47 protein-coding genes, 1 tRNA gene and 2 pseudogenes are annotated in these 52,420 nt (G+C 69.1%); 34 read left to right on the top strand and 16 right to left on the bottom strand.

What is annotated here, in order from left to right; translation table 11 throughout:
• The 4 genes from M878_RS48240 to M878_RS68860 form a co-directional block, all read left to right on the top strand.
• On the top strand, positions 1-747 hold a 747-nt coding region (locus M878_RS48240), incomplete at its 5' end, for an expansin EXLX1 family cellulose-binding protein (RefSeq protein ID WP_280923666.1).
• A gap of 146 nt (positions 748-893) precedes the next feature.
• A complete protein-coding gene (locus tag M878_RS68870) occupies positions 894-1,424 on the top strand; it encodes a SigE family RNA polymerase sigma factor (RefSeq protein WP_023548034.1) in 531 nt (176 codons plus the stop codon).
• On the top strand, positions 1,421-2,206 hold the full coding sequence (locus M878_RS68865; protein ID WP_023548032.1) for a hypothetical protein: 786 nt from the start codon (positions 1,421-1,423) through the stop codon (positions 2,204-2,206). Before M878_RS68870 ends, M878_RS68865 begins: the two co-directional genes overlap by 4 nt.
• A gap of 136 nt (positions 2,207-2,342) precedes the next feature.
• Complete coding sequence (locus M878_RS68860) at positions 2,343-4,781, top strand: non-reducing end alpha-L-arabinofuranosidase family hydrolase (protein WP_051430094.1); 2,439 nt, start codon at positions 2,343-2,345, stop codon at positions 4,779-4,781.
• 19 nt (positions 4,782-4,800) lie between these two features.
• On the opposite strand, the gene M878_RS68855 is transcribed toward M878_RS68860, so the two are convergent.
• Positions 4,801-6,273 carry an RICIN domain-containing protein gene (locus M878_RS68855; RefSeq protein ID WP_031225278.1) on the bottom strand — a complete coding sequence of 491 codons (1,473 nt, stop codon included), beginning with the start codon at positions 6,271-6,273 and terminating at the stop codon, positions 4,801-4,803.
• A 699-nt stretch (positions 6,274-6,972) separates the two neighbouring features.
• On the opposite strand from M878_RS68855, the gene M878_RS68850 reads away from it, so the two are divergent.
• From M878_RS68850 to M878_RS68800, 11 genes and pseudogenes are all read left to right on the top strand, one after another.
• Positions 6,973-9,231 (top strand): HAMP domain-containing protein, encoded by a 2,259-nt coding sequence (locus M878_RS68850; protein WP_245238139.1) that lies wholly within the window; start codon positions 6,973-6,975, stop codon positions 9,229-9,231.
• A gap of 6 nt (positions 9,232-9,237) precedes the next feature.
• The gene (gene pgsB / locus M878_RS68845) at positions 9,238-10,506 is read left to right on the top strand and encodes a poly-gamma-glutamate synthase PgsB (protein ID WP_023548025.1); all 1,269 of its coding nucleotides are present in this window, start codon (positions 9,238-9,240) and stop codon (positions 10,504-10,506) included.
• Positions 10,503-10,985 carry a poly-gamma-glutamate biosynthesis protein PgsC/CapC gene (locus M878_RS68840; RefSeq protein WP_023548024.1) on the top strand — a complete coding sequence of 161 codons (483 nt, stop codon included), beginning with the start codon at positions 10,503-10,505 and terminating at the stop codon, positions 10,983-10,985. The genes pgsB and M878_RS68840 overlap by 4 nt, the downstream gene beginning before the upstream one ends.
• Before the next feature lie 59 nt (positions 10,986-11,044).
• Positions 11,045-12,127 carry an NlpC/P60 family protein gene (locus M878_RS68835; protein ID WP_245238137.1) on the top strand — a complete coding sequence of 361 codons (1,083 nt, stop codon included), beginning with the start codon at positions 11,045-11,047 and terminating at the stop codon, positions 12,125-12,127.
• Positions 12,128-12,280: 153 nt separating this feature from the next.
• Complete coding sequence (locus M878_RS68830; protein ID WP_023548020.1) at positions 12,281-13,576, top strand: cation:proton antiporter; 1,296 nt, start codon at positions 12,281-12,283, stop codon at positions 13,574-13,576.
• Between the two features lie 221 nt (positions 13,577-13,797).
• Positions 13,798-14,019, top strand: a complete 222-nt coding sequence (locus M878_RS68825; RefSeq protein WP_023548019.1) for a hypothetical protein — start codon at positions 13,798-13,800, stop codon at positions 14,017-14,019.
• A 28-nt stretch (positions 14,020-14,047) separates the two neighbouring features.
• A pseudogene (locus M878_RS99985) lies at positions 14,048-14,254 on the top strand (hypothetical protein); the annotation flags it as partial.
• 397 nt (positions 14,255-14,651) lie between these two features.
• Positions 14,652-15,332, top strand: coding sequence for a response regulator (locus tag M878_RS68815; protein ID WP_031225275.1), 681 nt, complete (start codon positions 14,652-14,654; stop codon positions 15,330-15,332).
• Positions 15,329-16,450: a sensor histidine kinase gene (locus M878_RS68810; RefSeq protein ID WP_023548015.1), complete on the top strand. Its 1,122-nt coding sequence runs from the start codon at positions 15,329-15,331 to the stop codon at positions 16,448-16,450. The genes M878_RS68815 and M878_RS68810 overlap by 4 nt, the downstream gene beginning before the upstream one ends.
• Before the next feature lie 226 nt (positions 16,451-16,676).
• Complete coding sequence (locus M878_RS68805) at positions 16,677-17,246, top strand: hypothetical protein (protein WP_158692711.1); 570 nt, start codon at positions 16,677-16,679, stop codon at positions 17,244-17,246.
• Positions 17,240-17,434 (top strand): annotated as a pseudogene (locus M878_RS68800) (GNAT family N-acetyltransferase); the annotation flags it as partial. The gene M878_RS68805 and the pseudogene M878_RS68800, both read left to right, overlap by 7 nt.
• A gap of 102 nt (positions 17,435-17,536) precedes the next feature.
• Here the strand turns inward: M878_RS68800 and M878_RS68795 are convergent.
• From M878_RS68795 to M878_RS48230, 7 genes are all read right to left on the bottom strand, one after another.
• Positions 17,537-18,244 (bottom strand): cupredoxin domain-containing protein, encoded by a 708-nt coding sequence (locus M878_RS68795; RefSeq protein ID WP_023548008.1) that lies wholly within the window; start codon positions 18,242-18,244, stop codon positions 17,537-17,539.
• A complete protein-coding gene (locus tag M878_RS68790; protein ID WP_051430093.1) occupies positions 18,232-18,624 on the bottom strand; it encodes a hypothetical protein in 393 nt (130 codons plus the stop codon). The genes M878_RS68795 and M878_RS68790 overlap by 13 nt, the downstream gene beginning before the upstream one ends.
• Positions 18,625-18,894: 270 nt before the next feature.
• The gene (locus tag M878_RS68785; RefSeq protein WP_023548005.1) at positions 18,895-19,941 is read right to left on the bottom strand and encodes a cupredoxin domain-containing protein; all 1,047 of its coding nucleotides are present in this window, start codon (positions 19,939-19,941) and stop codon (positions 18,895-18,897) included.
• 52 nt (positions 19,942-19,993) lie between these two features.
• Positions 19,994-21,331 carry a copper resistance CopC/CopD family protein gene (locus M878_RS48235; protein WP_023548003.1) on the bottom strand — a complete coding sequence of 446 codons (1,338 nt, stop codon included), beginning with the start codon at positions 21,329-21,331 and terminating at the stop codon, positions 19,994-19,996.
• Entirely contained in the window at positions 21,328-21,972 is a 645-nt protein-coding gene (locus M878_RS68780; RefSeq protein ID WP_023548002.1) for a hypothetical protein, read from the bottom strand. Before M878_RS68780 ends, M878_RS48235 begins: the two co-directional genes overlap by 4 nt.
• A gap of 406 nt (positions 21,973-22,378) precedes the next feature.
• Positions 22,379-23,119 carry an ABC transporter permease gene (locus M878_RS68775; protein ID WP_023548000.1) on the bottom strand — a complete coding sequence of 247 codons (741 nt, stop codon included), beginning with the start codon at positions 23,117-23,119 and terminating at the stop codon, positions 22,379-22,381.
• Positions 23,120-23,137: 18 nt separating this feature from the next.
• On the bottom strand, positions 23,138-23,986 hold the full coding sequence (locus M878_RS48230; RefSeq protein WP_023547998.1) for an ABC transporter ATP-binding protein: 849 nt from the start codon (positions 23,984-23,986) through the stop codon (positions 23,138-23,140).
• Positions 23,987-24,157: 171 nt separating this feature from the next.
• Between M878_RS48230 and M878_RS68770 the strand changes: the two genes are divergently transcribed.
• From M878_RS68770 to M878_RS68760, 3 genes are read left to right on the top strand one after another with little or no spacing between them, the layout of a single operon-like run.
• Positions 24,158-25,384 (top strand): sensor histidine kinase, encoded by a 1,227-nt coding sequence (locus tag M878_RS68770; protein WP_023547996.1) that lies wholly within the window; start codon positions 24,158-24,160, stop codon positions 25,382-25,384.
• The gene (locus M878_RS68765; protein WP_023547994.1) at positions 25,381-26,055 is read left to right on the top strand and encodes a response regulator; all 675 of its coding nucleotides are present in this window, start codon (positions 25,381-25,383) and stop codon (positions 26,053-26,055) included. Before M878_RS68770 ends, M878_RS68765 begins: the two co-directional genes overlap by 4 nt.
• A 12-nt stretch (positions 26,056-26,067) precedes the next feature.
• Positions 26,068-26,259 (top strand): hypothetical protein, encoded by a 192-nt coding sequence (locus M878_RS68760; RefSeq protein ID WP_023547992.1) that lies wholly within the window; start codon positions 26,068-26,070, stop codon positions 26,257-26,259.
• A 1,740-nt stretch (positions 26,260-27,999) separates the two neighbouring features.
• Here M878_RS68760 and M878_RS68750 read toward each other — a convergent pair.
• From M878_RS68750 to M878_RS68740, 3 genes are all read right to left on the bottom strand, one after another.
• A complete protein-coding gene (locus M878_RS68750) occupies positions 28,000-28,566 on the bottom strand; it encodes a PIN domain-containing protein (RefSeq protein ID WP_023547988.1) in 567 nt (188 codons plus the stop codon).
• Positions 28,567-28,570: 4 nt separating this feature from the next.
• A complete protein-coding gene (locus M878_RS68745; protein ID WP_031225267.1) occupies positions 28,571-29,029 on the bottom strand; it encodes a helix-turn-helix domain-containing protein in 459 nt (152 codons plus the stop codon).
• Positions 29,030-29,403: 374 nt separating this feature from the next.
• Positions 29,404-29,474: transfer RNA gene (locus tag M878_RS68740), tRNA-Gly, on the bottom strand.
• 629 nt (positions 29,475-30,103) lie between these two features.
• Between M878_RS68740 and dcd the strand changes: the two genes are divergently transcribed.
• A complete protein-coding gene (gene dcd / locus M878_RS68735; protein WP_023547983.1) occupies positions 30,104-30,679 on the top strand; it encodes a dCTP deaminase in 576 nt (191 codons plus the stop codon).
• A 13-nt stretch (positions 30,680-30,692) separates the two neighbouring features.
• On the top strand, positions 30,693-31,199 hold the full coding sequence (locus M878_RS68730; protein WP_023547981.1) for a phosphoribosyltransferase: 507 nt from the start codon (positions 30,693-30,695) through the stop codon (positions 31,197-31,199).
• A 98-nt stretch (positions 31,200-31,297) separates the two neighbouring features.
• Here the strand turns inward: M878_RS68730 and M878_RS68725 are convergent, their stop codons facing one another.
• Complete coding sequence (locus tag M878_RS68725) at positions 31,298-32,404, bottom strand: Yip1 family protein (protein ID WP_209445541.1); 1,107 nt, start codon at positions 32,402-32,404, stop codon at positions 31,298-31,300.
• Positions 32,405-32,576: 172 nt separating this feature from the next.
• Between M878_RS68725 and M878_RS68720 the strand changes: the two genes are divergently transcribed.
• The 3 genes from M878_RS68720 to M878_RS68710 all read left to right on the top strand — a co-directional run bounded on the left by M878_RS68720 (position 32,577) and on the right by M878_RS68710 (position 36,025).
• Positions 32,577-32,906, top strand: a complete 330-nt coding sequence (locus M878_RS68720) for an antibiotic biosynthesis monooxygenase family protein (RefSeq protein WP_023547978.1) — start codon at positions 32,577-32,579, stop codon at positions 32,904-32,906.
• 96 nt (positions 32,907-33,002) lie between these two features.
• A complete protein-coding gene (locus tag M878_RS68715) occupies positions 33,003-33,632 on the top strand; it encodes a DUF4232 domain-containing protein (RefSeq protein ID WP_023547977.1) in 630 nt (209 codons plus the stop codon).
• A gap of 416 nt (positions 33,633-34,048) precedes the next feature.
• Entirely contained in the window at positions 34,049-36,025 is a 1,977-nt protein-coding gene (locus tag M878_RS68710; protein WP_023547976.1) for a trypsin-like serine peptidase, read from the top strand.
• Positions 36,026-36,120: 95 nt separating this feature from the next.
• Here M878_RS68710 and M878_RS68705 read toward each other — a convergent pair whose 3' ends face one another.
• Entirely contained in the window at positions 36,121-38,388 is a 2,268-nt protein-coding gene (locus M878_RS68705; RefSeq protein ID WP_023547975.1) for a (Fe-S)-binding protein, read from the bottom strand.
• A gap of 187 nt (positions 38,389-38,575) precedes the next feature.
• Here M878_RS68705 and M878_RS68700 point away from each other — a divergent pair, with 187 nt between their 5' ends.
• The 7 genes from M878_RS68700 to M878_RS68670 all read left to right on the top strand — a co-directional run bounded on the left by M878_RS68700 (position 38,576) and on the right by M878_RS68670 (position 46,499).
• The gene (locus M878_RS68700; RefSeq protein WP_023547974.1) at positions 38,576-39,595 is read left to right on the top strand and encodes an MraY family glycosyltransferase; all 1,020 of its coding nucleotides are present in this window, start codon (positions 38,576-38,578) and stop codon (positions 39,593-39,595) included.
• 94 nt (positions 39,596-39,689) lie between these two features.
• Complete coding sequence (dnaK, locus tag M878_RS68695; RefSeq protein ID WP_023547973.1) at positions 39,690-41,537, top strand: molecular chaperone DnaK; 1,848 nt, start codon at positions 39,690-39,692, stop codon at positions 41,535-41,537.
• The gene (gene grpE, locus M878_RS68690; protein ID WP_023547972.1) at positions 41,534-42,205 is read left to right on the top strand and encodes a nucleotide exchange factor GrpE; all 672 of its coding nucleotides are present in this window, start codon (positions 41,534-41,536) and stop codon (positions 42,203-42,205) included. The genes dnaK and grpE overlap by 4 nt, the downstream gene beginning before the upstream one ends.
• Before the next feature lie 42 nt (positions 42,206-42,247).
• A complete protein-coding gene (dnaJ, locus tag M878_RS68685; RefSeq protein WP_023547971.1) occupies positions 42,248-43,417 on the top strand; it encodes a molecular chaperone DnaJ in 1,170 nt (389 codons plus the stop codon).
• 3 nt (positions 43,418-43,420) lie between these two features.
• Positions 43,421-43,867 (top strand): heat shock protein transcriptional repressor HspR, encoded by a 447-nt coding sequence (locus M878_RS68680; protein ID WP_023547970.1) that lies wholly within the window; start codon positions 43,421-43,423, stop codon positions 43,865-43,867.
• Positions 43,868-44,168: 301 nt separating this feature from the next.
• Positions 44,169-45,275 carry a sugar ABC transporter substrate-binding protein gene (locus tag M878_RS68675; protein ID WP_031225263.1) on the top strand — a complete coding sequence of 369 codons (1,107 nt, stop codon included), beginning with the start codon at positions 44,169-44,171 and terminating at the stop codon, positions 45,273-45,275.
• A gap of 177 nt (positions 45,276-45,452) precedes the next feature.
• Positions 45,453-46,499: a helix-turn-helix transcriptional regulator gene (locus M878_RS68670; RefSeq protein WP_023547968.1), complete on the top strand. Its 1,047-nt coding sequence runs from the start codon at positions 45,453-45,455 to the stop codon at positions 46,497-46,499.
• Here the strand turns inward: M878_RS68670 and M878_RS48225 are convergent.
• Positions 46,462-46,731, bottom strand: a complete 270-nt coding sequence (locus M878_RS48225) for a hypothetical protein (RefSeq protein ID WP_031225262.1) — start codon at positions 46,729-46,731, stop codon at positions 46,462-46,464. The genes M878_RS68670 and M878_RS48225 overlap by 38 nt on opposite strands.
• 29 nt (positions 46,732-46,760) lie before the next feature.
• Positions 46,761-47,609, bottom strand: coding sequence for a helix-turn-helix domain-containing protein (locus M878_RS68665; protein ID WP_023547967.1), 849 nt, complete (start codon positions 47,607-47,609; stop codon positions 46,761-46,763).
• Positions 47,610-47,875: 266 nt separating this feature from the next.
• Here M878_RS68665 and M878_RS68660 point away from each other — a divergent pair, with 266 nt between their 5' ends.
• Both M878_RS68660 and M878_RS68655 read left to right on the top strand, forming a co-directional pair.
• The gene (locus M878_RS68660; protein WP_245238136.1) at positions 47,876-48,106 is read left to right on the top strand and encodes a hypothetical protein; all 231 of its coding nucleotides are present in this window, start codon (positions 47,876-47,878) and stop codon (positions 48,104-48,106) included.
• Positions 48,103-48,438, top strand: coding sequence for a Rieske (2Fe-2S) protein (locus M878_RS68655; RefSeq protein WP_023547965.1), 336 nt, complete (start codon positions 48,103-48,105; stop codon positions 48,436-48,438). Before M878_RS68660 ends, M878_RS68655 begins: the two co-directional genes overlap by 4 nt.
• Positions 48,439-48,585: 147 nt before the next feature.
• Here M878_RS68655 and M878_RS68650 read toward each other — a convergent pair whose 3' ends face one another.
• Entirely contained in the window at positions 48,586-48,978 is a 393-nt protein-coding gene (locus M878_RS68650; RefSeq protein ID WP_023547964.1) for a pyridoxamine 5'-phosphate oxidase family protein, read from the bottom strand.
• A 117-nt stretch (positions 48,979-49,095) separates the two neighbouring features.
• On the opposite strand from M878_RS68650, the gene clpB reads away from it, so the two are divergent.
• Positions 49,096-51,708 carry an ATP-dependent chaperone ClpB gene (clpB, locus tag M878_RS68645; RefSeq protein WP_023547963.1) on the top strand — a complete coding sequence of 871 codons (2,613 nt, stop codon included), beginning with the start codon at positions 49,096-49,098 and terminating at the stop codon, positions 51,706-51,708.
• A 140-nt stretch (positions 51,709-51,848) separates the two neighbouring features.
• Complete coding sequence (locus M878_RS68640) at positions 51,849-52,403, top strand: type III secretion system chaperone family protein (RefSeq protein WP_023547962.1); 555 nt, start codon at positions 51,849-51,851, stop codon at positions 52,401-52,403.
• Positions 52,404-52,420: the final 17 nt, after the last annotated feature.

Below are 52,420 nucleotides of genomic sequence, written 5' to 3'. Positions count from 1 at the left end.
GTGCAGCCGACGGCCTCGGTCAGTCCGACGATCCCGGCCTCGGCCTCGGCCACGCCGTCGCCTTCGGTTACGGCCACTCCGACGGCCTCGGCCACCAGTACCGCGCCCGCGAGCTCCAGTGCGGCGGCTCTGGCCGGACGGATCAGACCGGCCGTCAGCTACCAGGGAGTCGCTACCGCCTACGCCGCTGGTGACGGCAGCGGCTCCTGCCTGTACGGGCCTTCCGACGACCTGATGGTCGCGGCGATGAACGTCACCGACTACGAGTCGGCCAAGGCGTGCGGGGCCTACGTGCTGGTCCGCGCGGCAAGCGGGGCCACCATCACGGTACGGATCGTCAACGAATGCCCGTGGCCCTGCGCGCCGGGGCAACTCGACCTCAGCCGACAGGCGTTCGCCAAGCTCGCCGACCTGTCGGTGGGCCGCCTCCCGATCACCTGGTCGCTGCTGAGCCCGGACCTGCCGGGCACGATCGCCGTCCGGTACAAGACCGGGTCCACCAAGTGGTGGTGCGGGATCCAGGTGATCGGCCACCGGAACCCGGTGGCCGCGCTGGAGGTGCGGACCGCCGACGGCTGGCGGCGGCTGCCCCGCACCGACTACAACTACTTCCTGTCCGCCGATGGCACCGGCTGCGGCGGGGCGCTCAGGATCACCGACATCTACGGTGAGCGGCTGACCGTCGACGGCATCGCCGTGCAGCCGGACGTCGCGCAGCCGACCGGCATCCAGTTCGCCCGGCATTGACCAGCCCGCCGGTCGGCCTTCACCGGCCCGCAACCGAGCACGAGCGCCGTTCGGATCCCGGGCTGGGCACTGTTAGGCTGCGCCCCTCGTTGTTGTTAAATGCGCAACTAATGCGCACATCATTGCCAGGAGAGGGCGACCGGGGGATGGTCCTCGATGACGCGTCCGCGGAGTTCCATGAATTCTTCGAACGCCACTATGCCGAACTCGCACGTCTGGCACACCTCCTGACCGGGGAGACCGACGCGGCGGACGACCTCGCGGCGGATGCCCTGGTCGCCCTGTGGCAGCGCTGGGACCGGTTGCGGCAGGCCGACCACCCGCTCGCCTACGCCCGCGGTGTGGTGGCCAACCTGGCGCGCGGACGGATCCGCAGCGCGGTGCGCGAGCGACTGAGGATCACGCTGTTCTGGTCCCGCAGCCCCGAGAAGGTGGAGGGGCCGGACATGGCGGCCGTACTGGACGTCCGCGCGGCGCTCACCCGGCTGCCGTTCCGCAAGCGCGCCTGCGTGGTGCTGCGGCACGCCTTCGACCTGTCGGAGAAGGACACGGCGGCAGCGCTGGGCATATCGGTCGGTACGGTGAAGAGCCAGACCTCGAAGGGCATGGCCGAGCTGGAAAGGATACTGGGCGCACGAGCGGTCGGGGACCTGGTGGCAGGGAGGAGGAACCGGTGAACGAGGAGATCGCCCGTCGGCTGCGCGAGGCCGCCGAGGCCCACCGGCCCGACCGTGCGAGGATGCTGGCCCGGGTGCAACGCGGCATGGCCGGCCCCGCCGTCCGTCACCGCGCGCGGCCGTTCGCGAGGTCCGGGACCAGGTTCGCGCTCGCCGGGCTCGCCGCCACCGGCATCCTGGCGACCGGCGGCCTCGCCGTCGCCGCCATCGTCGCGCACTCGTCGCCGTCGGCCACCGTGACCACGCCGGCCACCCCGTCCCCGACCGCCAGCTCCCCGCAGCCGACATCGGCTCGCCCCAACCCTGTCGGGCCTGCCCCGGTCACCACCCCGGGCAGCGTGCGCCCGACTCCGCCGGCCACCAGTCCATCGCCGACCGCCGGCGAGAGCCAGAACGGACCGCTGCGGTCGGCCGGTTCGGTGGACCCGCACAGCACCGTCTACTGGACGCAGAGCAACCTCGCCCTCAAGACGACCCGGCCGCTCACCTCGCTCACGGTCGAGATGCGGATCGTGCAGACCGGCGGGGTGAAGAACACCGGCACCTGGCAGACCCTGCCGAGTGCTGACTTCACCGTCACCTCTCAGGAGGCCGGCGGCATGCTGGTCTACCGCTGGGTCCTCAAGCCGGGCCTGACCGTGCCGGCCGGGAGCTATGAGTTTGCCGCCCAGTTCAACAACGGCACCGGCGCGCGCAGTGCCGCGGGCGACGGCTACCGCGTCGACGCGCAGGGCTCGGGCGGCTCCGCGTCGGTCCGGGGAGGGTTCGTCCCGACCCGGTGAACGCCGCTGTGCGGCAAGGGGACGAGTCCCCTTGCCGCACACCAAAACTCTTCCCTCGATCGCGGCAACCTTTGTGTGCGTGGCGGCAACTGGCGGGTAACCGGGGCCGGATCAAGGCCCCTTGTGCCAGAAGGACATGCCCTTGTCAGATCAGAACCGCTCTCATCGCCGCCGTCCGGCTACCCGCCGCGTGCTCGCCGCCGCCGTGGTCCTCGCTGCCGCTGGTGCTGCCGTACCCCTGGTCGCCCAGGCCGCACACACGCCGAATGCCCGCACGCCGACCCTGGCCGGTGCAGCGGCCGGCAGTGGCCGCTACTTCGGTACGGCAGTGTCCTCGGGCAGGCTCGGCGACTCGACGTACTCCACCATTCTCGACCGGGAGTTCAACATGATCACCCCGGAGAACGAGATGAAGTGGGACACTGTCGAACCCTCCCGCGGGAACTTCAACTTCGGCCCGGCCGACTCGATCGTGGGCCATGCCGCCGCGCACGGCCAGCGCATGCGCGGGCACACCCTGGTGTGGCACTCCCAACTGCCCGGCTGGGTCAAGTCCATCACCGACGCCAACACCCTGCGCAGTGTGATGGACAACCACATCACCACCGAGATGACCCACTACAAGGGCAAGATCTACGCCTGGGACGTGGTCAACGAGGCGTTCGCCGACGGCGGCAGCGGTCAGCACCGCAGCTCGGTCTTCCAGGACGTGTTGGGCAACGGCTTCATCGAGGAGGCGTTCCGCACGGCCCGGGCCGCCGACCCCTCGGCCAAGCTCTGCTACAACGACTACAACATCGAGAACTGGACCGACGCCAAGACGCAGGGCGTCTACGCGATGGTCAAGGACTTCAAGTCGCGCGGCGTACCGATCGACTGCGTCGGCTTCCAGAGCCACTTCGGCGCAGGCGGCCCGCCGGCCGGCTTCCAGACCACTCTGTCCAAGTTCGCCGCGCTCGGCGTGGACGTCCAGATCACCGAGCTCGACATCGCCCAGGCGTCGCCGACGGCGTACGCAGGCGCCGTCCAGGCGTGCATGAACGTCGCTCGCTGCACGGGCATCACGGTGTGGGGGATCAGGGACAGCGACTCGTGGCGCACCGGTGAGAACCCGCTGCTGTTCGACAGCAGCGGCAACAAGAAGCCCGCCTACAACGCGGTGCTCACCGCCCTGGGCGGCAGCAGCGGCGGCGGCACGCCGGGCGGGCGCATCACCTCCGGCACGGTCTACACGCTCTCCGACGTGGCCGCCGGACGCGTTCTCGACGAGCCCGCGGGATACAACGGCAATGGCACCCCGCTCCAGGTGTGGGACGCAAGCGGTGCCGCCAACCAGCAGTGGCGGGCCGGCCGGAACAGCGACGGTTCCTACACGCTGACCAACCTCGCCAGCGGCCGGGTCCTGGAGGAGCCGGGTAACCAGACGGGCAACGGGACGAGGATGGAGGTCTGGGACTCGGGCGGCGGCGCCAACCAGCACTGGCGGGCCGACCGCAACAGTGACGGTTCCTACACGCTGACCAACGTCGCCAGCGGCCGCGCGCTGGAGATCCCCAGCGGTCAGACCGCCAACGGCACTCCCGTCCAGATCTGGGACTCGGGCGGTGGCGCCCACCAGCACTGGACCTTCAGGACTGCGACGCCCGCGTCGGCGGGCGGCACGTGTGCTCTTCCGTCGACGTACCGGTGGACTTCGACGGGTGCGCTGGCGCAGCCGGCGAACGGGTGGGACGCGGTGAAGGACTTCACCGACGTGGTGTACAACGGCAAGCACCTGGTCTACGCGTCGAGCGTGTCGGGATCGTCGTACGGCTCGATGATGTTCAAGCCGTTCACGAACTGGTCGGACATGGCGTCGGCCGGTCAGACCGGGATGAGCCAGTCCGCGGTGGCGCCCACGCTGTTCTACTTCGCGCCCAAGAAGATCTGGGTGCTGGCGTCCCAGTGGGGCGCGTCGCCCTTCGTCTACCGTACGTCGAGCGACCCCACCAACCCGGGCGGCTGGTCCGCGCCGCAGCCGCTGTTCACCGGCAGCATCCCCAAGACTGAATCCCCCACCGGCCCGATCGACCAGACACTGATCGCCGACGACCAGAACATCTACCTGTTCTTCGCCGGTGACAACGGCAAGATCTACCGGGCGAGCATGCCGATCGGGAACTTCCCAGGCAACTTCGGCTCGTCGTACACGACGGTCATGAGCGACTCGACGAAGAACCTGTTCGAGGCGCCGCAGGTCTACAAGGTGCAGGGCCAGAACCAGTACCTGATGATCGTCGAGGCTCGGGGTGCGAACGAGCAGCGCTACTTCCGCTCGTTCACCGCCACCAGCCTGAGCGGTCCGTGGACCCCGCAGGCCGGCAGTGAGAGCAACCCCTTTGCGGGCAAGGCCAACAGCGGTGCCACCTGGACCAACGACATCAGCCACGGTGACCTGGTCCGCAACAACCCCGACCAGACCATGACCATCGACCCCTGCAACCTGCAGTTCCTCTACCAGGGCAAGTCCCCCACGGCGAGCGGCCCCTACGACCGACTGCCGTGGCGGCCGGGTGTCCTTACCCTGCAGCGCTGACCCACTCCGTCTTCTTCGCCTACTTGAGCGCTGTACCGCCCGAGTTGTGATAGGCGATCGTCTTGCTGATCAGGTTTCCGCCGTCGGACTCGACCGTTGTCTGTTCCTGCTGCCCTGGACCGAACAGCAGCCCGGCGACATGGGCGTTCGCCACCTGGTCCATGTGCGCGAAGAACCAGTCCACCTTGTCGTCCTTGTAATGGTTGAGGGTGTTGTTCTGTGCCATGTCGCCCACGGGGATCTGCCACAGGACCACGGGCTTGCCCACGGACTCGGCCATCGTCTTGTAGAACTGCAGCGCGGCGGCGGCCTTCTGGTCGGTCCAGAAGTGGTCACTGCCGCCGTGGGCCGGCTGTGCGTACCAGCCCGCGTCGCGGTCCGACACATCGGTGACCAGGAAGTCTGCGTTCTGCGCCCCGAGGTTCGCGTAGTCCTTGACGCATGCCTGTGTGTTGGTCTGCCAGTCGAAGCAGGAAAGGTGCATCCCCGCGGCGGTGTTCGGCGCATACTTGTGCGCCATCGAGATCAGGCAGCGGGAGAGTCCGGCGGCGCTGTTCTCCTGCGATCCGCAGTCGGTCGGGTTTGCGGCCGAGACCTGCGCGGCAACCTGGTGCGGATCGCCGAGCGACCGGACGTAGCCCCAGAAGTCGGGCTCAAGGTCGATCGCGTCGTGCGACGTGCCGATCTTCTGGAGGAAGAAACGGTAGTCGTTCAGGTACCGGGTGAGCAGGTCGACCCTGTTGATGGCCTTGACCTCGCCCGGGCCGTCGCCCTCGCCTGCCATATCCCCGAGGTCGCGCAACGAGTACCAGGTCCAGAGCATCTTCTGCGGGCGCGGGCTGCCCTTGTACGTCGCCTGGGCCGCCACGGTGTCCCGCCAGGTCACGTACGTGCCGGGCGCCGTGGTGCTGCCGTTCCAGCAGCCCCACCAGTTCGACCACCCGTCCTGGCAGCGCGCTGCCGAATAGGCAGCCGACGAGGGCGCGGGCTGGCTGTGCACGTAGGCGTAGCGCATGTCGAACGGCGCGGCGGCCGCCGAGGCGTCGGACATCGAGCCGCCGATGAGCACCGTGCTGCTGCCCATGAAACGTGTCGTCGAGCCGGCGTCACCGGGCGTGGGAGACGACGGCTGCGTGTCGACACTCCCGGCCGGGACGAGTTGCCATTGCTGATCGGCGTCGCCCCGGTCGCGGTTCTGGACGACGTCGCCCCCATCAGCCTTGGAGGCCTTGTTGACCTCGACGGCCATGCCACTGAAGCGATTGATCAAACGCACGTGGCCGTCCGGCGACTTGGCCAGTTTGAACTGCTGGTTGGTGCCGTTCAGGTCTTTCCACTGCACGATGGCGGAGCCGGCGGTCTTCGACCAGCCGAGGTCGTCCAGCACCTTGCCGCTGTTGCGGTTGACCAGCACGTACCACTTCTTCAGATCCAGGGTCTGCTGCGCCGAAGCCTGGCTGACCACAACGGCGGAGCCGGCCACGACCACCATGACGAGGCCCGCCCAGAAAGCCCGACGCGCCAGCAACCGACGGCCACGATGCTTCGGGCGACCACCGCGGGCGTGTGGACGGGGGACATGTCTCTGTAGTCGTTCAAGGGGCATGTCTGTGCTCTCTTTCAGCTGTTGCGTCTGACCGGACCACTTGACCGGACATCACTGAGTGGCCCGAGAGGCCGAAAAGGTTGCCGCGGAGATCCACAGAGTTTTTCCGCCTGCGCAGGGCTGAGCGACCGCGCCCACACCCCCGCCGATCGGCGGGGGTGGAGCAGCCGACTGCGGGATGGGCAAGGCAGCAGAAATGCAAAATAATCCTTGTGGGCAATTGTCGTCTCGCTCGCAGGCGGCCCATCGCAATTTGTTCACATTTCGTGAAGCCTGAATTCGCCATTCTCGCGGGTGTTGCGAATCGAGCGTTTCGGCCATCGAATCCGGTGTCGACTTCTTGCAAACCAGCAGGTCAGAGTGGTTGTTTAACTCCTGCTCCCATGCACGAAACGGCGCATTGTCGCCGATGGGTGAGTGCCGTCACACCTCCCTGATAAACCGGCGAAGCATTTCCGTCGTCAGGCAGGTCAAGAACTTCTGTTCGCTGCTTCACGTGGCATCGGCAGAGCCTGGAAAGGATGTTTCTTGACCACCACTCGATCCCCGATATCCACGCGGGGCCCGGCTCGGCGTCGGGCGGACATGGCTGTGTTGGGAGGTGTGCGGCCGCCACTGGCGGCCCTGCCGGTTCTGTTGGCGCTCGTCGCGGGCCTGACGGTGTTCGCCGTCGGGAGCGATGCCGAACGGGGCGTTCCCGAGGCCGTCCTCAGCTCCCAGCAGCACATGGCCGAGGACGGGGCGGTGGCGCTGCAGGGCGCCGTCGACCAGAGCGTCACCGATCTGCGGGCAGCGGCCGCGGACTTCGGTGGCTCCACGTCCGTACCGGCGGACGGAATGCTGACCCGCCTCGACCGGACCTACCGCAAGTGGCGCGGTACCGCCGTCGTCGACCTGTCCACCGGTCGGCTGCTCGCCTCGCAGGGCGAGGCCGTACCGCTCGGGAAGGTGGACCTTCGTGAACTGCCGGCGAACCCGCCTCCGAGGCTGGTGCGGGACGACTCGGGCGTCACCCGGCTGCTGGTCTTTGCGACGCTGTCGCAAGGCAGCAGGCAGGAGTTGCTCGTCGCTTCGCAGAGCCTGAAGCTGCCGGGCATCTCCGTCGGCAGGAATCACACGCTCAACCTCGTGGACCGTGACGGGGCCACTCTCACCTCGACCGGGCCGGGATCCGGCACTGACCGGGCCAAGGCGCTGGCCGGCGCCGCCGCCCGCGAGGCGCAGCGCAAGGGACCGTCGGACACCGCCGCTGCCGGCGGCTTCGACGGTCCGAGCGGCAGTCTCGTCGGGGCGGCGGACGGCAACACCCGTACCGCCGTCGGGTACGCCGGAGTGGCCCGGGGGCTTGCCGCGAAAGAGAGTCCGAGCAGCGGACTCGGACTGACGGTCGTCACGACGGTGCGAACCGAGCGTCATGGGGCCGGGACCGGCGACCTTCGGCTCGCCCTCCTCGCCGCGGCCGTGCTCCTGGCCCTCGCGGCCGGGGTCACCGCCGTCCTCCACGTGGTGGTGCAGCGGCCTGTGCTGCGGTTGCGTCGCGAAGCGCAGAGGCTCGGCTCGGGCGACCTCGCGGCTCCCGTCCACGTGCCCCGCTTCGGGGAACCCGCCCGGGTCGGCGCCGCGCTGGAGGCACTTCGCCTTCAACTCCGCGGCAAGGGCGGGCCGTCGCAGGAGACGGTCGCGCAGCCACCGGCCAAGGGGCGTGTGCTGCTCGGGTCCGGCAAGGGCCGGCATCGGCTCGGACTGCGCACCGTCCTTGTGGTGTGCGCGTTCGCTCTGCTGGCCTGGCCCGCGTCGATGCTGCTGACGCTCGGCAGCACCTGGCCGCACCCAGCTGCGGTCGTACCGCGACTGATCACCGAGGACCAGCGGCAACGCACCGAGACGACAGCGGATCGCGTGCGCAGGGGGATCAACGACGGATACGCGGATCTCGCCCATCTCGCCAACGTGATCGACGCTTCCCGGCCGGAGGAGGCGCGCAAGATCCTCGACAGATCCCTGGAGCAGCACGGTCGATATCAGTCCCTGTACGTCGTCGACGGCGCCGGTGAGATCCTCGTCCGCGCCGGCGGTGAACCCCGCACCCCGAAGAAGGTCCGCATCAGGCCCGGGGTCATGCAGACGAACACCTCCGGCAAGGAACCGGTGCTCGCCGCCGTGGCCTCTCAGCCGGTCGAGGGTGCGTCGGCGAGGTCCGGACGCCGCTATGTCGTGGGCGAGTTCAAGGTCCAGTACCTGGTCGGCATCCTCAGCCGACCCGGTCTCGGCTCGGTGTGGCTGGTGGACTCCGCGCATCGGGTCATCGCGTCCAACAAGGGGTTCGTGGCATTCGGGCGGGTCTCCGACGGCCGGCTGCGGGCCCAACTGGAGGCCGTCCGCACGACCAAGGGCTCCGCCGAGCTGCTGCTCGGCTGGAGGAATCCGGCGGTCGCCGCAGTGGCGCCGTTCAACGACAAACTGGGCGTCGCGAGCGCACTCGGCTGGAAGGTCGCCTCGATCAGGCCGGTGTTCTGGATCGGCCTGCCCGAGTACGAGGCACAGCGGCGGATCATGCTCGTCGGTCTGCTGGGGACGACCACGGGCGCCCTCTGCCTCGGCTGGCTGTACCTCGTCGTCATCCGTCCGCTGCGTGAAATCGCCCAGGGAGCCAAAGCGTTGGCAGCCGGGGACCGCAGAACGGTGCTCTACCCGCGCTACCACGACGAGGTGGGATCCGTCGCCCGCAGCCTCGAACTGATCAGACAGCGACTCTCCCGCACCGATGCACCGCCCGCGCCCGGTTCCCCGGACGGGGCGCCCACCCCCTCCACTTCCCCGTCCGGCCCCGGTCCCAGGAGCTGACCCGCCGTGCTCTTCCTGTACTGCGTCCTCGCGACGTGCTGCGCCGGCCTGCTCGTCGCAGGCATCGTCGAACAGCGCCGCCACGACGCGAACCTCGCCGCCATACCCACCCGAGTGCTGGTCAACGGCATTCGCGGCAAGTCCTCCATCACCCGGCTGTGCGCGGGCGCGCTGCGCGGCAGCGGCCTGGTGACCGTCGCCAAGACCACCGGCACCGCAGCCCGGTTCATCCACCCCGATGCCACCGAAGAGCCGGTCTACCGCAAGTTCGGCATCGCCAACGTCGTGGAGCAGATCGGCATCGTCCGGCGGGCCGCCGCCTACCGACCCGATGTCCTGGTCATGGAGTGCATGGCCGTCATGCCCGCACTCCAGGAGATCAACCAGTCCAAGCTGATCCGCTCCACCATCGGCGTGCTCTGCAACGTCCGTGAGGACCATCTCGCCGAGATGGGCCCGACGCTGGACGATGTGGCCCGCTCCCTGTGCCGGTCCCTGCCGGAGGGCGGCGTCTGTGTCACCGCGGAGAAGGAACGCTTCCACATCCTCCAGGAGGAGGCCGACGCCCGTAACTGCAAGCTGATCTACGCCGACCCGGAGACCGTCACCGACGAGGAGCTGCGCGGCTTCAGCTGGTTCACCTTCAAGGAGAACGTCGCCATCGCACTCGCGGTCGCCGAACTGCTCGGCGTCGACCGCGCGACCGCGCTGAAGGGAATGTACGAGGCGCCACCGGACCCGGGTGTGCTGTCCGTCGAGCGGTACCGCACCCCTGACGGAAAGCGGCTGCGCTTCGCGAACGTCTTCGCCGCCAACGACCCCGAGTCAACGGTGATGAACATCAAGCAGCTGCTCGAACTGGGCGCGATCCAGCGTCCGTTGCACGTTGTCATCAACTGCCGCCCCGACCGTGTGGAGCGTAACGGGCAGATGGGCGCGCTCATCCCCCAGCTCGACCCGGAGACGGTGTTCCTCATCGGCCATCCCACCAAGTCGGCCGCCGACGCCATACCCGCCCACTGGACCGGGAACGTCGTCGATCTCGGCGGCGACCGCCGCGACCCCGACCGGCTCACCACGGATCTGCTGGCCCACCTGGGGCCGGACTCCTCGCTCGTCGCCATCGGCAACATCCACGGCCAGGGCGAACTCTTCCTGGAGCGACTCGCGGCACTCGCGCCCGAACATCCCGACGCCACCGACCCCGGCGATCCGACAGACGGCCGCACATCGCCCGACGCCCACCACAACTCCTCCCACGGAGAGTTCCGTTGATCCCCGCAGTAGTCACACCCCAGATCGCCGCCATCGGCATCGCACTCGGTCTGGTGTTCTCCCTCCTGTGCTACCTGACCACGAACCTGTCGCCGGGCGGCATGATCACCCCCGGCTGGCTCGCCCTCACCCTCGTCGACGATCTGCGGCGCGCCGCCATGGTCGCGGGCGTGGCAGGACTGACCTACCTGCTGACCAAGGTGCTGCAGCGCTTCGTCATCCTCTACGGCAAACGGCTGTTCGCCGCCGTCGTGCTCACCGGTGTCCTGCTCCAGGCCGGGCTCTCCCTGTTGCTCCAGCAGCAGTTCCCCCTGCTGTTCGCCCATCAGGCCCTCGGGTTCATCGTCCCCGGTCTCATCGCCTACCAGCTCGAGAGGCAGCCCAAGACCGCGACGGTCCTCTCCACCAGCACGGTCACGTTCGCCACCTACGTGATTGTGGTGTCCGGGTTGCTGCTGGGCGCCCTGCCCACGACATGAGCCGCCCTCTCCCCGACATACGGCGCCCTCTCTACCTTCCCGCCCATCGGAGTTGACCAGTGAAACGCCTCCTGCCCCGAATCCGTAGGTTCTCCCTGACCAGGAACGCGGCCCTGTTCCTGGTGACAGGCGTCCTGCTCGCGGCGAGCTGCGTGCTGACCGTGCAGTTCAGGGACCGCACCGACCATCCGGAGGCATCACCGGCATCACCGGCATCACCGGGTGCCGGAATACCGGCCAGTGGCGGCCCGCTGCACTTCGAGCGGATCGGCAACCCCGCCCGCACGGTCGCCCGAGACCGGCACGGCACCGTCATCGCCACATTCACCGACGGCGCCCGTACGGCCGTACTGACAGGGCCCAGCAGGACCTTCGCGGAGCCGCGTACGACGGATGCCCAGGTCGTCACCAAGAGCTGGGTGCGGCTGCTGCCCAAGGCATGGGCCCGTGGCGCGGAGCAGAGCGACTGGTTCAAGACCTGGCTCAGGTCCCGGCTCGGCAGCCGCGACCCCGACATCCTCGCCACGGCCTTCGACTACATCGCCGGTGCCCCGGCCCGGACGACGGCAGCGGGAGTCACCTACAGCGGTGCCGCCCGCTACACGCCCAACACCACCAGCGACTCCGGGCGTGCTCGGCAAGGGAAGCCGCGCACGGGTTCGGACTTCTACGACTACCTGGGCATCCCCTGGACCTTCCCCGACGCGGTCACCCGCCGCCCCGAGAAGGACCGCGAGCGCTCCGTGGACAGCTCCGGCTATGTCCGGCTCGTGTACGGATACCGCTCGGGGTTCCCGCTGAACAGCAGGGACAGCCCGGCGGGCAGCGGGCTGCAGAGGACCCCCGACGCGATCGCCCACGGGCGGCTCGGCGTACCCGTGATCCCTCTCACCGACCGCCGCCCCGCCGTCATCCAGCAGCTCCAGCCCGGCGACCTGGTCTTCTTCGGAACACGGGAGCTGCCCGGTGGACGGATCGGCCACATCGGTATCTACCTCGGCCTGGACACCGCCGACCACCCGCGTTTCATCTCCAGCCGGAAGAGCGCGGACGGCCCCAGCATGGGTGACAAGGGCGGTACCTCACGGCTCGACGGTGACGGCTACTACGCACAAGGGCTGCGCGCGGCCCGCCGCCTGTGACCGGGCTCCGACCGGGTCGACGTTTCCAGCCTGTCGGCGGGGTGGATCCCGCTGATCGGCGGAGTGGCTTTCGGTGAACGGTGCGCTGGGATGAGTCGTGGAGGTCCCGATGGAGTGGCCGCTTGTCTGTTCCGAGTTCTGAAGCGGATTCACATGATCTCTGTCCTGATTGTGATCACCACGGTGGTGGCCGGCTGGTCGCTTGTCGCTGGGCGGCTGGCACGACGGCATGTGCGGGCTCCTCTGGTGCTGGTGCTCGCGGGGGCCGTCACGGGGGTGTTCACCCACAGCCATATCGCCGCCACGTTGAACTCCGAGGTCGCTCAGCATGTGGCCGAGGTCATCCTGGCCGTCCTGCTGTTCGTCGACGCCACCGAGCTGCCCGGCGGGCGACTGTTCGGCAACGACCCCGGCTCCGCCGCGCGGGCACTGCTGGTGGCCCTGCCGCTGAGCCTGATCACGATGGTGCTGCTGGGAACGCTGCTGCTGCCCGGGCTGCCGGTGGCACTGCTGCTGCTCATCGCGTGCATCGTCGTCCCGACCGACTTCGCACCGGCCGAGACACTGGTCCGCGACCGGCGTATCCCGGCGAGGGTGCGCAGCGTGCTCAACGTGGAGAGCGGCTACAACGACGGCATCGTGTCGCCCCTCTTCCTGTTCGCACTGATCCTCGTCGGCACCAACTCCGTCACCCACACGCCTGCGCAAGCCCTCGGCACGGCCGTGCCGTTCGCGCTGAAGGCCCTTGTGGTCGGCTTCGTGGTGGGGGCGCTGGTGGCATGGCTGATCAATCTGGCCGACCGTGCGGAGTGGATGACGGAGCAGTCCCGGCGGATCGTCGTGCTGGTCACACCGCTGCTTGCCTACACCGTGACCGTGGCGATGAACGGCAACGGCTTCGTGGCCTCGTTCGTGTGCGGGATCGCCTTCCGCTACGTCCGGCAGGCGCCGGTCCGCCGACGGGGCGCTTCGGCTCCCCACACCTCGGACTTCCAGCTCATCGAGGACACCAACTCGATGATGACGATGTGCATGTGGTTCTTCTTCGGCAACGCCGTGGTGCTCGCCGTGGGCGAGGGCATCCACTGGCCCACCGTCGTGCTCTGCGTCGCCGCGCTCACCGTCGTGCGCATCCTTCCGATCATGCTTGCCTTCCTCGGCTCGACGTTCACCTGGCGAGAACGGCTCATGGTCGGCGCGCTCGGACCACGCGGCACCACCTCCATCGTGTTCGGACTGCTCGCGTTCAACGCTCTGCCGGACGGGCCGTACGCCGACACCGCCCTGTACGCCATGACCCTGACGGTGCTCGGCAGCGTCCTGCTCCACGGCGGCGGCTCGGTGGTCATCGCCCGGTCCCTGACCGGCCCGCCCTCGTCGGCTGCGGGCGGCCCGGGCTCCCTGAGGACTGACGAGCCGGACTCACAGGTCGTCGCCACGCGGAACTGATGTGCCTGGCGGTCCTGCGTGTCCCGCGGTGATGTCGTGTCATGCGGTGCTGCGATGTCTCGCAGTGCTGCGATGTCTCGCGGTGCTGCCGTGCTTGCGGCGGGTCCGCCTCGCGGCCCCGACGGCTACCACCCCAGGCCGGTCTTCTCCAGCCACTCGGCGGGGACGGACCCGACAGTCGCCGGATGTGCGGAGAGCGGCCGGGCGTCCAGGCTGGAGGCATGACACAGCATGTTCGCGACAAGGAGCACGAGACCGCCCTTGGGGCATCGGCCGACATCGACGTGCCGGGCCGTGACGCCACACCTGGCAGGGGCGGGCTGCTGGAACTTCTCGGCCTGACGCTGGTGGCGGGCGCCGGCATCCTGTTCGTCGTCCGTCCTGAGTTCTACGAAGCAGGGGTGCACATCCTCGCCACGCGGGCGGCCTCACTGGTCCACTGAGGGTCCGGCTCGGGGGGTGTACCCGACGATTGCCGGACGGTCGAAGAAGGGGCTGGGCTCCCAGGCCCCTCGTGCGGACCGGTGCGCGCTGACCGGGGCCGCCGGGGGGCTGTTGCAGCCGCTGGCCACGAAGACGCTGGTCGACCGGCTCTCGTCGGGCGGCACGAGCGGCACCGTCCTGCTGATGTTGACCGTGCTGGTGCTGCTGAGCACCGCGGCTGAGGCGTTCGGTGCCTTGATGAAGGCGTTGGCCAGCACGACCGCAAGCCCGAGCAGTGCGTCCACCATGCCGATCTTCAAGGCGGAGCCCCACGTGCGACCGGCAGCGCGGGCTGCGAGCAGGCCCCAGACGAACAGCGGCACCACGTTCACGGCGAAGGCCACGTACTCGATGCGGCGCGCACCGCCGAGCCTCGCCCACCTGCTCGCCAACGGGCCGGAGCGCTCCCCCCGAACGGCTGGAGCCACCCTGCCGGGTGGCGGGTGTCCACAGTGGCCGCGCCACCGGGTGCCTCGGAGGACGTACGGTCGACAGCAAGCGATCACCGTACGAGTACGTGGGCACGCCTATGCGGGGCGTACGGGTCGCCGAGAAGCTGGACAGGTCATGACGAGTGTGAGGCGGAACGCCGGTGATCCGGGTAGTGGTGGTGGACGACGAGGCGCTGGTGCGGTCCGGTTTCGAACTGATCCTGAACGCCTCCGACGGCATCCAGGTCGTGGCGACCGCGGAAGGAGCGCAGGCCGCCGACGTGATCCGGCGCGAGCACCCGGACGTCGTGCTCCTCGACATCCGCATGCCGGAGGTGGACGGCCTGACCGTCCTGGGGGAGATCCAGACGCTGCCCGAGCCGCCGGCGGTGGCCATGCTGACCACCTTCGACACCGACGAGTACATCCTGACCGCGCTGCGCTCGGGAGCCGCGGGCTTCCTGCTCAAGGACACAGAGCCCGAACAACTCGCCCAGCTCGTACGCACCCTGGCCGCGGGCGGGGTGGTGATGTCCCCGAAAGCCTCGCGGGCTCTGCTGCGCAGCCATCCGGGGGCGGGCGCGACCCAGGACGCGGACGTGGCGCGCGTGGGCCTGCTCAGCGACCGCGAACGTGACGTCCTCGTCCTGATCGCCCAAGGGCTGTCCAACGCCGACATCGGCACCCGCATCCATCTGAGCGCGGGCACCGTCAAGGACCACGTCAGCTCGATCCTGACCAAGCTGAGAGTCTCCAGCCGCGTCCAGGCGGCGCTCCTCGCGGAGCGGGCCGGACTGCTCAGCAACAGCGGCAACACCACGGCACAGGACAACGGGCGATGAGCACGGGCCAGGCACTGTGGCAGCGAGTGCCGCCCTGGGCCGTCGACGCGGGCCTCGTCGTGCTCGCCGCGCTCGACGCCCGGATCAACCTCTACGGCGAGGCGACAGCGTTCATGTGGGCCTGCGCCGCCCTCGGCTGCGCCGGACTGATCCTGCGCAGGCGCTTTCCACTGGCCGTCTTCCTGCTGACACTGCCCATGACCCTGTTCATGGACGTGGCAGTCGCGCCGATCGCCGCCCTGTACACACTGGCCACGCGCACCCGCAACCGCCCGCTGCTGGCCTGCTGCGCCCTGCTGAACGCGGCGGCGGCCACCCTCGCCTGGCCTCTGTCCGACACGCTCTCCCGCGACCGGACCTGGACGCTCATCGAGTTCGTCTACACGCTCGCCACGGCCTTCGCCCCGGTCCTGTTCGGCCAGCTCGTCCAGGCCAGACAGGACGTGGCCCGCCAGCTCGTCGAGGTAGAAGAGGCCCGCGAACACGAACGCGCCCTGTACGCCCAGACCGTCCTCGCCCGCGAACGCGCCCAACTGGCCCGCGAGATGCACGACGTCGTATCCCACCAGGTCAGTCTCATCGCCGTACAGGCCGGAGCCCTGCAGGTCGCCGCCAAGGAACCCGACGCCCGCGACGCCGCCCGCACCATCCGCACCCTGAGCGTGAACACCCTCGACGAACTCCGCCACATGGTCACCCTGCTGCGTGCCTCCGGTGGCAAGGAAACCGAACTCAGCCCCCAGCCCACCCTCGCCGACCTCCAGCAGCTGATCGCCAACAGCGGCATCCAGACCACCCTGAACGGCGGGCTCCCGCCCGACATCAGCACAACCGCCCAACGCACCGTCTACCGCACGGTCCAGGAAGCCCTCACCAACGTACGCAAGCACGCCCCCGGCGCCCGCGCCGAGGTCCGTCTGTGGCACGACACGCAGCACTTCGGCGTCACCGTCACCAACACCGCCCCCACCCGCCCGTCCGTCGCCCTGCCCAGCGCCCGGCACGGCCTGATCGGCCTGAAAGAACGCGCCGAACTGCTCGACGCCACCTTCACCGCCGAACCCACCCCACAGGGCGGCTACAAGGTCGAACTACGAGCCCCCACCCGGCCCGCCTGAGCACAACCCGCCCGCTGCTCACGGATGCCTCGTAGGGCTGCCGGAAGAACAGGAAGCGGCATTCGACGCGTACTTCGGCGTCCAACGCTCCAGCGGCGACCCCGCCCATCTGCTCATCCGGGCGCTGACAACCACGTGCTCCACCATCCCAGGGACCGCCGAAGAGCCTCGCCTCGCCCGCGCCTTCCAAGCGGTCGGCCGAGCACCCGCGCCGACCGGTACGACCGTGCCCAGGCCCCCCGCGTCGTGGTCGACCGAGGAGTCCTGGATTCTCGGACACCGTCTGTTCTTCGTGCTCATCCAAGGGGCGGTCGTGGGCCTGCGGCACGCCGCCGCCGCGCACCCCGACGACACCGCAGAGACGGTTCTCGGCGTCCGGACCGCGGACGCATTCCTGACGGCGTGTGTCGCGGCCCTGCGTCTGACGGCCGCGTTCAGCCCCCAGGACTACGAGGAGTCGATACGTCCCTCCATGATGTCGCAGGGGGAGGACGGCATGACGGGCTTCTCCGGCCTGTGGTCGGCGGACCATCGGGTCCTCGTCGACGCGCTGCGAACGTGGGGCTCGCTGGCCGCCCTGCACACCGCGCCGCCTGTCCGGGAAGCCCACGCATCACTGCGGGAGACCCTGGCCGAGGTGTACGCCGCGCACACGGGCATGTGCCGGCGTTTCACCGGAGAGGGCGCCTCCCTGCTGCGCCAACGTGGCTCCTGTGTCGCCACACTGGAGCGTCTCGCTGGCGCGCGCCAGCGGCTGCTCGCGGCCGAGAAGACGGGGCGTGACAGCGGATGCTGACCTGCCGCATCGCCACCGCCGACGACATACCCGCGCTGGTCGCGCTCGTCGAGTCGGCGTACCGCGGTGACACGAGCCGCAGGGGCTGGACCACGGAGGCGGACCTGCTGGACGGGCAGCGCACCGACCTCGATGCCGTGACGGCCATCGTGCACGATCCGGAGAGCCGGGCCCGCGACGCTGCCCGCTCGCCTGGGCCGGGCGCCGACTGACAGTGGTCCGGCCCGGGCTGCGTGTGCGGTGACACCTCCTTTCGCCGTCCCCCTCGTCCTCCTGCGCAGGGTGTGAAGTCAGCCCGAAGCGGCAGTGCCGCCGCCGCGGGTGTCTGCGCTGGCCGAGCGGGAGCCGACCAGGAGCAGGCAGAGTACGGCGACCCCGGCGACGACCCCGGCGAGGAGGAGCAGGGGGTCGAGGGGGCGGGTCGCGGAGGCTGCCTGTGGGATGGGCGGGGCCACGGCGGCGGCCGCTGTCGGGGAGGTGGAGGGGGTGCCTGCTGGGGGTGCGGCGGCGGAGTGGCTGTGGCTGGTGTGTGCGGTCGGAGTCGGTGCAGGGGCGGACCGTGTGGCGGTGGGGGTGGATCCGGAGTGCTCGTGGGTGGCAGGGGGGCTGGTGGGGGTGGGTGCGGTGGCGGGTTTCACGATGAGTTGGGCGGTCATGCCGGGGTGCACGGTGCAGACGTAGCCGTAGGTGCCGGGGGTGGTGAAGGTGTGGCTCCAGGTGCCGCCCTTGTTCAGCAGCGGGGAGTGCACCGACTCCGGCCCGGAGGTGGTTTCCACGTCGTGAGGAGCCTGGTCCTGGTTGACCCAGGTGACGTTGGAGCCGGCCGTGATGGTGAGGGCGCGCGGGCCGAAGGCGTAGCCGGACATCACGACGCGGTACGAGGAGGCGGCCTGCGCGGGGCTGGTGGCCAGGACGGTGCCGCTGCCCGTCAGGAGCAGCGTGGCGAGCAGGAGGCGTACGGCGGGGGCGGGCCGAAGCCGGGCGGTCAGGGGGCGCATGTGAACTCCGCGGCGAGGAGCAGGCAGAGGTGGCGTGCGGGGCGGGTCCGCGACAGGGCGAATCCGGTCGTGCGGCGCAGCGGGCCGTACGGGACGCGTGTCGTGCCGACGACGAGCAGACGGTCGTCGGCGTGTTCGACGACGCGCAGCAGCAGCGTGGCGGGAAGGGGCTCCATCGAGGCGTCGCCCGTGCCGAGGTGGCCGGGCAGGCGCAGCCGCGTTCCTCCGGCGACCGGCTCGAGCGCGGTACCGGTGAAGGTGAGCAGTTCGCCACCGAGCGCGTCGCCGCCGAGCACGAGGCGCAGGACACAGTCCTCGGGGTCCGGGGCGACGGTCAGCGCAGCCCGCTCGATGCCGGCGCGTCGGCGCAAGGTGGTCAACGGACCTATGCGGTAGGTGAGTTCGGCGACGCATCTGTTCGCGGTGGCTGCGTACGTGCCAGGACGTGGCAGGCGGTCCGGGCCTGCGGCCGCGGGTGGGACCGCCGTGGGCGACGGGTGTGCTGGAAGCTGTTGCGTGGGCGGGAAGTCGGTGGTCATGGCGGTACCTCGGGCTCGTGGCGGGCACCTGACGGCGACAGGGACAATGGCGGTAGTGGCGGGCCGGCCGACTGTGACTCGGCCGGCCCGTCACGTCTGACCGCCCTGGCGTCAGCAGGAGTTGGTGAGGTAGTCCTCGGTGGGCGCGAGCAGGTGCTCGGCCCAGACGGTGTGCGTCTTGACGTACTGGTCGGGGTTGAGGATGTCTGCGATCTGCTGGCCCAGCGGCTCCTCCAGGTGCGCGGAGTTGACGTGTTGGAGGATGACGGTGAGCGTGTCGTCGGCGACGGCTCCGCCGCCGTCGACAGCCGGGGTGAGGACCGACTCCAGCCAGGCGGTGTGCATCTTCAGGTAGCTGTCGAGCTTCAGCGCGTCCTGGACCTGCTGGCCGGGGGACTCCTCCAGGTGAGCCTTGTCGATGTGTTGGAGGATCGGCAGGAGGACCTGCTGGACGCTGTGGCACTGCTCGCCGCCGCTCGTGCCGCCGGAGCCGCTGCCGCCGGTCGAGCCGCCGCTGTGCCCGCCCGTGGAGCCGCCGGAGCCCGAGCCGCCGGTGCTGCCGCCGGTGGAGCCACCCGCGGAGCCTCCGGTCGACCCGCCGGACCCCGAGCCGCCTGTCGATCCTCCGCCGGAACCGCCGGTCGACCCGCCCGTACCGCCCCCGCTGCCGCCGCCGTCCGCGGCGACGACAGTGATCGACGCGGTCATGTCGGGGTGGACGGCGCAGTAGTACTTGTACGTGCCCGTCTTGGTGAAGGTGTACGACCAACTGTCGCCCTTGTTCAGGGTGCCGGAGTCGAACTTCGCCGGGCCGCTGGTGGTGGTGACCGTGTGCGGAGCGGTGTCCTCGTTGACCCACTTCACGGTCTCGCCGACCTTCACGGTCAGGGTCGGCTGGGCGAACTTGTAGTCCTTGATCTCGATGGTGTGGTCGGCAGCCTTGGCCTGGGCCGCGGCCGGCCGGGCCTGGGTCATGGAGTGGGCCTCGGCGGCCGGCGCGGCGGCGGCCGTGACGGCGGCTCCGCTGGACGCCTGAAGCAGGCCCAGGCAGGCAACGGCCGCGAGACCGGCGCTTACGCCGGTGGCCAGCAGTACCCGGTTGCCCACCCGGGAGTGCGGGTGGCGCGGCGGGGGTGCGGTCGTGTCGTCGGTACGCATGTTCGTGCGTCTCTCCTCGTCCGGTGACAGGGGTGGGGCAGGAAGGGGCCGGTCAGCGGCCGGGAGCCGACGTGACCAGCAGACTCGTGGCGGCGAGTACGACGAGGACGAGCCCCGTCTCGGCCGCGACCGAGTAGACGAAGGGCCGTACGGTGGCGCGGTCACCGCGCAGCAGTACGGCGATGTCGAGCCGGGTGCGCACCCAGCTCCGGCTGCCTTGGGCGATCAGCAACACCGCGGCCAGGACGGCGAGTTTGAGCAGCAGCAGACGGCCGTAGCCGGTGTGGAACAGGGCACCGAACGAGCCGACGATCTGCCAGGCCAGTACCGCTCCGGCCACCGCGATCGCCGCGACGGAGACGGAGGCCAGGGTGGAGTAGCCGGACACGGCGGCCGACAGCTCCTCCGGGCGGCGCCTGGGCAGCACCCCGAGAAGTAGTAGTGTCAGCCCGCCCAGCCACACACTCACGCCGAGCAGATGCACCAGGTCGGCCGCCGCGCCCCAACCAGGGTGCGTGCCCTCGCCGTTGTGACCGGCCATGCCGGTCGTGCGCAGCAGTCCGAGTGCGACCGCGAGGGCGCCGACCCGCCAGCCCGGTGAGCGGGCGGCTCGCTCACCGGCCTGCAGGAGCGCGGCCAGCACGACGGCGGCGAGCACCCACATCAGCACCCGGCAGGCGGCCACGATGCCGGCCTCGGTGCCCAGCAGATCGCGGTAGGTGCCGAGCCGGAAGGCATCGCCGAGCGAGCCCATCGTGCCGTATGCGCCCTGCAGTCCCGGTGCGACCACGCCTGTCGCGAGGCCGCCTGCCCAGGCGAGCGTGAGGATACGGCGGGTACGGCGGTCCCCGGCGCCCTGCGGCCACAGGAGTGCGAGGAAGGCGAGGCCGCCGACGTACAGAGCGAGGGCGAGGTATCCGGCCCAGCGGACTGCCGCCCACACCGTGCGCACGCCGTCGGAAGGCATGGGCGCCGAGGCGGTGTCGGATCCGGAGGTGTCCTTCGCTGTCGCGGTGAGGGGGAAGGAGAGCGCGCCGGAGGTCGGATGACCGTCCTCCATATCGCGCACCTGCCAAGTCAGGAGGAGCCGGCTTCGGCCGGTCATCTCCGGGACGGCGACGTCCACCGCCCTGTCTCCGCCGTCGCCATCACCGTGACCGGATCTGGACACCGCCAGTCGTTCGCCGTCCGAGGTGATGTGGACGTCGGGCAGGTCGACGGGTTCGCTGAAGGTCAGCCGTACCGTGGCCGGCGTATGGACGAGCCGGGTGCCGTCCTTGGGGGCGGAGGACTCCAGCTCCGTATGGGCGGAGGCGGCGGGCGCGCACAGCAGCAGGGCGAGGAGGGAGCCGAGGACGGCGGTGGTCAGGGAGGGGACGTGGCGTCTCACGGAAGCACCTCCGGAAGCACCCCCGGCGGAACCGACGGCGACGAGGCGACACCGACACACGGCGATGTAGCGGCCGGAGCGGGAGCCGGGGATGCCGTACCTCCGGAGGAGTCCGGCGTGAGAAGCCCGTTCAGCAGGCCGGTCACCGAGGCGAGCGTGCCACTCAGCAGCGGCTGCACCAGGTGCACCTCACTCTCCCGGCAACCACTCGACGGTGACGGCGACGGGAGGGAACTGGAAGACGGATTCGGTGCGGGCGAACCGGACGGGCCGGGCATCGGCACGGAACCACCGTCTCCGCCGTCCGTGCCGGGACTGCCGTTCCCGCCGCCGGATGACGTCCCGCTGACGACGGGAATTCCGGCACCGGTGCCTCCCGCCCAGGAATCCCCCGGCGAATCGGCCCCCATGCCGTCGCCCATATCGCCGCCGGAATTCCCGGAGGCCGTGCCCTGCGCCGGACCGGCGGACGCGGACGGAGCCGGCTGGGTCGGCGCCGCGGCGGTGCCGAGGGCCGTCGACGCCGGCGTACCGATGCCCGAGGCGTACCCGAGTACGACGATCACCGCCGTGACCAGTACGCCGGCCACGATCTCGTCGCGGTGGTCTCCCGGCCAGGACGCCCTGGCGAACAAGGACATGACCCCTCCTGACGCTGTGCGTGAAAGGCAGTGCCCAGGAGTGCACCGAGACGAGGCTTCCGGACCGCTACACGTCAGTTAATCGCTCGTTTCATTGCCTCACATTCACTCCACACCCGGCTGTGAGAACGGGCCTCCCTGCCCCAATCCGTGCATTTCATTTCGTGAAGGAAATGAAGGCTTGGTAAATTCGAACGTGCTCGGCATTTCCTTCTCCATCGAATCTCCGCGTATGCATATGCCGCTGGCGTCGACTTTCCTCATGGGCCCGATAATGATCTCTGTATTCTTCCGCCGCACGGACGGAAACGAAGCAGCGCGGAATGTCGGTCAGTCTTCCTGGCGGACGGCTGGTGCACGTCTGGTATTCGCTTGCACAGGACCGAGCGGCATCTGTGCGGCGGGGTCAGGACACGTCGCGGCGCATGCTCGTGGTGACGGCAAGAGCCGCGAAGACGAGCGTGTAGACGGCGAGGACGGCGCCGCCGCCCCAGCGTGGCAGCAGGTCCCCGGTCGTCATGGCCTTGGCTCCGGCGCCGAGCGCCTGGCCGGCGTTGAACGGCAGCCAGCGGGCGAGGTTGCCGATCAGCTGACCGACGATGCCTTCGACCAGGGCGACCCACGCCAGGGCGACGGCGATCGCGCCGACGAGGCTGCGGATGAGGGCGCCGACTCCCACGCCGATGGCGGCGAACGCCGCGTTCCAGGCGATGCCACCGCCGATCGTGGCCCACATCTGCGAGTCGGTCCACGTGAAGGAGACGCCCTTGTCCGCCCACCAGGCGGCGGCGATGCCGAGGCCGACGAGGCTGCTCAGCACGCCGGATGCGGCTGCGAAGACCGCGTGGACCAGGAGCTTCGCGCCGATGACGCGGCCGCGTGCGGGAGTGCTCAGATAGGTGTCGGTGATTGTCTTGTGCCGGTACTCTCCGGCGACCGCGAGGATCCCGAAGACCAGCGTGAGGATCGAGGTCAGTCCCACGTGCGCGAGCGCGCTGCTCTGCGCGGCCGTATCGAGTGTCTTCTTGCTGGAGACGACCAGACCGCTGACACCGGCGATCACCAGCAGAGGGGATGCGGCCAGGAGCAGCCATGGGCTGCGGACGGTGCGTAGTTTCAGCACCTCGGTGCGGATCAGGGTGTGCATGTCGTTCGTTCCTCGCGTTCAGCTGCGGGCCGGTGCCGTCGTGGTGCCGGTCGCGGGGTCGTTGTCGGGGCTCGACGTGAGTCGGAGGAACGCGGATTCGAGCGTCTCCCCCTTCGCTGCGGTCAGCTCGCTCAAGGGGCCCGCGTAGCGCACGGTGCCGCCAGCGACGATGACCACGCGGTTCACGGTCTGCGACACCTCGCTCAGCACGTGGCTGGACATCAGGATCGTGCGGCCTTCGCCGGCCAGCTCCCGCAGCAGGTCCCGCAGGTCGGCCATGCCCGCCGGATCAAGCCCGTTGGCGGGTTCGTCGAGGATGAGCACCTTCGGGTCGCCGAGCAGGGCGGAGGCCAGGCCCAGCCGCTGGCGCATACCGAGCGAATAACCGCCCACCCGCCGGTGCGCTGCATCGGCCAGAGCGACCCGGTCCAGCACCTCCTCCACCCGCGAGCCCGGGATGCCCCCGGCCTGGGCGAGGATCCGCAGGTGATCGCGGCCGCGCCGACCGGGGTGGAACCCGGTTGCCTCCAGCACTGCACCGACAACCCGCCTCGGCTCGCGCAGCTCGGCGTAGTCGCGGCCGTCGATCAGGGCCCGGCCCGCGGTGGGCGTCACCAAGCCCAGGAGCATGCGCAGAGTAGTGGTCTTGCCGGCCCCGTTCGGGCCGAGGAAGCCGGTCACCACCCCGGGCTCCACGTCAAAGGTGAGCCGGTCGACCGCGGTCACGGCGCCGTACCTCTTGGTCAGGCCGTCAATCGTGATGCCGCCATTCATCGTGTCCTCCGGCGTGGCATCGGCACATGGGTCGGGTGCATCGGGGTTCTCCGTTTCGGTGGCGTCAAGGAATTGGCTGACGGCGCCCGGCACCCGGACGCCGTCATCACCCTCCCGACGCGCCCGCCGTATGTCGTCGCCCTGGTACGGCAACCGCGGCTACTGCGCACGCGGTCCCCACGCGGCCCTGTACCGCGACCGCGGTATTCCGTGCTGCCGCGCACGGCCGACGGCAGTACGGGCGTGCCTGCCTATCGTGAAGGCATGAACGCCTTCGGCCACCTGCGTCGCGCCGCCCGCCGTCATGCACATCTGGCGGACGTGGCGATCGCCCTGGCCGTTTTCGCCGCCACCGTGCTGACCGCCTTCGCCGGGCATTCCGGCACCGCCAGAGGCAACCGCACCGTGGCGCTCGCCGCCGCGCTCGCCTGCGGGGTGCTGGCCGGACGACGCCGTCGCCCACTGGCGACCCTGGCGGTCAGCGCCGTAGCCGCGGAGGTGTTCCTCGCGGAGAGCGGTGGCACTGGCGGGGTGCTGGTCCTGCTCGCCCCGCTGATTGCCCTGTACACCGTCGCCGATCTGGTCGAACGCCGCCCTGGGCTGCTTCTCGGCGGCGGCGCGGTGGCCGCGCTCGCGCTCATCCACGCGGTGCACAAGCCGGCACTGCTGGGACCGCAGAACCTGGCGTTCATCGCACTCGGCGGGCTGGCGATCGCGGCCGGCGACTCCTCCCGCAACCGCCGCGCCTACCTCGCCGAGGTCGAGCAGCGCGCCGAGCGCGCCGAACGCGAACGCGAGCAGGACACGCGACGCCGGATCGCCGAGGAGCGGCTGCGTATCGCCCGCGACCTGCACGACTGCGTCGGACACCAGCTCGCCCTGATCAGCGTGCAGTCCAACGTCGCCGGGCAGGCGCTCGACCGCGACGCCGCAGCGGCCGGCGAGGCCATCGCCCACGTGAAGTCCGCCAGCCGCAAGGCCCTCGGGGAGCTACGCGACACCGTCAGCCTGCTGCGACAGCCGGGAGACCCCGTCGCCCCCACCGCGATCCCCGCACCCGGCCTGGACGGCCTCGACGAGCTGCTTGCTTCACTGCGCGCCTCCGGCTTGGACATCGACTGCCGCATCGAAGGCACCGCCATCGCTCTGGCACCGGCGGCCGACCTCACCGCGTACCGCGTGATCCAGGAGTCACTGACCAACGTCTACAAGCACTCCAGCCGGCGGCAGGCACGCCTGACGCTGAGCTACGACCGCCACGAACTGCGCATCACCGTCGACGACCTCGCGGCCGGGAGCACAGTGGCGGACACGCGCGAACCCGGTGGTGGGTACCTCCCGGGTGGCCGGCACGGCATCGTCGGCATGCGCGAGAGGGTCCTAGCTCTCGGCGGCCGTTTCACCGCGGGCCCATGCCCGGACGGTACGTTCCAGGTGACCGCGGAGCTGCCCTACCAGCCCCTCGACCTCGCCCCGGAGCCCGCCCCGTGACCATTCGTGTAGTCATCGCCGACGACCAGCCCGTGGTGCGCACCGGTTTCAAGGCCCTGATCGAGCCGGCGCCGGACCTGGAGGTGGTCGGCGAGGCCGGCGACGGGCGCGAGGCGGTGCGCCTGGCCAAGGCCGCCAAGGCAGACCTGGTCCTTATGGACATCCGCATGCCCGTCCTCGACGGCCTCGCCGCGACCCGCCTGATCACCGGGGACCAGGACCTCGCCGGGGTGAAGGTCCTGATCTTGACCACCTTCGAGATCGACGAGTACGTCTTCGAGGCACTGCGCGCCGGAGCCAGCGGCTTCCTGGGCAAGAGCGCCGACGCGGAAGAACTGCTCCAAGCCATCCGTACGGTCAGCCGCGGCGACGCACTGCTCTCCCCCACCGCGACCAGAACCCTCATCAGCCGCTTCCTCGCCACCCCGGCCATGCCACGGCCCCCGGACGAAACGGCCCGCCGCGGTCTGGAGGCGCTCACCGAGCGGGAACGGCAGATCACCACGCTCGTGGCGACCGGGCTGTCCAACGACGAGATCGCCGCGCAGCTCATCCTCAGCCCCGCCACCGTCAAGACCCACGTCAACCGCGCCATGGTCAAGGTCGGCGCCCGCGACCGCGCCCAGCTCGTCGTCTTCGCCCACCGCAGCGGCCTGGCCGAGTCGCTGTAGTGCGACTCCCCGGTGCAGTGGCTGACGGCCGCCCGTGACACCCACCTGCCGGTCATCACCTCCGCGGCCGTCCTGGTCGAGGTCACCCACCCGAAGATCAACGACGCCGAGCTGAAGTGGACCCTGCCCCGGCTGCCTGTCGAACCGGTCGCCCAGGCAGTCTGCTGCTCTGCTGCGAACAGCTGGTCTGCAGGCGGACTATAAGGTCTCTGACCTGGGCAGACAGTGTCTCCTCGGCGAGGTCATGAGGGTCGGTTCGCCCCGCTGCTGACCGTGGTTGTCCGCCCTTCCGGGCACGCTATGGGCACGGCGTCGTGGACCGGCGGCGTGTTGGGTGCGCGCTATGGCTGAAGTGCCAGGCTCGACTCGCTCTCCTGCCTGGATCAGATGCCGCGTCGCGAGTGCACACACCGGCTCGTGAGGGAGCCGCGCTACGACAGTGCTGGGTCAGCGTCACTTCCGCCCATCAGTGTTGAAGTCCCTGACAGCCAGGGAAGATCGACTCCCGTTGAAGGGAGGGGACCGTGCAAGCAGAGGGGCGGTCCAGGAGGTCGAGGACCTCGCGGACGGTGCCGAGCTTGATCTGCGGCCCGTGAGCGCGCGGATGCGCCGGAGGCAGCGTCGCCAGGAACCACACTGGTTCGTCTGTGCACCGCCCAGAACGCACGCCAATTGCTGGCTACGGTGGTTGTTCAATCTGGAGCGGCGCGTGGGGTTGCGTGACACCGGGACAGTGCTCTTCGGCTCGTTGGAGGAGGCCGAGCGGCACGCTGGTGAGGGTCGAGTGCGTCCCCCGTTTCCGCGTCGGGTGCGGGCACACGACGGAATGCGCCGGACCAGGGTGGGCGAAAGCCACCGGTGGGCTGTGAGGGCGACAGCGCTGAGTTGGGCTGCGGGGGTGCTCGGCATCCCGGCTGCTTCTGGGCCTTGGTGGCTGGCTCTGCCTGCGCTGGTGGCGTGGGCGCTGCTGACTTGGTGGTGCGCGGCCATCATGCTTCCGTTCGTCCGCCGACGCCGTATCGTCCGTCGGCGCCGTGCCAGCCCGCTCACGTCGGACGGCCGTCGCACGGCAGCCGGGGACGGGGGTGACGCCCTGCGGGACGAGGAAGTGGCGGTCCACCGGCGCCGTCGCAGTCACGCATGGTTGGTGGCGCTGGCGACCAGTGGAGCGCTCTTTACGGTCACGGCTTGGGTGACCTGGATTAGCGGTCCCACTGCTGCTCTACACCTGCACCTCCTCCTGGCAGGCGCGGTGTTCGTCACGGGCGGTATCCGACGCCTGGCCCGCGCGGGTAGCCGGAGACCGTTTCTGGTAGCGGTGTTTGTCGCTCTGTTGCCGGTGGTTGTTCCGGCACTCGGCGGGCTCAGCCCTGTGCTCTTCACGTTCTACGGTGCCGCGTTCCATGTCCGCGCGGAGGAGATGGACGTTGCGGAGGTGTGGCAGTTCCTGGCCTCGGTGTACGTGTTGGGGATCTCGGCGGCGCTGACGCTGGTCTTACTGGCCTGCTGGGGCTACGTGGGGCCCCTGTTCTGCCACCGTACGCTGCGCCTGCTTCTCCCGATCGCCGCCTCAACCAGTCTGTGTCACTCCGATCGGCCCCCTGGCCGAACTGCCGCTCTACGGGCATCGATTGGACCCCAAGCGGGTGTACGGCACGTTCGGCGTGGTCGGTGGTGAGGTGACACTGTGGGACCCCGAATCGGGTGACGCCTTCCCAGTGCCCTCCGATGGGGTACAGGTGCTCCCGGCAGGGGAGGGTGAACCAGGCGCCGCGATTCCCCGTGATTGTCGTTCCTGAGTGGATGACGATGTAGGTGAAGCCGAGCCCCATGTGCTTGCCAGTAGCGTGGTGCCGCGTCCGTACCGTGGGCCTGCCCGTGCGTCGGCTGACGAACGCAGCGGGGTGTGCACGCCACCGCCCGTTGTGTACTTGGGAACGGCAGTCAGGGCGTGATGGCAAGCGTTCGTAAGGCTGCCGCTGAGGCGACCAGGCCCTGCCGTTCCAGCCTCGTGATTACGTCGTCCACTGTGCCTGGAGGCTTTCGCCAGCTATCCGCGATCCTCTGCACAGCGCCGTAGACGACCTGTGGGGCCAGGTCGATCTGTGCTTCCAGGAAGGCGTCCGGGTGCACAGCTTCGACGTCCCAGCGGGCCAGGGCATCGGCAGGGAAGTCCTTCAGGTTGAAGGTGACGATGATCTGTGCCTTGGCTCGGACTGCCGCGGCTAGGACATGCCGGTCGTCCGCGTCTGGCAGTTCCTCGGCATCGATCAGCGGCTCGTATCCCTTGACCAGGCAGTCCCGGACCGCGCCGTTCATCAGCGTGCGCAAGCGGTCGAGCCTCTCGGGCGGGATGTCCGAGCGGTCTTTGAGGATGTTGCGGAACGTCTCGTCGAGGATCTGATCGGTCCACTTGGCTTGGACGAGGCCGCCCTGTGCGATTCGGATGAGGATGTCGCGCAGGGTGCTGGGATAGAGGACGTTGGCGTCGTAGACGGCGACGAAGGCCATGGGCTTAGATCATTCCCATTTCCTGGCCGAGCTGGGTCAGCTCGTCGGCGGCTTCGCGGCGCCGCTGGTCGTCCTTGCGCTTGTACTGAAGGAGCGACGACGCGGTGATCCGCCGGTGTGTGCCGACGGTTCGGTACTCGATTTCTCCGGCTTCGAGCAGTCCGATCAGGAATGGCCGTGACACGTTGAGCATGTCTGCCGCTTGCTGTGTGGTGAGCTCGGCGTCGGACGGTACGACGGAGACGGCGCGGCCGGCCCCCAGGTGGGCCAGCATGCCGGCGAGCAGTTCCACAGCCTCGCGGGGCAGGGCGAGGGGCTCGCGCTCGCCGTCCTCGACCGTCACGGTGATCTCGGCGAGGTCCTGGTGTGCCGCCAGGTAGCTGCGGACCCGCGAGAGCGCGAGAGCTGCGGCCGCAGCCTTCTCTGGGGGCAGCTTCACGGGCCGGATGTCTGTCTTGGTCATGGTGCGCCCCTGTCGGTGTGGGAGGCGGGCGTCGAATCTGCGTAATGCCCATTATTCGAAACAAGCGAAGTAAACGCAACAAATGAAACATGATGGCGGTCCGGCAGCTGGTCGCGCCCGCGTGCTCCGAATCTCCCGCCCCTTGTCAAGGGAACGGCGGGCTGATGGCTTTGGCTCGTGTCCGGCCAGGGCCTCGTGCGCCAAGGTGCATGCCAGGCTGCGCAGTTGAGAAGAGAGAGCGGGCGGCGGCCAATGCGCCGAGGGTCCCCGTGCTCTCCGCGTGCCCTATCTCAAGGTGCGTGGAGGGTGCGGAGGTCGAAAAAAGGTCTGGACAACAAGTAAGCCCCAGGCTGCTGACCTGGGGCTTCAAGAAGAGCGGGTGACGAGAATCGAACTCGCGCTCTCAGCTTGGGAAGCTGATGTTCTACCATTAAACTACACCCGCGTAAGTACGGACATGATCCTCGCGGAGTCCTTGTTGCTCACTGTACATCATCGCAGACCCCTGGTGCCCGGACCCTGGGGTCTGAGTCTGTTTCAGGGGTGGGATCCGGCTGCGGGCAGGGTGAGTTGGGGCGTACCGTGGAGGCCTGGCGGAGGGGTCGGGTGGGGCCGGAGTGCCGCCTGGAGAGTCCTCTCTTTAATCCCGTAATGTGGCTTTTATCGTCAGGGCGCGGGTAGGCCCGACGAGGCTCTTGGGGAAGGGACTTAAGGGACTTGATGGAACGCACCGTCGTCCGCTGTGCGGACGGGCACGTCTTCAGCACCGCTTCGTTCCCGATGCAGCAGGCCGGTCGGCTCGGCCCCGGTCGGCTCATGAGGTGTCCCCGGTGTGCCCGGCTCCGCAGTGTGGTGCCGGTCGCCCTGGAGAAGCGCTAGCGGGCGGGAGCCGTAGCGGACAGAGACGGGCAGCAGACGGCGACAGGCAGCAGCGGTCACACCGGTCACACCGGTAACAGACGCAAGCAGGCTTGCGCGGGCAAGCGGCCGTAACACCGGCAGGCAGCCGGTTACACAGGAGCGCGGGGTCGTCACGATTGTCACGGCTCCGCGCGCCTTGCGTATCCTCGCTACGTGCTTCTCTCAGACAAGGACATCCGGGCCGAGATCGACGCCGGGCGGGTACGGATCGATCCCTATGACGAAACCATGGTGCAGCCGTCGAGCATCGACGTACGGCTGGACCGGTATTTCCGGGTGTTCGAGAACCACCGGTACCCGCACATCGACCCCTCGGTCGAGCAGCCCGATCTGACCCGGCTGGTCGAGCCGGACGGCGACGAGCCGTTCATTCTGCACCCCGGGGAGTTCGTGCTGGCCTCGACGTACGAGGTCATCACGCTGCCCGACGATCTTGCCTCGCGGCTGGAGGGGAAGTCCTCGCTGGGGCGGCTGGGGCTGGTCACCCACTCCACCGCCGGGTTCATCGACCCCGGCTTCAGCGGGCATGTCACCCTTGAGCTGTCCAATCTCGCCACGCTCCCGATCAAGCTCTGGCCGGGGATGAAGATCGGCCAGCTGTGCATGTTCCGGCTGTCCTCGCCCGCCGAGTTCCCCTACGGCAGTGAGCGCTACGGCTCCCGCTACCAGGGGCAGCGCGGGCCGACCGCCTCGCGGTCCTTCGTCAATTTCCATCGGACCCAGGTATGAGGGCGACAGCGGCATGAGTGACACGCAGGGCGTGCGGGAGAACCTGACCTACGAGGCGTTCGGCGCCGCCATCCGCGAGCTGGCGCAGACCATCGCCGACGACGGGTACGAACCCGACATCGTGCTCAGCATCGCCCGGGGTGGCGTGTTCGTCGCGGGTGGGCTCGCGTACGCCCTCGACTGCAAGAACATCCACCTGGTGAACGTGGAGTTCTACACCGGGGTGGGGACCACCCTGGAAATGCCGGTCATGCTCGCGCCCGTCCCCAACGTGATCGACTTCTCCGACAAGAAGGTGCTGATCACCGACGACGTCGCCGACACCGGCAAGACGCTGAAGCTCGTGCGCGACTTCTGTCTCGACACTGTCGCCGAGGTGCGCTCCGCGGTGATCTATGAGAAGTCCCACTCCCTCGTGAAGTGCGAGTACGTCTGGAAGCGGACCGACGACTGGATCAACTTCCCGTGGAGCGTCGAGCCGCCCGTCGTGAAGCGGGCCGGGCAGGTGCTGGACGCCTGAGCCGCGGCGAGTGGTTCCACCGGGCATGTGAGAGGGCCCCCGGCTGCAGCGCCGGGGGCCCTCTCGTATGCCCGGAAAGGCTCGTATGCCCGGAAGAGCTAGAACGTACCCAGCTTCACTATCGACAGCAGCGCGATGAGCTGGATCGCGGACGCGCCCAGCGCCTTCGGCCAGGGCAGGTCGTGGGAGCGGGAGACCATGAGGGTCAGCAGGGCGCCCGCGCCGATCCAGGTGGCCCAGCCGAGCAGCTGGACGAAGGTGGCGTTGCCCCCGGCGAACATGGCCACCAGCAGGCGGGGTGCGTCGGTGAGCGCCGTGATCAGCATGGACAGGCCGACCGTCGGCTGCCAGGCGCCGTCGCCGCCGAGCTGACGGGCCAGGGTGTGCGTGACCACGCCCAGGATGAACAGGCCGAGCACCATCACGGCCGTCGTGATCAGCACGATCGGCACCGCGTTGGAGAGTGTGGCGCCGATCGCGTCCTTGCGGGCGCCGTCGAAGCCGAAGACGGCCAGCAGGCCGTAGAGGAAGGTGGTGATGAGCGCAGGGGCCCACATCGTGTAGTCCCGCATACGCAGGAAGGTCTGGTTCGGGGAGAAGATGATCCCCTTCAGCAGTTCCTTCCAGTGCAGCGGTGGGCCCAGCGGGGCCGCGGGCGCGGCGGTCGAACCGGCCTGGTAGGTCGAGCCCTGGGTGTAGCCGGCGGCCTCGTCGATCGAGAACGCCTGGGTGTGGCCCGGGTTGTTGGCCGCGTACGGGTCCTGCCCCGGGGCGCCGGCCGGGTGGCCGCCGTCGTCGCCGAAGTACTCAGGTCCGTCCTCGGCCGGGCCCGGATAGCCGTACGACTGCCCGGACCGGCCGTACGGCTGTCCCTGCTGGGGATACGGCTGCCCTTGCTGGGGGTACGACGGCTGCTGCCCCCGGTGCGGGTACGACTGCTGCGGGTACGGCCGCTGCGGCGCCTGCGGGTAGCCGTGCGAGGGCCCCGCGGGCTGCCCGTACGACGGTCCCGCGGGCTGCCCCCGCTGCGGTCCGCGTCGGCCGTACGACGGTCCCTGCGGCGCCTGCTGTCCTTGGGGGGTGCGGTTGTCCCGGCCCCCACGTCCGATCCTGAATCCAGCCACGTCATCGAACGTACCTGGTCCCGGAGAGTGACGTGCGGGGCCCGGGCGTCCGGGCCCGGCTTTGCGGCCGACCTGTGACATCCCCTAAGGGACCGTCAGGGGAACCTCCGGGGATTGCCGGGGACGGCTGGGGATTGCTGGGGATTACCGGGATTGCCGGGGGGTTTCCCTTTCCCCGCACCATCACCGGGCTCCCCGCACCACCACCAGGTCACTGACGCGCTCCTGATCACCCTTGCGGCAGGATGGGGTCATGAGCGTAGTCAAGATCAATGTACTGACCGTCCCGGCCGAGCAGCGGGAGACGCTGGAGAAGCGGTTCGCGCACCGGGCCCACGCCGTGGAGAGCTCCGACGGCTTCGAGTGGTTCGAACTTCTCCGCCCCGTCGACGGCACCGACAACTACCTCGTCTACACGCGCTGGCGCGACGAGGAGTCCTTCCAGGCCTGGCTTGAGGGCCCCATGAAGGCGGCACACCAGGGCGGTGGCGAGGAGGGCGGCGAGAAGCCGAAGCCCGCCGCCACGGGTTCGACCCTGTGGTCCTTCGAGGTCGTCCAGCAGGCCGAGCCCAAGAACGCGTAGGCAACCTGCTCGGGGGCGTTCGCATCTCCCTGTCCGGGAGGCAGGAGCGGAGGCGCCCGGCCCCCGCAGGAGTGACCTCACCAGGGGGATGTTCGCATGACACGGCGGACTGCGGCGGTCTCGGCGATCAGTCTGGTGGTGGCTCTGGCTGTCGCGGGCTGTGGTGGCGGCAGCGACCACGTCGCCGCACAGCCGACAACCGGGCCGTCACGGACGACGGCGCCACCGACGACCACCGAACCGTCACAGACGCCGGCATCTCCGTCGGCGCCGGCAGGCGCCTCACGAGCGGCCGCCTGCCGGACCGAGCAGCTGCGCTGGAAGCTGACCCGTCTCGCCGGCACGTCGGACAAAGCACCGGCGGCCATGCTGAGCGCTACCAACCCCGGCACCACTCCCTGCGCCCTCGACGGCAACCCGGATCTCAACGTCTACGTGGGCAAGGGGCCGTCGGTCTCGTCGGAGCCGAAGACCACCACGCCGATCCGGCTGGTGCTGAACCACGGCCACGAGGTCGAATTCCCGCTCTTCTACGAGACCTCCGCCTCTCCCCGCGGGAGCTGCTTCATTCCGGCCGACGACGACCCCCGTATCGATGTGCGGGTACCGCACCCCGCGAGCGGCGACTACGGCACCTTCGTGGAGATGAGCGACGTGCATGGCCGACACGTGCGTGCGCAGGTGTGCGGCATCACCATCCATCTGGGCTCACCTCGGTCGCGGTAGGGCGCCGGAGCGGCTCATGGAGGTGGGGTGTGCACCCCTTTACAAGATGTACACCTCGCGACGAACCGTGCGATCATGAGGGCAACGGCCGCTGACCACGGTCGAGTCGATGCCGCCTCTCGGCGGTACGGGGGAACGCATCGGGGGGTGCGCTGTGATGTGGACCAGCTCGTTCGAGGTGGCCGCGCCTGCCCAGGGTGGGCAATCGCCCCCCAGGGACACCCAGTTGCCGTTGGGGACTTGACCGTCTTCGGTCCCACTCCAGCCCCGCTTCAGGCCCCAGAACGAGTCTCGCACGACTGACAACTCTGTGCGGTATGACGCAGTTGCGCCTCGCACTGCGCGACGGCCTTCATTCTCGCGCATGCCCGCAAGCCGGCCCGACCTGGCCGCTCGGCATGCCTGATCCGGAGTCAATGCACTTGCTCACCAGACGAATACGTTTCACCGCTGCCGCCACACTGTGCAGCGCACTGCTGCTGGGCCATGCGGCAACAGCACAGGCCGCCACACCGGCCCCGACCCCGACGCCCACCGGGTCCGCGGCAGCCAAGCCGGCACCCATCGGCAAGACCGCCCCCACGCCGCAGCTTTCGACGTCCAGCACGCCGTCGCTGTCCGCCAAGGGCAAGAGCAAGGCCAAGGACACCGGCAACGGCAACAGCACCAGCACCGGTACCGGTACCGGTACCGGCAAGGGAACCGCCAACGCCGACTGGACAGTTCAGGACGCCATGCGGTTCTGGACGCCCGAGCGCATGGCCTCCGCCACCGACCCCTCGGGCCGGGTCGGCCAGCCGAAGGGCTGGACGGCACCGCGCAAGAAGCGGTCGGGTGCGGCCGCCGTCGACGGTGACCACTTCAAGGGCATCAAGTCCGTCGGCACCCTCTTCCACACGGACAAGGGCATGAAGGCCCACTCCTGCACGGCGAGCGTGGTGCAGAGCGGAGGGCACAACCTCATCCTCACCGCGGGTCACTGTCTCGGTGACAACGCCGCGTTCGTCCCCATGTACGACTCCGCCAAGACGGCGAGCGAGCAGCAGTTCGGCGTGTGGCCGGTCAAGGAGTGGTTCCGCGACTCGCAGTACGCCGCGGACAGAAGCGCCAACTCCGATCTGGACTTCGCCTTCGCGAGCCTGAAGGAGAACGGCGGCCGGAACGTCCAGGACGTCGTGGGCGCCAACACCCTCGCCCGTACACCGGGGTTCGTCAACCAGGTGACCGTCGTCGGCTACCCGATGGTGGGGCACAATCCGCAGGACCGCGCGTTCCGCTGCGCGAATGTGTGGACGACTCCGCTGCCGGCCTACAACCAGATGCAGATCGACTGCGGCGGCATGTGGGGCGGGGTCTCCGGCGGACCGTGGTTCTCCAGGTTCGACCCCTCGGGTGACACCGGCGAGATCATCGGCAATGTGGGCGGCTTCTTGCGAGGCGGCCCCGATGTGAAGCCCGACAACCCCCTGTACAACCGGATCACCTACAGCCCGATGCACGGCGACCGGTTCTTCCAGGACTACGACGACGCCCAGCAGGGCCTGCACACCGACCACGGCTCGTACCACCAGCCGTCCCTGCCGTACTCCATGGGCAGCGGCTCCACCTGGGAGCACGCCAAGCTGATGGCCGCCGGCGACTTCAACGGTGCCGGCCACAGCGACCTGATCGTGGTCTGGACCGACGGCGAGGTCACCCTCTACACCAGCGACGGCAACGGCCACTTCATCACCGAGCGCCAGTTGGTGGCCGCCAACTCCACCTGGACCCACGCCGAGACCATCACCGCGGGCGACTTCACCGGATCGAACCAGTTCGATCTCATGGTGCGCTGGTCCGACGGCGAGGTCACGCTCTACGGCGACGTCGGCACCAAGGGCCTCAACTGGGCCGGCACCCGGATGATCGGCCAGAACTCGACGTGGCAGCACGCCGCGCAGATCGCCGCGGGCCGTTTCAACTCCTCGAATTACGTCACGGACCTGATGGTGCGCTGGTCCGACGGTGAGCTGACGCTGTACACCAATGTGAGCGCGGGCAGCTTCGGACAGGAGCACAGGCTCAAGGACCACAACGACACCTGGACCCACGCCAACCTGCTGACCAGTGGTGAGTTCTCCGGCAACCAGAAGTGGGACCTGATGGTGCAGTGGTCGGACGGTGAACTCGACAACTACGTCGGCACCACGGCCTCCGCCCTCGGCACCGAGTCACGTATCCAGGACCACAACGAGCTGTGGATCCACAACACGGTGATGGCCACCGGTAACTTCACGGCCAACCACCGCACCGACGACCTGGTCGTCCGCGGGTCCGACGGTGAGACGACGATGTACGTCGACACCGGGGAGGACCACCTCGGCACGGAACAGAACCTGGTTCCCCGCGCCTGACCCCTCTACTGACCCCTCTACTGACCCCTCTACCGGCAACGACGGCGCCCCCTGCCTGTGCGAAGCAGGGGGCGCCGTACGTCGTAGAGCCGCTGTTACTTCACCGGCTCGGGCTCCGGGGCGGTCTCCGGCTCGGCCTCGCCCGCCGGGTCGACCGGGGTCTTCACCGAGTCGAGGAGCAGCTGAGCCACGTCCACGACCTGGACGGACTCCTTCGCCTTGCCCTCGTTCTTCTTGCCGTTCACGGAGTCCGTGAGCATGACCAGGCAGAACGGGCAGGCGGTGGAGACGATGTCCGGGTTCAGGCTCAACGCCTCATCGACACGCTCGTTGTTGATGCGCTTGCCGATCCGCTCCTCCATCCACATCCGGGCGCCGCCGGCGCCGCAGCAGAAGCCGCGCTCCTTGTGGCGGTGCATCTCCTCGTTCCTGAGGCCCGGGACCTTGGCGATGATCTCGCGCGGGGGCGTGTAGATCTTGTTGTGGCGGCCCAGGTAGCAGGGGTCGTGGTAGGTGATGATGCCCTCGACCGGGGTGACGGGGATGAGCTTGCCCTCGTCGACCAGGTGCTGGAGCAGCTGGGTGTGGTGGATGACCTCGTAGTCGCCGCCGAGTTGCGGGTACTCGTTGCCCAGGGTGTTCAGGCAGTGGGGGCAGGTCGCGACGATCTTCTTCGCCGACTTCGGCTTCTTGGTCGACTCGTCGTCGTCATCCTCGCCGAAAGCCATGTTCAGGGCCGCGACGTTCTCCATGCCGAGCTCCTGGAACAGGGGCTCGTTGCCGAGGCGGCGGGCGGAGTCGCCGGTGCACTTCTCGTCGCCGCCCATGATCGCGAACTTGACGCCCGCGATGTGGAGGAGTTCCGCGAAGGCCTTCGTCGTCTTCTTGGCCCGGTCTTCCAGCGCGCCCGCGCAGCCGACCCAGTACAGGTAGTCGACCTCGGAGAGGTCCTCGATGTCCTTGCCGACGACCGGGATCTCGAAGTCGACCTCCTTGGTCCACTCCAGGCGCTGCTTCTTCGCCAGGCCCCAGGGGTTGCCCTTCTTCTCCAGGTTCTTGAGCATCGTGCCCGCCTCGGACGGGAACGCGGACTCGATCATGACCTGGTAGCGGCGCATGTCGACGATGTGGTCGATGTGCTCGATGTCGACGGGGCACTGCTCGACGCAGGCGCCGCAGGTGGTGCAGGACCACAGGACGTCCGGGTCGATGACGCCGTTCTCCTCGGCGGTGCCGATCAGCGGGCGCTCGGCCTCGGCGAGAGCGGCGGCGGGGACGCCGGCCAGCTGCTCCTCGGAGGCCTTCTCCTCGCCCTCCATGGTCTTGCCGCCGCCGGCCAGCAGATACGGCGCCTTGGCGTGGGCGTTGTCCCGCAGGGACATGATCAGGAGCTTCGGGGAGAGCGGCTTGCCGGTGTTCCAGGCGGGGCACTGCGACTGGCAGCGGCCGCACTCGGTGCAGGTGGAGAAGTCCAGCAGGCCCTTCCAGGAGAACTGCTCGACCTGGGAGACACCGAAGACGTCGTCCTCGCCGGGGTCGGTGAAGTCGATCGGCTTGCCGCCGGAGGTCATCGGCAGCAGCGCGCCGAGGGAGGTCTCACCGGTGGCGTTGCGCTTGAACCAGATGTTCGGGAAGGCGAGGAAGCGGTGCCAGGCCACACCCATGTCGGTCTTCAGGGCGACCGTGATCATCCAGATGAAGGAGGTCGCGATCTTCAGCCCGGCGAAGCCGTAGGTGAGGTTCTGGAGCGTGGAGACGCTCATGCCCTTCAGCCACGCGACGACCGGGTACGAGATGAAGAACGAGGCCTCGTAGCCGTCCACGTGGTGCTGGGCGCCCTCCAGGGCGTGCAGCATGAAGATGCAGATGCCCACGATGAGGATGACGGCCTCGACGAAGTACGCCTGGCCGAAGTTGGAGCCGGCGAAGCGGGACTTGCGGCCCGGCTTGTTCGGCTTGCTCAGCTGCCGGATGACGATGAGGGTCAGGATGCCGAGCGTCGTCATCGTGCCGAGGAACTCGACGAAGACGTTGTACGGTGCCCAGTCACCGATGACCGGCAGGATCCAGTCCGCCTGGAACAGCTGCCCGATCGCGTTGACGATCGTCAGCAGCAGGGAGAAGAAGCCCACCGCCACGAACCAGTGCGCCACCCCGACGATGCCCCAGCGGTTCATCCGGGTATGGCCGAGGAACTCCCTGACCACGGTGACGGTGCGCTGTGCGGGGTCGTCGGTCCGCGTCCCGGCCGGTACCGGCTGACCGAGCCGCATGAAGTTGAAGATCTGCAGGAGGGCGCGGCCGAACAGTGCCACGCCGACCACGATCAGGACCAGCGACACAATGATCGCGGCGAGTTGCATTGGGGCTCCTGGGGCGGCCTCGAATTAACCGAGCGACATTACTAAGCGGTAACTTATTCAGTCCGTCTGAGACTACCCCCATCTTCCGTCGGGATGCAGCCGAGCGCGGGGTGATGCGCATCATCCCACGGGTCATCGGATCGTGTTATTCGTACCGAATTGCTACATTCGCCCCTACCTTAGGGCTGTGCTCTACGGGATCGCCGCCGCCACCGCAGCCCTCCTTCTCGCCGCCCTCCTCGCGGCGCTGCTCAGGGTGCCCGCGCTGCGGGCGGGCATCGTCGACCGGCGTCTGCACCGGCGGCTGCCGCTGCTCGGCGGGCTCGCCGTGGTGGTCGTCACCTGTCTCGTCGCCGGGGTCGGGCAGTGGACCGGGGTCGCCCCGCTCGGGGAGGGCGTCTGCGAACTGGTCGTCGCCGCCGCTTCGGTCGCCGCGCTGGGCCTGGTCGCCGATGTCTGGCGGCTCCGCCCGCGCGTGCTCGTCGCCGCTACGGCCGTGGCGGCGCTCTGTGTGGTGCCGTACGAGGAGACGGGGGTGCTGGGCGGGATGCTGGGCGTGGCATGGATCGTCGCGGCCTCGCTGGCCTTCAAGGGGCTCGACCACGCGGACGGGCTGGCCGGTACCGTCGGGGTCGTCACCGCCTTCGGGGTGGGGGCCTGTGCCGCCGCCGAGATCATGGACGGGCTCGCCGTCCTGCTGAGCGTGTTCGCCGCCGCCCTCACGGGCTTCCTGATGCACAACTGGCATCCCGCGCGGATCGGGCTCGGCAACTGCGGCTCGCTGTTCACCGGGTTCCTGCTGTCGTCCTCCCTGGTCTTCACGCGCGCGGGGTACGACCTCGGGTCGAGCGCGGCGGTGATGTGCTGCCTCGGCGCGGTGGCCCTCGCCGACGCCCTTCTCGTGGTCCTGGCCCGGGTGCTGGCCCGGCGTCCGCTGCTGCGGCGCGGCCCCGACCATCTCGCGCACCGGCTGCGGCGGCTCGGGCTCACTCCGCCGGGCTCGGTCGTGCTGCTGGGTGCCAGCTCCTTCTCGGCGGTGCTCGTGGGGGTGCTCGTGCACACCGGGTGGACGGGAGAGGGGGCCGTGCTCTGGGTGGCCGGAGGGGCGCTGCTGGTGGTGGTCGTACTCCTTGGGATTCCTGTCCAGTCGTCCCAGAGGACGGTATCGACGCAGGTCAGCAGCCAGTTGCGTGTAAGGAACGGATAAGACTTGAGCCGGACCGACTCAGGTCTGTTGACCCGGCGGGGAGAGTCATGCATGCTTGAGTCCGTTCCACTCAAGTCAGCTGGAGGAATCAACCATGGCACGTGCGGTCGGCATCGACCTGGGCACGACTAACTCCGTCGTCAGCGTTCTGGAGGGCGGCGAGCCCACCGTCATCACCAACGCCGAGGGTGCCAGGACCACGCCGTCCGTCGTCGCCTTCGCCAAGAACGGCGAGGTGCTCGTCGGCGAGGTCGCCAAGCGCCAGGCGGTCACGAACGTGGACCGGACCATCCGCTCGGTGAAGCGCCACATGGGCACCGACTGGAAGATCCAGCTCGACGGCAAGGACTTCAACCCGCAGCAGATCTCCGCGTTCATCCTGCAGAAGCTGAAGCGGGACGCCGAGGCCTACCTGGGCGAGAAGGTCACGGACGCGGTCATCACCGTCCCGGCCTACTTCAACGACTCCGAGCGCCAGGCTACGAAGGAGGCCGGTGAGATCGCCGGTCTGAACGTCCTGCGTATCGTCAACGAGCCGACCGCCGCCGCGCTGGCCTACGGCCTCGACAAGGACGACCAGACGATCCTCGTCTTCGACCTCGGTGGCGGCACCTTCGACGTGTCCCTGCTGGAGATCGGCGACGGCGTCGTCGAGGTGAAGGCCACCAACGGTGACAACCACCTCGGTGGTGACGACTGGGACCAGCGCGTCGTCGACTACCTGGTCAAGCAGTTCGCGTCCGGCCACGGCGTGGACCTCGGCAAGGACAAGATGGCCCTGCAGCGCCTCCGCGAGGCCGCCGAGAAGGCCAAGATCGAGCTGTCCTCGTCCACCGAGACCACGATCAACCTGCCGTACATCACGGCGTCCGCCGAGGGCCCGCTGCACCTGGACGAGAAGCTCACCCGGGCCCAGTTCCAGCAGCTGACGGCCGACCTGCTGGAGCGCTGCAAGACGCCGTTCCACAACGTCATCAAGGACGCCGGCATCTCCATCAACGAGATCGACCACGTCGTCCTCGTCGGTGGCTCCACCCGTATGCCCGCCGTCGCCGAGCTCGTCAAGGAGCTGACCGGCGGCAAGGAGGCCAACAAGGGTGTGAACCCGGACGAGGTCGTCGCCATCGGCGCCTCGCTCCAGGCCGGTGTCCTCAAGGGCGAGGTCAAGGACGTCCTGCTGCTCGACGTCACCCCGCTGTCCCTCGGTATCGAGACCAAGGGCGGCATCATGACCAAGCTGATCGAGCGCAACACCACGATCCCGACCAAGCGCTCCGAGATCTTCACCACGGCCGAGGACAACCAGCCGTCCGTGCAGATCCAGGTCTACCAGGGCGAGCGCGAGATCGCGGCGTACAACAAGAAGCTCGGCATGTTCGAGCTGACCGGTCTGCCGCCGGCGCCGCGTGGCGTCCCGCAGATCGAGGTCTCCTTCGACATCGACGCCAACGGCATCATGCACGTCACGGCGAAGGACCTCGGCACCGGCAAGGAGCAGAAGATGACCGTCACCGGCGGCTCCTCGCTCCCGAAGGACGAGGTCGACCGGATGCGCCAGGAGGCCGAGCAGTACGCGGAGGAGGACCACCGCCGCCGCGAGGCCGCCGAGACCCGCAACCAGGGCGAGCAGCTCGTCTACCAGACGGAGAAGTTCCTCAAGGACAACGAGGACAAGGTCCCCGGCGAGATCAAGACCGAGGTCGAGGCCTCCGTCGAGGAGCTGAAGGCCGCGCTCAAGGGCGAGGACACCGCCGAGATCCGCACGGCCACCGAGAAGGTAGCCGCCGTCTCGCAGAAGCTGGGCCAGGCCATGTACGCCGACGCCCAGGCCGCGCAGGCGGGCGGCCCGGAGGGTGCCACCGCGGGCGGCGCCAAGGCCGCTGACGACGACGTCGTCGACGCCGAGATCGTCGACGACGAGCGCAAGGACGGTGCCGCGTGACGGAGGAGACCCCGGGCTTCGAGGAGAAGCCCGACGTCCCCTCCGGCGCGACCCCCGACGACGCCGAGTCGAAGGCCGCCCCCGAGGAGGGGGCGGCCCCGGCCGGGGACGGAAACGAAAGCGTGGGTCTGGTGGCCCAGCTGGACCAGGTGCGCACGGCGCTGAACGAGCGCACGCTGGACCTCCAGCGCCTCCAGGCCGAGTACCAGAACTACCGCCGCCGCGTCGAGCGCGACCGGATCGCGGTCAAGGAGATCGCCATCGCGAACCTCCTGACCGAACTGCTGCCGGTGCTCGACGACATCGGCCGCGCACGGGAACACGGCGAACTGGTCGGCGGCTTCAAGTCGGTGGCCGAGTCGCTGGAGACCGTCGCGGCGAAGATGGGTCTGCAGCAGTTCGGCAAGGAGGGCGAGCCCTTCGACCCGACCATCCACGAGGCCCTGATGCACAGCTACGCGCCGGACGTCACCGAGACGACCTGCGTGGCCATCCTGCAGCCCGGGTATCGCATCGGCGAGCGCACCATCCGCCCCGCGCGGGTGGCCGTCGCCGAGCCGCAGCCCGGCGCGCAGACCGTCAAGGCCGAGGGCGCCGAGGAGACCACCGAGGCGAAGCAGGCCGGTGCCGCCGACAACGAGGAGAACGGTGGCCCGGACGAGGGCTGACCACGACACTGAGGGGAACCGCGGAAAGGGGGCACGTCGAGGATGAGCACCAAGGACTTCATCGAGAAGGACTACTACAAGGTCCTCGGCGTCCCCAAGGACGCCACCGAGGCCGAGATCAAGAAGGCGTACCGGAAGCTCGCCCGCGAGTTCCACCCGGACGCCAACAAGGGCAACGCCAAGGCCGAGGAGCGCTTCAAGGAGATCTCCGAGGCGAACGACATACTCGGCGACCCCAAGAAGCGCAAGGAGTACGACGACGCGCGCGCCCTGTTCGGCAACGGCGGCTTCCGCCCCGGGCCGGGCGGCGGCGGCTCCTTCAACTTCGACCTGGGCGACCTCTTCGGAGGCACCGGAAGCACCCAGGGCGGAGGCTTCGGCGGCGGAATCGGTGATGTCTTCGGGGGACTGTTCAACCGCGGCGGCGCCACCGGCACGCGGACCCAGCCGAGGCGCGGCCAGGACATCGAGTCCGAGGTCACGCTGAGCTTCACGGAGGCCATCGAGGGCGCCACGGTGCCGCTCAGGATGTCCTCCCAGGCGCCCTGCAAGGCATGCTCGGGCACCGGTGACAAGAACGGCACGCCGCGCGTGTGCCCTACCTGCGTCGGCACCGGCCAGGTGGCGCGGGGCTCGGGCGGCGGCTTCTCGCTCACCGACCCCTGCCCCGACTGCAAGGGGCGCGGCCTGATCGCCGAGCACCCCTGCCCGGAGTGCAAGGGCAGCGGCCGCGCGAAGTCCTCGCGCACGATGCAGGTCCGCATCCCGGCGGGCGTCACCGACGGGCAGCGGATCCGGCTGCGCGGCAAGGGCGCGCCCGGCGAGCGGGGCGGCCCGGCGGGCGACCTGTATGTGGTCGTGCACGTCGGCGAGCACCCGGTGTTCGGGCGCAAGGGCGACAACCTCACGGTGACCGTCCCGGTGACCTTCGCCGAGGCCGCCCTCGGCGGCGAGGTGCGGGTGCCGACCCTCGGCGGCCCGTCCGTCACTCTGAAGCTGCCCCCGGGCACACCCAACGGCCGTACGATGCGCGCCCGCGGCAAGGGTGCGGTCCGCAAGGACGGCACCCGCGGCGATCTGCTGGTCACCGTAGAGGTGCGTGTTCCCAAGGACCTGTCGGGGAAGGCTCGTGACGCACTCGAGGCGTATCGCGACGCGACCGCGGGCGAGGATCCGCGGGCGGAGCTGTTCGAGGCCGCGAAGGGAGACTGAGAGATGGACGGCCGTCGACGTAATCCGTATGAACTGACCGAGGAGACCCCGGTCTACGTCATCTCGGTGGCGGCCCAGCTCTCCGGACTCCACCCGCAGACGCTGCGCCAGTACGACCGCCTGGGCCTGGTCTCCCCGGACCGCACCGCGGGCCGGGGCCGCCGCTACTCGGCCCGTGACATCGAACTGCTGCGCACCGTCCAGCAGTTGTCGCAGGACGAGGGCATCAACCTGGCCGGCATCAAGCGCATCATCGAACTGGAGAACCAGGTCGCCGCCCTGCAGTCCCGCGTCGCGGAGCTGGAGGCGGCCCTGGACGGCGCGGCGGCCGCGATGCAGCAGCGCGAGGCCGCCGTCCACGCCTCCTACCGCCGCGACCTGGTCCCGTACCAGGAGGTCCAGCAGACCAGCGCGCTGGTGGTGTGGCGGCCGAAGCGACAGCAGGACTGAACACCGGCGGAACGAACACGACGACAGGCGTGCCGCAGGGCCAGTCCTGGTGACCGATAACGTTCGGTCGGGTGTGCGAGTCCGGTGGGGGCCGGTGTGGGTCGGTGAAGGGTCCGTAAAGGGCGTTTGGCTGTGGATTCACGTGATTTTCCTAGGCCTTCACGCACTGCGCGGAGGGTGATGTTGCCATCTCGTTAAGTAGTTCGCCTTGACGCCGGGTGTGGCCTCCGCGTTGTCTTTTCAGACACCTGGGTCGTATAGCAGCCCCCGAGTCCCGAACGCACCTGAAGTGAGCCCTCGAATGCGTCGTATTGCCATATCCGTGGCCGCGTCCACGATGACCCTCTCGCTCGCCGGCTGTGGCGTGCTGAACGCGACGGGGAACGGCGCGGACGCGAGCCCGAGCAAGGGCAACGACCTCACCGTGGGCCTGCTGCTGCCGGAGAAGGCCAACACCCGTTACGACAAGTTCGACTACCCCATCATCAAGAGCAAGGTCGCCGAACTCACCGGCAAGAAGGGCAGCGTCGAGTACGCGAACGCGAACGCGGACGCCTCCCAGCAGGCCACCCAGCTGCAGAAGATGATCGACGACAAGGTCGACGTCATCCTGCTCGACGCCGTCGACTCGCACGCCATCGCCCCCGAGGTGAAGAAGGCCAAGGACGCGGGCATTCCGGTCATCGCCTACGACCGTCTCGCCGAGGGCCCGATCGACGCCTACGTCTCCTTCGACAACGAGCTGGTCGGCGAGGTGCAGGGCCGCACCCTGCTGCAGGCCCTCGGCTCGAACGCCGACAGCTCCACCAAGATCGTCATGGTGAACGGCTCGCCCACCGACCCGAACGCCAAGCAGTTCAAGGAGGGCGCGCTCTCCGAGCTGAACGGCAAGGTGACGATCGCCGCGACGTACGACACCACGGACTGGAAGCCGGAGCTGGCCGAATCCAACATGGCCAAGGCCATCGAGGAGATCGGCAAGAACAACATCGCCGGCGTCTACGCCGCCAACGACGGCATGGCCGGCGGCGTCATCAAGGCCCTGAAGGCCGTCGGCGTCACGAACCTGCCCCCGGTCACCGGCCAGGACGCGGAACTCGACGCGGTCCAGCGGATCGTCGCCGGTGAGCAGTACATGAGCGTCTACAAGGCCTACCCGGACGAGGCCGAGGCCGCCGCGCAGATGGCTGTCGCAAAGGTTCAGGGCAAGGACATCCAGTTCGACGCGCTCACCCAGGACAAGGTCGACAGCCCCACCCAGAAGAGCATCCCGGCCAAGCTGATCCAGCCGGTCGCCCTGACCAAGAGCAACATCAAGTCCACGGTCATCGCGGACGGCATCTACACCGTGGGCGACATCTGCACCGCCAAGTACAGGACGGCCTGCGCGGCGATCGGCCTGAAGTAGAACCCCCGCACCGGGTGTCCTTCAGCTTGGTGCAATGCGAGGGGTGGAGCATGGTCGATACTCGGATATAACGGCGTTTTGCGACAACCCTGTTGGGGTGAGCCGTGTTGCGGACCCGGTCGGCGCCGCGCATAGTTGCGCTGCGGAAGTGGCAGCACACCGGGGGTGAAATGCACGATGGCCGGGCGCGGGGCGGAGCAGCATCCACACGGCGCCGACCGACTGTGCGCGGCCGGGGATCGGGTGTACTCACGGGCCGTACGCCGCGGGCGCGTGCCCCGCGCTGATGCCGAGGCGGTGCCCTGCCTGCTGGAGCTGGCTCTGTTGCACCCGGACCCGGACGACATGGACTGGCTGGTGCCGACCTCCCCGCAGGAGGTCATGACCAGGCTGCTGCGCGGGGTCTACGACGAGGTCAGCGAGAGCCAGCGCCGGGTGGGCTCGGCGGTGGCCGCCTTCGAGTGGTACGCCGGTCTCGGGCGCCAGCTGGGCGCCCTGGCCGCACCGGCCGAGGGCAGCGCGATCCGGGTGCTGGACGGGCTCTCCCGGATCCAGGCCGCGATGGACGAGGCGACCGAGGCCTGCACGACCGAGGTGCTCACCGTGCAGCCCGGCGGCATCCGCCGGGAGGCCGAGCTGACCGAGGGCCTGCACCGCGCGCTGGCCCTGCGCGGCCGGGGCGTGCGCATGCGCGACCTCTACACCCACGTCGCCCGCCACGGCCAGGGCCTGCTGAACTACCTGGAACTGATGGGTGAGACGGTCGAGGCCAGGACGCTGGACGAGGTGATCGACCGGCTGATCCTGTTCGACCGCACGGTGGCCTTCATCCCCGCCAACGCCGACCGCACCATGGCCCTGGAACTGCGCCACCCGGCCCTCGTGGAGTACCTGGTGACGGTCTTCGAGCGACTGTGGCGCCTCGCGATCCCCCTGACGGCCCCGCTCCCCGACACCGGCATCGAGGGCATCTCGCACCGCGAGCAGTCCATCGCCGCGCTGCTCGCCGAGGGCCACCAGGACGCGGTGATCGCCGAGCGGCTCGGCATCAGCGTGCGCACCTGCCGTGCGCACATCGCCCGCCTGTCGGAGACCCTCGGCGCGGCCAGCCGCACCCAACTGGGTGTGCGGATCGCCCAGGTCGGCCTGGACGGCCACCGCGGCCCCGCCCTGCCCGCCGGCGCGCTCACGGCTCCTGATCAAGAGTCCCCGGGCGTGCGATGAGACAGCCCAGCTGGGCCCGGCTGTCGCTGCCGAGGACGATGAGGCGGTCGGGTACCTCGTCGAGGGCGCGCATACGGCCGCCCCGTGACAGCAGTTCCTGCTCCCTGGCCAGGGCGACGGTCAGGACCACCCTCGCCTCGCCCGTAGCCGCGCTGAAGCCGACGCAGCGCAGCTGTACCGGGCCCTCCCTCGTGCGGGCGAGTGTCGTCGCCGTGGGTGGAGGCAAAGTCACCTTTTTGTTCCGTCTTGTTCCGTCGGGCGTCAGAGGTCCTGCTCCAGCATCCCCGACTGCGCGATGAGAAAACCGAGTTGGGCCCGGCTGCCGCTGCCCAGTGCGGTGGCGAGCTTGGCGATGTGAGCCCGGCAGGTGCGCACGTTCATGCCCAGCCGCCGCGCGATGGCCTCGTCGACGTGCCCCTCGACCAGGAGCTTGGCGATGGAGTGCTGGATCTCCGTGATGCCGTCGGGGGCGGTCTCGTAGGGGGCGCCGGCGCTCAGCGGAACCGCGCGGGCCCACATGAACTCGAAGACCTTGATCAGATAGCGGACGAGCCCCGGATGCCGGAGTTCCAGGGCCATCTCCCCGTCGTCGCGCGTCGGGATGAAGGCCACGGTCTCGTCGCAGATGATCAGCCGCTCGACGAGTTCGTCGATGGTGCGGTACTCCACCTTGCCGTCGGTGAACTGGGCCACGTACGCCAGCGTCTCCGGGCTGTAGCGGGCCGGGTGCTGGTAGAGGGTCCTTATACGGCAGCCGCGTTCGATCAGCGGGCGGTCGCGCTCCAGTGCCTTGGTGAGGGTGTGTTCGAGCCGTCGGCGGCTCGGCTGCACGGTGAGCATCTCGCTCTGGCACTGAGTTGTGGCCAGATCCAGTGCCGCGTTGATCCGGTCGAGGCCTTCCAGCACGGTGATCGAGTGCGTGGTCGACGTCGGCTGGGCACTGATGCTCATGAACGGCTCGAAAGCATCGGCCAGTTCGATTGACTGCCGCCTGCGCTGGTTGATCTCGTGCTCGATCGGGTTGAGCCGCTGGGCCAGGGCGATCGAGGGAGGTACCGGACGCAGCCAGTTCGGGTCGTCGGGGTCGGGATGCAGGAGGGCGAACTCCATCAAACACGGCGCGGGTTCCACATCCGCACGGGCCAGTCGTCCCGTCCGGAGAGCGTTCCCGTAAAGGCGGCGCCCGTCCTCGCACAGGTCGGTCAGCCCGTGGGGATGTGTCCGCTTAGTCTCATTTATCGCCAAATCTCCACCCCCCAGGGTCCTGAACGTGCAGGAACATGATGCATCGATTGTGTGGCCATGACGTGCCGGAATGGGCCATCGTCGTATTCGGACGGGGGAGAGGTGACCTTCAAATGAGGACGAAGCCGACTATGCATAAGAGAATGCTTCGCTCGGCGCTTGTCGCCGCCTTCTCCGCCGCACTGGCCTTCGGGGCGCTGACCGGCCACGCGGGGACGAAGAGTGACGTCGCGCAGGACAGCAGTTGGCGCGTGGCTGCCGCCGGTTCGGGTGACAGCAGCTGGGTGATCGCGGCATCCGATGTCCCGGGTGACAGTTCGTGGGTCGCTCCGCATGACAGCAGCTGGATCGTGCGGTCATGACCACTCCACCCGACGACCGCTCCTTCCGCCGCGAAATGGCCACGGCGTACCGCTCCGGCTGGCACTTCATCGACCTGGTCACCGCCATCCCCCACAGCGGTGACTCGCTGATGGTGACCGTGTTCGGTGAGCCGGTCGTCGTGACGCGGGACGAGGACGAGGACGTGCGGGCGTACCGGTGCCTGCGCAAGCCGCGGGGCGCGCCCCAGCCGGTGCGGTGCGCCGTCCGGTACGGAATGATCTTTGTGAACCTCGACCAGCGGGACCATCGGCTTGCCGGGCCGACGGACCGGGACGTGAGGACCATCTCGGCCACCCCCCGCAGTGCCTGACGCGATTCCCCCGTCGTAAAAGATCGCTCAGGTGCTTCCCCCCGCAGCGGCGTCACCGTGACCTGAACACGGTGACGCCGCTGCAGTTTTCGGGGATATGTGCGGGTATGGGTGCGCTTCCATGGCGGCTGAAAGTTTTCGGTCATCTCAGCCATTCCCCAGCGCCCGTTCCACCGCTATCTCGATCACCACGCGCTCCGGATTCGGCCTCGGCGTCCGCTCGTAGCGCTCGGCATAGCGCCGTACCGCCTCCGCGACGTGTTCCGGTTCCGTCCGCACCCGTGCGCGCCCTTCCAGCGTCGCCCAGCGCCGGCCGTCCACCTGGCACACCGCCACCCGGGCGCCCTCGGCTCCGGCCGCGCGCACGTGTCTCACCTTCGCGCTGGCTCCGTTGGTGATCACTCTGGCCAGCCCGGCCGCCGCGTCGTACGTCACCCCCACCGGCACCACATGCGGGCTGCCGTCGGGACGGAGCGTCGTCAGGGTGCACAGGTGGCGTTCTCGCCAGAACTCCAGGTATTGCTCAGAGTGGATCGCCATGCCCCGCAACCTAGTCCCCGCACGGCTTCCCGCCTACCTTGAGCGGAATAGACTCAACTTTGTGTACGCTGGTTAAGTCAGCAGTGGAGAGTGTGGCCGAGGAGGAGAACGGACAACGTGGACGCCGAGCTGACCAACAGGAGCCGGGACGCGATCAACGCGGCGAGCAACCGGGCCGTGACCGGAGGGCACGCGGACCTTACCCCTGCTCACCTGCTGCTGGCGCTGCTTCAGGGCCAGGACAACGAGAACATCACCGACCTGCTCGCGGCCGTGGAGGCCGACCAGGCGGCCGTACGGGCGGGTGCGGAAAAGCTGCTGGCCGCGCTGCCCAGCGTGACCGGATCCACGGTTGCGCCCCCGCAGCCGGGCCGTGAGCTGCTGGCCGTGCTCGCCGACGCCGGCGAGCGCGCGAAGGACCTCGGTGACGACTACCTGTCGACCGAGCATCTGCTGATCGGCATCGCCGCGAAGGGCGGAGCCGCCGGTGAGCTGCTCAAGGGCCAGGGTGCCGACGCGAAGAAGCTGCTGGAGGCCTTCAAGAAGGCCAGGGGAGGACGCCGCGTGACCACCGCCGACCCCGAGGGCCAGTACAAGGCCCTGGAGAAGTTCGGCACCGACTTCACCGCCGCCGCCCGCGAGGGCCGACTGGATCCGGTCATCGGGCGGGACCAGGAGATCCGGCGGGTCGTGCAGGTGCTGAGCCGGAGGACCAAGAACAACCCCGTGCTCATCGGAGAGCCCGGCGTCGGCAAGACGGCCGTGGTGGAAGGGCTCGCGCAGCGGATCGTCAAGGGGGACGTGCCCGAGTCCCTCAAGGACAAGCGGCTCGTCGCGCTCGACCTCGGTGCCATGGTCGCCGGTGCCAAGTACCGCGGTGAGTTCGAGGAGCGGCTCAAGGCCGTCCTCGCCGAGATCAAGGACTCCGACGGGCAGATCATCACCTTCATCGACGAGCTGCACACCGTTGTCGGGGCCGGCGCCGGCGGCGATTCCGCGATGGACGCGGGCAACATGCTCAAGCCCATGCTGGCCCGCGGTGAGCTGCGCATGGTCGGCGCGACCACGCTGGACGAGTACCGGGAGCGGATCGAGAAGGACCCCGCGCTGGAGCGCCGCTTCCAGCAGGTGCTGGTCGCCGAGCCGACCGTCGAGGACACCGTCGCGATCCTGCGCGGCCTGAAGGGCCGGTACGAGGCCCACCACAAGGTGCAGATCGCCGACAGCGCGCTGGTGGCCGCCGCGACCCTCTCCGACCGCTACATCACCTCCCGCTTCCTGCCCGACAAGGCCATCGACCTGGTCGACGAGGCCGCCTCCCGCCTTCGCATGGAGATCGACTCGTCCCCTGTCGAGATCGACGAACTCCAGCGCGCCGTCGACCGGTTGAAGATGGAGGAGCTGGCGATCGGCAAGGAGACCGACCCCGCCTCCCTCGCCCGGCTGGAGAAGCTGCGCCGCGACCTCGCCGACAAGGAGGAGGAGTTGCGGGGCCTGACCGCCCGCTGGGAGAAGGAGAAGCAGTCCCTCAACCGGGTCGGCGAGCTGAAGGAGCGCCTGGACGACCTGCGCGGTCAGGCCGAACGTGCCCAGCGCGACGGCGACTTCGACACCGCCGCCAAGCTGCTCTACGGCGAGATCCCGCAGCTGGAGAAGGAGCTGGAGGCCGCCTCCGAGGCCGAGGAGGAGGTCGCCAAGGACACCATGGTCAAGGACGAGGTCGGCTCGGACGACATCGCCGACGTCGTCGCCGCCTGGACCGGCATCCCGGCCGGCCGCCTCCTGGAGGGCGAGACACAGAAACTGCTGCGCATGGAGGACGAGCTGGGCCGGCGGCTCATCGGCCAGACCGAGGCCGTACGGGCCGTGAGCGACGCCGTACGACGCTCCCGCGCGGGCATCGCCGACCCCGACCGCCCCACCGGCTCCTTCCTCTTCCTCGGTCCGACCGGCGTAGGCAAGACCGAACTCGCCAAGGCACTCGCGGACTTCCTCTTCGACGACGAGCGGGCCATGGTCCGCATCGACATGTCCGAGTACGGCGAGAAGCACAGCGTGGCCCGCCTGGTCGGCGCGCCTCCCGGCTACGTCGGTTACGAGGAGGGCGGCCAGCTCACGGAGGCGGTCCGCCGCCGCCCGTACTCCGTCATCCTCCTGGACGAGGTGGAGAAGGCCCACCCCGAGGTCTTCGACATCCTGCTCCAGGTGCTGGACGACGGCCGGCTGACGGACGGTCAGGGCCGCACAGTCGACTTCCGCAACACCATCCTGGTGCTCACCTCCAACCTGGGCAGCCAGTTCTTGAGTGAACACGGCCTGGCCGACCCGGTCATCAGCGAGGAGGAGAAGAAGGAGCAGGTCCTCAAGGTCGTACGAGCCTCCTTCAAGCCGGAGTTCCTCAACCGGCTCGACGACCTGGTCGTCTTCTCGGCGCTGACCCAGCCCGAGCTGGAGCGGATCGCGCAGCTGCAGATCGACCGCCTGGGCAGGCGGCTCGCCGAGCGCCGGCTCACCCTGGAGATCACCCCCGAGGCACTGGCCTGGCTCGCCGAGGAGGGGAACGACCCGGCCTACGGCGCCCGCCCGCTGCGCCGCCTCGTCCAGACCGCCATCGGCGACCGGCTCGCCAAGGAGATCCTCTCCGGCGAGGTCAAGGACGGCGACACGGTCCGCGTCGACCGCTTCGGCGAGGGACTGCTGGTGGGCCCGTCAACCGGGAAGACGCTCTAGCGAGGGGTACCCGTAAGCGGAGGTTCCCGGCGGCCGATGGGGGAACTGGCAGCCCTGGGCTGACACGGAGCCGCCGGGGCTTGCCACCCCCCTCCCCGGATGGGGGAGGATGGCGGAATCCGCATGAAGGGAAAAACACGGTGAGCATCGACCCGTCCTCGATTCCGAACTTCGGGGGCCAGCCCGAACCTGAGCCCCAGGGACCGGCCGGCCCCGTCCTCCCGGATCAGGACCTTGTGAAGCAGCTCCTCGACCAGATGGAGCTGAAGTACGTCGTCGACGAGGAGGGCGACCTCGCGGCTCCGTGGGAGCAGTTCCGCACGTACTTCATGTTCCGCGGGGAGGCCGAGCAGGCGGTCTTCTCGGTGCGGACCTTCTACGACCGCCCCCACAAGATCGACGAGAAGCCGCAGCTGCTGGAGTCCGTCGACGACTGGAACCGCCGCACCCTGTGGCCCAAGGTGTACACCCACACCCACGACGACGGCACGGTCCGCCTCATCGGCGAGGCCCAGATGCTGATCGGCACGGGCGTCGACATCAACCACTTCGTCTCCTCCACGGTCAGCTGGGTGCGGGCCGCGATCGAGTTCGACAAGTGGCTGGTCGAGCAGCTCGGCCTGGAGGAGGCCGTCAACGAGGCGGACAAGCCCGAGGGTGACGGCGAAGGCGGACCCGAGGGCGACGCCGAATAGGCCCGCACGGGTAGCCC

The sequence above is a fragment of the Streptomyces roseochromogenus subsp. oscitans DS 12.976 genome (assembly GCF_000497445.1).
Lineage (GTDB): Bacteria > Actinomycetota > Actinomycetes > Streptomycetales > Streptomycetaceae > Streptomyces > Streptomyces oscitans.
Note: the sequence above shows the minus strand (reverse complement) of the source record. Positions and strands in the feature narration are given on the sequence as shown.

What these genes read in the sequence shown, in the direction of transcription:
- M878_RS68870 (WP_023548034.1), top strand. Translation starts at nt 894, where the DNA reads ATGGTCCTCGATGACGCGTCCGCGGAGTTCCATGAATTCTTCGAACGC.
- M878_RS68860 (WP_051430094.1), top strand. Translation starts at nt 2,343, where the DNA reads ATGCCCTTGTCAGATCAGAACCGCTCTCATCGCCGCCGTCCGGCTACC.
- M878_RS68855 (WP_031225278.1), bottom strand. Translation starts at nt 6,273, where the DNA reads ATGGTGGTCGTGGCCGGCTCCGCCGTTGTGGTCAGCCAGGCTTCGGCG.
- M878_RS68850 (WP_245238139.1), top strand. Translation starts at nt 6,973, where the DNA reads ATGGCTGTGTTGGGAGGTGTGCGGCCGCCACTGGCGGCCCTGCCGGTT.
- M878_RS68830 (WP_023548020.1), top strand. Translation starts at nt 12,281, where the DNA reads ATGATCTCTGTCCTGATTGTGATCACCACGGTGGTGGCCGGCTGGTCG.
- M878_RS68825 (WP_023548019.1), top strand. Translation starts at nt 13,798, where the DNA reads ATGACACAGCATGTTCGCGACAAGGAGCACGAGACCGCCCTTGGGGCA.
- M878_RS68810 (WP_023548015.1), top strand. Translation starts at nt 15,329, where the DNA reads ATGAGCACGGGCCAGGCACTGTGGCAGCGAGTGCCGCCCTGGGCCGTC.
- M878_RS68795 (WP_023548008.1), bottom strand. Translation starts at nt 18,244, where the DNA reads ATGCGCCCCCTGACCGCCCGGCTTCGGCCCGCCCCCGCCGTACGCCTC.
- M878_RS68785 (WP_023548005.1), bottom strand. Translation starts at nt 19,941, where the DNA reads ATGCGTACCGACGACACGACCGCACCCCCGCCGCGCCACCCGCACTCC.
- M878_RS68780 (WP_023548002.1), bottom strand. Translation starts at nt 21,972, where the DNA reads ATGTCCTTGTTCGCCAGGGCGTCCTGGCCGGGAGACCACCGCGACGAG.
- M878_RS68775 (WP_023548000.1), bottom strand. Translation starts at nt 23,119, where the DNA reads ATGCACACCCTGATCCGCACCGAGGTGCTGAAACTACGCACCGTCCGC.
- M878_RS68770 (WP_023547996.1), top strand. Translation starts at nt 24,158, where the DNA reads ATGAACGCCTTCGGCCACCTGCGTCGCGCCGCCCGCCGTCATGCACAT.
- M878_RS68750 (WP_023547988.1), bottom strand. Translation starts at nt 28,566, where the DNA reads ATGGCCTTCGTCGCCGTCTACGACGCCAACGTCCTCTATCCCAGCACC.
- M878_RS68745 (WP_031225267.1), bottom strand. Translation starts at nt 29,029, where the DNA reads ATGACCAAGACAGACATCCGGCCCGTGAAGCTGCCCCCAGAGAAGGCT.
- M878_RS68730 (WP_023547981.1), top strand. Translation starts at nt 30,693, where the DNA reads ATGAGTGACACGCAGGGCGTGCGGGAGAACCTGACCTACGAGGCGTTC.
- M878_RS68725 (WP_209445541.1), bottom strand. Translation starts at nt 32,404, where the DNA reads ATGTCACAGGTCGGCCGCAAAGCCGGGCCCGGACGCCCGGGCCCCGCA.
- M878_RS68720 (WP_023547978.1), top strand. Translation starts at nt 32,577, where the DNA reads ATGAGCGTAGTCAAGATCAATGTACTGACCGTCCCGGCCGAGCAGCGG.
- M878_RS68715 (WP_023547977.1), top strand. Translation starts at nt 33,003, where the DNA reads ATGACACGGCGGACTGCGGCGGTCTCGGCGATCAGTCTGGTGGTGGCT.
- M878_RS68710 (WP_023547976.1), top strand. Translation starts at nt 34,049, where the DNA reads ATGCACTTGCTCACCAGACGAATACGTTTCACCGCTGCCGCCACACTG.
- M878_RS68705 (WP_023547975.1), bottom strand. Translation starts at nt 38,388, where the DNA reads ATGCAACTCGCCGCGATCATTGTGTCGCTGGTCCTGATCGTGGTCGGC.
- dnaK (WP_023547973.1), top strand. Translation starts at nt 39,690, where the DNA reads ATGGCACGTGCGGTCGGCATCGACCTGGGCACGACTAACTCCGTCGTC.
- dnaJ (WP_023547971.1), top strand. Translation starts at nt 42,248, where the DNA reads ATGAGCACCAAGGACTTCATCGAGAAGGACTACTACAAGGTCCTCGGC.
- M878_RS68680 (WP_023547970.1), top strand. Translation starts at nt 43,421, where the DNA reads ATGGACGGCCGTCGACGTAATCCGTATGAACTGACCGAGGAGACCCCG.
- M878_RS68675 (WP_031225263.1), top strand. Translation starts at nt 44,169, where the DNA reads ATGCGTCGTATTGCCATATCCGTGGCCGCGTCCACGATGACCCTCTCG.
- M878_RS68670 (WP_023547968.1), top strand. Translation starts at nt 45,453, where the DNA reads ATGGCCGGGCGCGGGGCGGAGCAGCATCCACACGGCGCCGACCGACTG.
- M878_RS68665 (WP_023547967.1), bottom strand. Translation starts at nt 47,609, where the DNA reads ATGGAGTTCGCCCTCCTGCATCCCGACCCCGACGACCCGAACTGGCTG.
- M878_RS68660 (WP_245238136.1), top strand. Translation starts at nt 47,876, where the DNA reads ATGCATAAGAGAATGCTTCGCTCGGCGCTTGTCGCCGCCTTCTCCGCC.
- M878_RS68655 (WP_023547965.1), top strand. Translation starts at nt 48,103, where the DNA reads ATGACCACTCCACCCGACGACCGCTCCTTCCGCCGCGAAATGGCCACG.
- M878_RS68650 (WP_023547964.1), bottom strand. Translation starts at nt 48,978, where the DNA reads ATGGCGATCCACTCTGAGCAATACCTGGAGTTCTGGCGAGAACGCCAC.